42 protein-coding genes are annotated in these 45,261 nt (G+C 69.3%); 18 read left to right on the forward strand and 24 right to left on the reverse strand.

The annotated features are described in order from the left end of the window. From GKO32_RS30190 to GKO32_RS30200, 3 genes are all read right to left on the reverse strand, one after another. The coding region (locus GKO32_RS30190) for a beta-ketoacyl synthase N-terminal-like domain-containing protein (protein ID WP_312868794.1) at positions 1-3,812 on the reverse strand (3,812 nt) is incomplete at its 3' end. A 64-nt stretch (positions 3,813-3,876) separates the two neighbouring features. Continuing rightward, the gene (locus GKO32_RS30195) at positions 3,877-4,479 is read right to left on the reverse strand and encodes a GDSL-type esterase/lipase family protein (protein WP_154760312.1); all 603 of its coding nucleotides are present in this window, start codon (positions 4,477-4,479) and stop codon (positions 3,877-3,879) included. A 5-nt stretch (positions 4,480-4,484) separates the two neighbouring features. Then, positions 4,485-5,699, reverse strand: coding sequence for an NAD(P)/FAD-dependent oxidoreductase (locus GKO32_RS30200; protein WP_312868795.1), 1,215 nt, complete (start codon positions 5,697-5,699; stop codon positions 4,485-4,487). Between the two features lie 161 nt (positions 5,700-5,860). On the opposite strand from GKO32_RS30200, the gene GKO32_RS30205 reads away from it, so the two are divergent. Beyond that, the gene (locus GKO32_RS30205) at positions 5,861-6,391 is read left to right on the forward strand and encodes a PaaI family thioesterase (RefSeq protein ID WP_154760313.1); all 531 of its coding nucleotides are present in this window, start codon (positions 5,861-5,863) and stop codon (positions 6,389-6,391) included. On the opposite strand, the gene GKO32_RS30210 is transcribed toward GKO32_RS30205, so the two are convergent. The 8 genes from GKO32_RS30210 to GKO32_RS30245 are packed head-to-tail and all read right to left on the reverse strand — an operon-like array spanning position 6,364 to position 15,512. After that, positions 6,364-7,962 carry an AMP-dependent synthetase/ligase gene (locus GKO32_RS30210; RefSeq protein WP_312868796.1) on the reverse strand — a complete coding sequence of 533 codons (1,599 nt, stop codon included), beginning with the start codon at positions 7,960-7,962 and terminating at the stop codon, positions 6,364-6,366. The two genes, GKO32_RS30205 and GKO32_RS30210, sit on opposite strands and share 28 nt — an antisense overlap. Then, positions 7,959-9,293 (reverse strand): acetyl-CoA carboxylase biotin carboxylase subunit, encoded by a 1,335-nt coding sequence (locus GKO32_RS30215; RefSeq protein WP_312868797.1) that lies wholly within the window; start codon positions 9,291-9,293, stop codon positions 7,959-7,961. Before GKO32_RS30215 ends, GKO32_RS30210 begins: the two co-directional genes overlap by 4 nt. Further along, positions 9,290-9,793 (reverse strand): acetyl-CoA carboxylase biotin carboxyl carrier protein, encoded by a 504-nt coding sequence (locus tag GKO32_RS40295; protein ID WP_208024589.1) that lies wholly within the window; start codon positions 9,791-9,793, stop codon positions 9,290-9,292. Before GKO32_RS40295 ends, GKO32_RS30215 begins: the two co-directional genes overlap by 4 nt. Further along, positions 9,790-11,511, reverse strand: a complete 1,722-nt coding sequence (gene accD, locus GKO32_RS30225) for an acetyl-CoA carboxylase, carboxyltransferase subunit beta (RefSeq protein WP_312868798.1) — start codon at positions 11,509-11,511, stop codon at positions 9,790-9,792. The genes GKO32_RS40295 and accD overlap by 4 nt, the downstream gene beginning before the upstream one ends. Next, entirely contained in the window at positions 11,508-13,085 is a 1,578-nt protein-coding gene (locus GKO32_RS30230) for a PfaD family polyunsaturated fatty acid/polyketide biosynthesis protein (RefSeq protein ID WP_312868800.1), read from the reverse strand. The genes accD and GKO32_RS30230 overlap by 4 nt, the downstream gene beginning before the upstream one ends. A gap of 54 nt (positions 13,086-13,139) precedes the next feature. Beyond that, a complete protein-coding gene (locus GKO32_RS30235) occupies positions 13,140-14,072 on the reverse strand; it encodes a LysR family transcriptional regulator (RefSeq protein WP_154760314.1) in 933 nt (310 codons plus the stop codon). Positions 14,073-14,124: 52 nt separating this feature from the next. Continuing rightward, positions 14,125-14,991 (reverse strand): alpha/beta hydrolase family protein, encoded by an 867-nt coding sequence (locus GKO32_RS30240; protein ID WP_154760315.1) that lies wholly within the window; start codon positions 14,989-14,991, stop codon positions 14,125-14,127. Next, positions 14,988-15,512 carry a DUF4442 domain-containing protein gene (locus tag GKO32_RS30245; RefSeq protein WP_154760316.1) on the reverse strand — a complete coding sequence of 175 codons (525 nt, stop codon included), beginning with the start codon at positions 15,510-15,512 and terminating at the stop codon, positions 14,988-14,990. The genes GKO32_RS30240 and GKO32_RS30245 overlap by 4 nt, the downstream gene beginning before the upstream one ends. Positions 15,513-15,631: 119 nt before the next feature. On the opposite strand from GKO32_RS30245, the gene GKO32_RS30250 reads away from it, so the two are divergent. Genes GKO32_RS30250 through GKO32_RS30290 form a run of 9 tightly spaced genes read left to right on the forward strand, consistent with a single transcriptional unit; the run spans position 15,632 to position 23,649 of the window. Then, complete coding sequence (locus GKO32_RS30250; RefSeq protein ID WP_312868801.1) at positions 15,632-16,570, forward strand: acyl-CoA desaturase; 939 nt, start codon at positions 15,632-15,634, stop codon at positions 16,568-16,570. A gap of 15 nt (positions 16,571-16,585) precedes the next feature. After that, entirely contained in the window at positions 16,586-16,846 is a 261-nt protein-coding gene (locus GKO32_RS30255; protein WP_154760318.1) for an acyl carrier protein, read from the forward strand. Beyond that, positions 16,843-17,679 carry a class I SAM-dependent methyltransferase gene (locus GKO32_RS30260; RefSeq protein WP_154760319.1) on the forward strand — a complete coding sequence of 279 codons (837 nt, stop codon included), beginning with the start codon at positions 16,843-16,845 and terminating at the stop codon, positions 17,677-17,679. The genes GKO32_RS30255 and GKO32_RS30260 overlap by 4 nt, the downstream gene beginning before the upstream one ends. Next, positions 17,676-18,896 carry a cytochrome P450 gene (locus GKO32_RS40300; protein WP_312868802.1) on the forward strand — a complete coding sequence of 407 codons (1,221 nt, stop codon included), beginning with the start codon at positions 17,676-17,678 and terminating at the stop codon, positions 18,894-18,896. The genes GKO32_RS30260 and GKO32_RS40300 overlap by 4 nt, the downstream gene beginning before the upstream one ends. After that, positions 18,893-19,585: a thioesterase II family protein gene (locus GKO32_RS30270; protein ID WP_208024590.1), complete on the forward strand. Its 693-nt coding sequence runs from the start codon at positions 18,893-18,895 to the stop codon at positions 19,583-19,585. The genes GKO32_RS40300 and GKO32_RS30270 overlap by 4 nt, the downstream gene beginning before the upstream one ends. A gap of 3 nt (positions 19,586-19,588) precedes the next feature. Then, the gene (locus tag GKO32_RS30275; protein WP_154760321.1) at positions 19,589-21,208 is read left to right on the forward strand and encodes a fatty acyl-AMP ligase; all 1,620 of its coding nucleotides are present in this window, start codon (positions 19,589-19,591) and stop codon (positions 21,206-21,208) included. Positions 21,209-21,215: 7 nt separating this feature from the next. Continuing rightward, complete coding sequence (locus GKO32_RS30280; protein ID WP_154760347.1) at positions 21,216-21,644, forward strand: PaaI family thioesterase; 429 nt, start codon at positions 21,216-21,218, stop codon at positions 21,642-21,644. Between the two features lie 2 nt (positions 21,645-21,646). Then, positions 21,647-22,840 (forward strand): cytochrome P450, encoded by a 1,194-nt coding sequence (locus GKO32_RS30285; protein ID WP_312868803.1) that lies wholly within the window; start codon positions 21,647-21,649, stop codon positions 22,838-22,840. A 2-nt stretch (positions 22,841-22,842) separates the two neighbouring features. After that, the gene (locus tag GKO32_RS30290) at positions 22,843-23,649 is read left to right on the forward strand and encodes an alpha/beta fold hydrolase (protein WP_154760322.1); all 807 of its coding nucleotides are present in this window, start codon (positions 22,843-22,845) and stop codon (positions 23,647-23,649) included. Positions 23,650-23,680: 31 nt separating this feature from the next. Here GKO32_RS30290 and GKO32_RS30295 read toward each other — a convergent pair whose 3' ends face one another. From GKO32_RS30295 to GKO32_RS30330, 8 genes are all read right to left on the reverse strand, one after another. Continuing rightward, a complete protein-coding gene (locus GKO32_RS30295; protein WP_154760323.1) occupies positions 23,681-24,634 on the reverse strand; it encodes a LysR family transcriptional regulator in 954 nt (317 codons plus the stop codon). 80 nt (positions 24,635-24,714) lie between these two features. Next, on the reverse strand, positions 24,715-25,545 hold the full coding sequence (locus GKO32_RS30300) for an acyl-ACP desaturase (protein WP_154760324.1): 831 nt from the start codon (positions 25,543-25,545) through the stop codon (positions 24,715-24,717). Between the two features lie 106 nt (positions 25,546-25,651). Beyond that, on the reverse strand, positions 25,652-26,464 hold the full coding sequence (locus GKO32_RS30305) for an SAM-dependent methyltransferase (protein ID WP_154760325.1): 813 nt from the start codon (positions 26,462-26,464) through the stop codon (positions 25,652-25,654). After that, positions 26,461-26,709, reverse strand: a complete 249-nt coding sequence (locus tag GKO32_RS30310) for an acyl carrier protein (protein ID WP_154760326.1) — start codon at positions 26,707-26,709, stop codon at positions 26,461-26,463. The genes GKO32_RS30305 and GKO32_RS30310 overlap by 4 nt, the downstream gene beginning before the upstream one ends. Beyond that, on the reverse strand, positions 26,706-27,125 hold the full coding sequence (locus GKO32_RS30315) for a PaaI family thioesterase (protein WP_154760327.1): 420 nt from the start codon (positions 27,123-27,125) through the stop codon (positions 26,706-26,708). The genes GKO32_RS30310 and GKO32_RS30315 overlap by 4 nt, the downstream gene beginning before the upstream one ends. Continuing rightward, positions 27,122-27,937, reverse strand: coding sequence for a ferritin-like domain-containing protein (locus GKO32_RS30320; protein WP_208024592.1), 816 nt, complete (start codon positions 27,935-27,937; stop codon positions 27,122-27,124). Before GKO32_RS30320 ends, GKO32_RS30315 begins: the two co-directional genes overlap by 4 nt. Then, entirely contained in the window at positions 27,934-29,523 is a 1,590-nt protein-coding gene (locus GKO32_RS30325) for an AMP-binding protein (protein WP_312868804.1), read from the reverse strand. Before GKO32_RS30325 ends, GKO32_RS30320 begins: the two co-directional genes overlap by 4 nt. Positions 29,524-29,600: 77 nt before the next feature. Continuing rightward, complete coding sequence (locus tag GKO32_RS30330; protein ID WP_208024593.1) at positions 29,601-30,383, reverse strand: class I SAM-dependent methyltransferase; 783 nt, start codon at positions 30,381-30,383, stop codon at positions 29,601-29,603. A gap of 169 nt (positions 30,384-30,552) precedes the next feature. Between GKO32_RS30330 and GKO32_RS40305 the strand changes: the two genes are divergently transcribed. The 5 genes from GKO32_RS40305 (at position 30,553) to GKO32_RS30355 (ending at position 36,755) form a co-directional block, all read left to right on the forward strand. After that, positions 30,553-31,752 (forward strand): cytochrome P450, encoded by a 1,200-nt coding sequence (locus tag GKO32_RS40305; protein ID WP_208024594.1) that lies wholly within the window; start codon positions 30,553-30,555, stop codon positions 31,750-31,752. Beyond that, positions 31,749-32,936, forward strand: a complete 1,188-nt coding sequence (locus tag GKO32_RS30340; RefSeq protein WP_154760329.1) for a cytochrome P450 — start codon at positions 31,749-31,751, stop codon at positions 32,934-32,936. Before GKO32_RS40305 ends, GKO32_RS30340 begins: the two co-directional genes overlap by 4 nt. Positions 32,937-32,945: 9 nt before the next feature. Then, the gene (locus tag GKO32_RS30345; RefSeq protein ID WP_154760330.1) at positions 32,946-34,631 is read left to right on the forward strand and encodes a cytochrome P450; all 1,686 of its coding nucleotides are present in this window, start codon (positions 32,946-32,948) and stop codon (positions 34,629-34,631) included. A gap of 217 nt (positions 34,632-34,848) precedes the next feature. Then, positions 34,849-35,724: a Gfo/Idh/MocA family protein gene (locus tag GKO32_RS30350; protein WP_154760331.1), complete on the forward strand. Its 876-nt coding sequence runs from the start codon at positions 34,849-34,851 to the stop codon at positions 35,722-35,724. Beyond that, a complete protein-coding gene (locus GKO32_RS30355) occupies positions 35,724-36,755 on the forward strand; it encodes a nitronate monooxygenase (protein WP_154760332.1) in 1,032 nt (343 codons plus the stop codon). The genes GKO32_RS30350 and GKO32_RS30355 overlap by 1 nt, the downstream gene beginning before the upstream one ends. 116 nt (positions 36,756-36,871) lie before the next feature. On the opposite strand, the gene GKO32_RS39440 is transcribed toward GKO32_RS30355, so the two are convergent. Continuing rightward, a complete protein-coding gene (locus GKO32_RS39440) occupies positions 36,872-37,354 on the reverse strand; it encodes a winged helix-turn-helix transcriptional regulator (RefSeq protein WP_208024595.1) in 483 nt (160 codons plus the stop codon). Positions 37,355-37,402: 48 nt separating this feature from the next. On the opposite strand from GKO32_RS39440, the gene GKO32_RS30365 reads away from it, so the two are divergent. Beyond that, positions 37,403-37,801: a hypothetical protein gene (locus GKO32_RS30365; RefSeq protein ID WP_154760334.1), complete on the forward strand. Its 399-nt coding sequence runs from the start codon at positions 37,403-37,405 to the stop codon at positions 37,799-37,801. Positions 37,802-37,822: 21 nt separating this feature from the next. Here GKO32_RS30365 and GKO32_RS30370 read toward each other — a convergent pair whose 3' ends face one another. From GKO32_RS30370 to GKO32_RS30385, 4 genes are read right to left on the reverse strand one after another with little or no spacing between them, the layout of a single operon-like run. Beyond that, positions 37,823-40,870 carry an ATP-binding protein gene (locus tag GKO32_RS30370; protein WP_154760335.1) on the reverse strand — a complete coding sequence of 1,016 codons (3,048 nt, stop codon included), beginning with the start codon at positions 40,868-40,870 and terminating at the stop codon, positions 37,823-37,825. Continuing rightward, positions 40,870-41,499, reverse strand: a complete 630-nt coding sequence (locus tag GKO32_RS30375; RefSeq protein WP_312868805.1) for a hypothetical protein — start codon at positions 41,497-41,499, stop codon at positions 40,870-40,872. The genes GKO32_RS30370 and GKO32_RS30375 overlap by 1 nt, the downstream gene beginning before the upstream one ends. After that, on the reverse strand, positions 41,496-43,079 hold the full coding sequence (locus GKO32_RS30380; protein ID WP_154760336.1) for a tyrosine-protein kinase family protein: 1,584 nt from the start codon (positions 43,077-43,079) through the stop codon (positions 41,496-41,498). The genes GKO32_RS30375 and GKO32_RS30380 overlap by 4 nt, the downstream gene beginning before the upstream one ends. 3 nt (positions 43,080-43,082) lie before the next feature. Continuing rightward, complete coding sequence (locus GKO32_RS30385) at positions 43,083-43,661, reverse strand: TIR domain-containing protein (protein ID WP_166459783.1); 579 nt, start codon at positions 43,659-43,661, stop codon at positions 43,083-43,085. A 172-nt stretch (positions 43,662-43,833) separates the two neighbouring features. On the opposite strand from GKO32_RS30385, the gene GKO32_RS30390 reads away from it, so the two are divergent. Further along, positions 43,834-44,772 carry an SEFIR domain-containing protein gene (locus GKO32_RS30390; RefSeq protein WP_166459784.1) on the forward strand — a complete coding sequence of 313 codons (939 nt, stop codon included), beginning with the start codon at positions 43,834-43,836 and terminating at the stop codon, positions 44,770-44,772. Between the two features lie 198 nt (positions 44,773-44,970). Then, positions 44,971-45,261 (forward strand): hypothetical protein (locus GKO32_RS30395; protein WP_208024596.1); only part of this gene is annotated, 291 nt, incomplete at its 3' end.

A 45,261-nucleotide genomic window follows, 5' to 3' on the forward strand; every position in this document is an offset into this window, starting at 1 on the left:
CGCACATCCGAGCCCACCGGCTCGCCACCTTTGATGAAACCCACAATGTCATTCAAAGTGCGCAACTCCGCCACCTGCTCCGGACCCACCGCCGGAACACCCTCCACACGATCCCTCAACGCACCCAGAATCTGCACCCGCTTGATCGAATCCACCCCAAGGTCAGCCTCAAGATCCATCGACAAATCCAACATCTCCGGCGGATAACCCGTCTTCTCCGCCACAACCTCCACCAACACCGACCGCACATCCGAGCCCACCGGGGCGGCATTATTCGTCGAGGGCGGCTCTGTGGGAATCTCGGGCAGCGCCGGGCCCGGATCGAACTGCTGCGGGACAACCGGATCGGGAAGCGCGGGCGGCCCGGCGACCGGATCGGGCAGGGCAGGAAGTTCCCCTGAGCTCACGGGCGAGGCAGGAAGCTCCCCCAAGCCCACGGGCGGGGTGGGAAGCTCCGCGAAGCTCGCCGCGCGGGGGTCCTGCCCGGCGACCGGCGCGGCGCCGAATTCCAGGGCCGTCAGTGACGCCAGGATTTCGTTGACCCGCGTGTGTGTCTGCCCCAGCGCGAGACTGTGCTCCTTGACGGCATCCACCGTCGCGTACAGCCGGTCATCGACACCGCCCGAACGCTGCGCCTCCCGCAGCACCGACACCAGGTCTTCGGCCACCCGCAGCTGCCCCTCGGCGTACTGGTTGTGCAGGTCAAGATGCTGCTGCGCCACCGCTTCCACGCCCGGTCGATTGTGGACAGCTGATGCAGCGCCAGCAGAAACCGGAGCCTCACGCGCCACCACGGGTTCTCGTAGCGCCACCGCGGCCGCAGCTTCCGCCGGATCCGCAGTCCTGGCCGCCGCGGCCTCCGCCGGAGCCGGACCTGCAACCGCAGCCCCCGCAGCGCCTGCAACAACCTCCGCACGCGCCGCCTCCGCAGCCTCCGCACGCGCCGCCTCCGCAGCCTCCGCCCGCGCCGCGGCCACGGCTTCCAGCTCACCGGCCTCACCGAGCGCGCGCTCGTAAGCCTCCCGCCGGGCGCCGGGCACGTAGTCCCGCCCCGTCAGGCGCACCACCATGCCCTCGGGCTCCGGTTGGACGACAGGCGGGGCATCCTGCCGGTGCACATCGCGAAGCGGCACCCCGAGCACCGCCAACCGCAGCGCGGCCTTCTTCAGCGCGACATCACCATCACCCGTCGGCCCGGCATCGGTGGGGATCGCGACCACATCATCGCCCAGCGTGCGCTGCACCAGCTGCGTCAGCACACCCTTCGGCCCGAACTCGACGAACACCCGGCACCCATCGGCATGCATCGCGCGCAACCCGGCCACGAACTCGACCGGCTTCAACAGCTGCTCCGCCAGCACCCGCCGGTTCGTGGCAACCCGCGAACCGTACTCCGCGCCCTCGGAGTTCGCGTAGACCCGGACCCGCGGCGCGCGGATCTCGACGCCCTTGAGCGCCGCCCGGAACGGTTCCGCCGCGTGGGCCACATACCGCGTGTGGAACGCTGCGGCGACCGGCAGTTCCCGCACGGTCATCCCACGCTCACGGCACGCCGCCACCAGCCCCGCCACCGCGTCGGAACCACCGCCGACCACGATCTGGTCCGGGGCGTTGTGGTTGCAGACACTCACCTCGGGATGCTCGCGCAGGATTTCCGTGACCTCCTCACGGCTCGCCTGCACCGCCGCCATCGTGCCGGGGTCCCCGTCACCGGGCGCCGCCATCGCCTCGCCGCGGGCACGCGCCAGCGCGAAGAACTCCGCGTCACCGAGCGAGCCAGCCGCCCACAACGCGGTCAGCTCACCGAAACTGTGCCCGAGGAACCCGGCGCACTCCAGCCCGCGCTCGGCGAGGAACCGGTACTGCCCCGCGGACAGCGCACCGATCGCCGGCTGGGCGTATTCGGTGCGCCGCAACACGTTTTCCTGCTCGTTGCGCTCCTGCGGGTCGAACACCGGCGGCGGGAACACGACCGGCGCGAGCTGACGCGGCGAATCGGCGAAGGCGGCATTCGCCTCGTCGAAGGCAGCGGCGACGGCCGGGTTGTTCAGCGCCGTCGTGATCCCCATGTCGACGTACTGGCTGCCCTGACCGGCGAACAGCGCACCGACCTTCAAATCAGCCAAAGCGTTGCGGCGGAAGAAGATCCCTTTGGGATGTGTCCACTCGGGAGAGTCCACATGGGATTCGATCTCGCCGGCGGTCAGCTCACGCAGCGCCGCGGCTTCCTGCTCGTCCCGCGCGACGAACCCGGCGCGGGCGTGGCCGGCGGGAATCTCACCACCGTCGGCCGGCGCGCTCGACCGCACCAGCCCGGCCAGCTCACGCACATCCGTGGCATGCCACAGATGAACCCGCGCGGTCCGGTGCACCGTCAGCAATTCCGTGCGGTCAGCGGTGGTTTCCTCCAGTACCGCGTGGAAGTTGGTGCCCCCGAAACCCATCGCGGACGCCGCGGCCCGGCGCCGCGGCCATCGCGGGTCGAGGATCCACGGGCGGGTCTTCGTGTTGACATAAAAAGGAGATTCCCCGTCGAGGGCCCGGTTCGGCTTGGTGACGTTGATCGTGGGCGGCAGTACCTTGTGGTGAAGGGACAGCGCAAGCTTGATAAGGCTCGCCGCGCCCGCGGCGCCCTTCGTGTGCCCGATCTGCGACTTCACGCTGCCGATGGCCGCGTACCGCGTCTCATCGGTTTCCTTGCGCAGCACCGAAGTAAGCGCTTCCAGCTCCGTCGCGTCGCCGACCCGCGTCCCGGTCGCATGGGCCTCGAACAGCCCGATCGACGCAGGCGAGCAGTCGGCGTCCTCGTACGCACGCCGCAGCGCGGCCTGCTGCCCCTCCGCGCGCGGGGCGTAAATGCTCTTGAACCGGCCGTCGCTCGACGAGCCCATTCCCCGGATCACCGCGTAGACCCGGTCACCGTCGCGCCGCGCGTCCGCGAGCCGCTTGAGCGCGAGCATGCCGATGCCCTCGCCGACCAGCGTTCCGTCGGCACCGTCGTCGAGCGGCTTGATGGTGCCGGATTTCGACAGCGCTCCCACCTTGCTGAAACACATGTACCCGAAGATCGAGTTTTCGGTGTCGCAGCCGCCGGTGATCATCAGGTCGGCCCGCCCGGACACCAGCTCGTTGATCGCCACGTGCACCGCGGACAGCGAGCTCGCGCACGCCGCGTCGATCGTGCAGTTCATCCCGCCGAGATCGAGCCGGTTCGCAACCCGGCCTGCGATCACGTTGCCCAGCAGGCCGGGGAACGAGTTTTCCTCCCAGGGCGCGAACGCGGCCGCGTACTTCTCCGCGATCTTCTCGGCGTCGTCCTGGGTGAGCCCGCAGCTGCGGACGACTTCCTTGAGTACCGGGGTGGACAGCCGCGCGGCCAGGGGGTGCGACAATGTCGTCGGGCCGGCGACGCCGAGCACCACGCCGGTGCGGTCCGGCCGGTACCAGGCGGCGCCGGTCGCGCCCGCGTCGGCGAGCACGTCACGCGCGACGAGCAGGCTCAGCAGCTGGACGACGGTGGTGACCTCGAGCTGGTTCGGCGGCAGGCCGAACTCGGTGACGCTGAACGGGACCTCGGGCACGAAACCACCGCGACGGCAGTAGGTCTTGTCCGGTGTGGACGGATCCGCGTCGTAGTAATCGTCGACGTTCCAGTGCGTCGTCGGCACGTCGGACGTGCAGTCCGCCGCGCCGACGATGTTCTGCCAGAACTCGCCGAGGTTCCGGGCCATCGGGAACAGGCTCGCCAGCCCGACTATCGCGATAGGACTGTCGGCGAGCCGCCGGGCGGAACTGTCGTTGTGGTCGTTCACGTGCCAACCCCTGTCTCAGGCCAAGGTTCGCTGATCGCCGTTGATCAGGATGATTTTCGTGGTGTCACAAGCGGACGGTGCGGGCTTCGTCGATCAGGTCGGCCATCGCGATGCCGATGGCCTGGTGCCCGGCCGGGCTCGGGTGCATCCCGTCGGCGCACCACATCACCGGGTCCGTGGCCAGTGGCGCGTTCGCGAGGTCGAGGCAGACCAGGTCGAGCTCGTAGACGAGCTTCTCGAGGAACTCGTTCGCCTCGGCGAACCGTTCCCGGAGCGCCGAGCGGGTGTGTTCGTCCAAGCCCGGCAGGCGATCCGGGATTCCGGGCCAGTTGGTGGTGAACACCAGCCGTCCCGGCGCGACGAGACCCGTGTAGAGGTGCCGCAGGTTGCGCTGGAACCGTGCGCGGTCGTAGTCGGTGACGAGATCGTTCCCGCCGACGATCACGCCCATCAGTGGCGCCGGGTTGGCCAGCGCGACGGGCAGCTGGCGATCGACCGCATCCTGTGTGGTGGCGCCGAAAGAGCCGAGGTTCAGCACCCCGTCGGCGATCCCGAGCGAGTCCGCCAGCCGCACGACGAACCCGAGGAAGGTGCCGTCGGGACGGGTCAGGCCGCCGCGCCCCTCCGCGCAGCTGTCGCCGAGCACGGTCAGTTTCCGGTCCGGCATCGGTGTCACACCTGTGCCCCGAGCAGTTTCGCCATCCGCTCCGGCGCGAAGAACTCCTCGCCGGTCATTCCGCCGCCGATCATCGCGTAGAAGTCCTTCGCGTATTCGGCGTTGCTGCCCAGTGCCCGGAAAACGGCGAGCAGCTGCGGCGTCAGCTCAAGCGTCGAGATGGCGCAGGTGAATTCGAAACCGGAATGCGACTTCTCGTCGCGCACCCGCTGGTATTCCGCGAGTGCCTCGCTCATCGGGCGCTGCCCGCTCAGTCCTTCGTGCACGCGGCCGGCGAGCAGCTCGGCGTATTCGAATGCGTCCGAGATACCCAGACCGGTCAACGGGTCTTTGTGGTAGCCGGCGTCACCGACGAGTGCCCAGCCGTCGCCATGAGACTGACGGTAGTAGTTGTCCGGGTAGCGCATCGGGTAGAACCGGTCCTCCCGCTTTCCCTTCGTGGCGAGCTCTTCGCCGAACTCGGGGACGATGGTGCGGGCGATCTGGTGGAAATTGCCTTCGACATCCGTGCGGAAATCTTCGAACGCGTCGATCTTGCGCATGACCGCGACCAGCGTCCGGTCATCGTGAGTCGGCCAGATGCCGATTTGCTCGCGAGCGCCGATCCGGCTGTGGAAATCGGTTCGCAACCCACTGAAATAGCTGTAGTAGATGAAGCATTCGGCCGGCACCCGCTGGTAGATTTCGGCGTCGACGGCTTGCGCGACGAACGAGTTGCGACCGTCGGCGCCGATCACGATCCGCGCCCGCTCTTCGGTGACCTCACCGCCGGCGAAGCCGCCGCGGATACCGACCACGGCACCGTCGGAGATGATCAGCTCACGCACCGTGTACCCCTCGCGCACTTCGGCTCCCGCGGCGCGCGCGCCGTCGACGAGAATGGTGTCCAGCACGGTGCGGCGCGGGGCACAGGTGAAGTCGATGCCCTGGATGGGATCCGCGAAACCGTTGATGACGATGTCCAAATAGGACACTGTCATCTGCTTGATCCGGGGGACATCCGTGGCGAGGAGCTTGTCCAGCAAACCCCACGAGGCAAGCCGCGCCAGGCCGCGCTGCTGGATGTAGTGCGTCGAGATCGTGTCACTCGGGAACGTCGACCGGTCGACCACGAGCACCCGGTACCCCTGTTTGGCCAGCAGCATGCCGACCGGCGAACCCGCGCAGCGCGCGCCCACCACGATCGCGTCGTACATTACGGCGCCTCCCACCGAATCACTCGCTTCTTCCGACCGCCTCAGTCAACCGCAGCCGGCGCGCGACCGGAGAGCACCATGCGCAGCACCGATCGGATCATTTACAAAGCCGATGAAGAGCGATTATTCAATTCTCGTTCACCGCGGATTATCGCGACCGTGCCGTAATTGAACGCATGCCGACAGCAAATGGACCCGCGCCGGGAATCGCCGCGGCACAGGCGGAACTGCTCAAACTGGCCGGAGCCGGAACTCCCGATTTCGAGCAGATCCGGCGGACCGTGGACACTCTCGTGCCGTTCGTGAACAAGGTGGGCGTGCGCATCACGGAACTGGGTGCCGGTTCGGCGGTGGCGGAGGTGCCGCGGCAGCCGGACCTGACGAACCATCTCGGTACCGTGCACGCGGGCGCGCTGTTCCTCGCGGCCGAGGTCGCCTGCGCCGGGGCGTTCTCGGGCGCAGTCGCGCCACGCATCCTGCACGTGCGCACGTTCGTGCTACGGGACTGCCGGTCGACGTTTCTCAAGCCCGCGCGTGGCCGGATCCGCGCGCACGGCACGGTGACCTCACCGGCGCTGGCCACCGCCGTGCGAAGCCGGACCGAGGAGCAGTTCGACCTGACCGGGAAGGCACTCCTGTACGACGACAGTGCTGCCCTTGTGGCCAAAGTGGACCTGGACTACCTCTGCTGGCTCGGCGCCGCGTAGAGCTCGGCGATGGTGCCGGCGTAGTCGCGCTCGATCTGGGCGCGGCGCAACCGCAGTGACGCGGTGACATGTCCTTTTTCGACCGTGAAATCTTCCGGCAGGATGGCGAAACGGCGGATCGACTCGGCGCGCGACACCAGCTCGTTCGCCGCCGTGACGGCCGAGTCGATCTCCGCGCGCAGCCTGTCTCCCTCGATCCCCGACGCGCGCACCGCGGCCGCGTCCAGGGTGATGAGCGCCGCGACGTAGGAGCGGCCCTCCCCCACCAGCATGCAGTTGGCGACGAGCGGGTGCAGGCGGACCCGGTCCTCCAAGGGCGCCGGTGCCACGTTCTTGCCGCCGCTGGTGACGAGGATTTCCTTGCGTCGCCCGGTGATGAAGAGGAAACCGTCTTCATCGAGGCGGCCGAGGTCACCGGTCGCGAGCCAGCCGTCGTGCCCGGCGTCCGGCCAGTACCCGGGATAGACCTGCGCGCCGCGGACGAGGATCTCCCCGTCGTCCGCGATGGCGACGGTGGTCCCGGGCACCGGCCTGCCGACCGCGCCCCGGAGTCCGGTGCCCGGTGCGCTCATGCTCACCGTCGACGCCGCCTCCGTGAGGCCATATGCGCCAAGGATCTCCACCCCGAGCTCGGTGAAATAATCCGTTGTGGACGGTTCGAGCGAGGCACCACCCGCGATGACGTGAGCCAGCCGCCCGCCCAGCATTTCCCGTACCTGCCCGGCGGACAGGTGCCGGGCCGCCTTCCTGATCTTCTCCAGCACGTACGGCACGCCGACGAGGAACGTCGGCCGGAACGCGGGCAGCTCGCCCACCAGGTCCGCCGCACTCGTCACCAGACCCGTGCGCACACCCGCCCAGACACAGCCGAACTGCACCACGCGGCCGTATACATGCGCCAGCGGCAGGAAGAGCAGCGTGCACGCGCCCGGGGCGCGGAACACCTTGTCGAGCAACTCCACCACGTTCGCGGCTGCCGCGAAAACGTTGCGATGGGTCAGCATGCAGCCCTTCGGCAGGCCGGTGGTGCCGCTGGTGTACACGATCGTCGCGAGGTCGCCGGCCCGCACCGCATGCCGGCGCGCCCGCGCGGAGGCGTCCGGCACTTCGCGCCCGAGCGAGATCAGCTCGGCGAAGGAACCCAGCAGCCACGAGCGCACCCCGGCCAGGTCGCACTGCTCAATGGTCTCGGCGAAACACGCGACCGGGCGCGCATCCGCGACGATATGCCGAACCTGCTCGGCGGACGCGGTGGGATAGACCGGCACGACCACCGCGCCTACGCTCAGCAGCGCGAAGTCCGCTGCCGACCACTCGACGCTCGTGCGACCGAAGATCAGTACCCGGTCTCCGGCGGAGATTCCCGCGGCCAGCAAGCCTTTCGCAATGCCGTGCACGAGTTCACCGAACTCGCCGTAGCTCACGTCCTGCCAGCCGTCGCCGGTCTTACGGCTGAGCACGGCGTCGCCGGTACGAGAAAGCGCTTTCTCGTACACGACGTTCGCGAGGTTGTCGTCGTCCGCCAGTTCCACCAACGCCGGCACGCTGTAGTCCCGCACGCCCTGCCTCACAAGGATTCGATGAATGTGGTGTCGTGCTCGGCCGCGCGGAAACGCGGATGGTCCAGGACGTCGCTCAGGAATTCCGCGGTGGTGGCGACGCCCGGCCCGCGCACCTCGACTTCGCCGAGCGCGCGGCGCATCCGGGCGATCGCCGCGTCACGGTCGGGCGCCCACACAATCAGTTTCGCCAGCAACGAGTCGTACCACGGCGGCACCCGGTAACCGGGGTACACATGCGTGTCGACGCGGGTGAACGGCCCGGCGGGCAGGTGGCACACCTCCAGCACGCCCGGCGCCGGAGCGAACTCGCGCGCCGGGTCCTCGGCGTTGATCCGGCACTCGATCGCCACGCCGCGCGGGAGCACCTCGGTGTAGCCGAGCGGCTCCCCGGCCGCGATCCGGATTTGCTCGCGCACAAGGTCCAGACCAGCGACGGCCTCGGTCACCGGGTGCTCGACCTGCAGGCGGCAGTTGACCTCCATGAAGTAGAACCGCGCCGCCCGCGGGTCCACGAGGAACTCGAACGTGCCCGCGCCCACATATCCCGCGGCCCGGGCACCGCGCACCGCGGCCTCACCCATCTCGCGGATCAGGTCCTCGGGCAGCATCGGCGCGGGCGACTCCTCCACCAGCTTCTGATGCCGGCGCTGCAACGAGCAGTCCCTCGCCCCGAGCTGCGCCACGTCTCCGTGCTGGTCGGCGAAAACCTGGATCTCCACGTGCCGCGCGGATTCCAGGTACCGCTCGACGTAGAGCCGCCCGTCGCCGAACACCGCCTGCGCCGCCGCACGGGTCCGCGCCCAGGCGCGCGGGAATTCCGCCGCGGACCGCACGACACTCATGCCGCGCCCGCCGCCACCGGCGACCGCTTTCACGATCACCGGGAAACCGATTTCGGCGGCCAGTGCCTCGGCCGCGTCCGCCTCCAGCGGGTCACGGCTACCGGGCAGCAGCGGCAGTCCGGCACCGGACATGATCGCCCTGGCGCTCGACTTGTCACCGAGCTGCGTCATCACCTTCGCGGGCGGGCCGATGAACGTCAGGCCCTCGGCCTCGCACACTTCGGCGAAGTCCGGGTTCTCGGACAGGAAGCCATATCCGGGGTGGATCGCGTCCGCGCCCTTGGCCCGCGCGGCTTCGATCACGGCGGGAATGCTGAGGTAGCTGTCCTTCGCCGGACCAGGTCCTATTTGGACACTGTCGTCCGCGAGCCGCACCGCCGCCGAATCACGGTCCGCGCTCGAATGCGCGACGACCGTCCGGATGCCCAGCTCGGCGCAGGTGCGCACGACGCGCACCGCGATCTCCCCGCGGTTGGCGACCAGCACGCAGCCGATCACGGCGCGGGTTCCAGCAACAGGAGCGCCTGGCCGTGCTCGACGGATGTGCCGTCGGCGACGCAGATCTCCACCACCCGGCCGGCCCGGTCCGCCTCGACCGGGATCATCAGCTTCATCGCCTCGATGATCGCGATCTGCTGGCCCGGCCGCACGAGGTCGCCCTCGGTCACGAACGGTTTCCCGCCGGGCTCCGGCGCCCGGTAGAACGTGCCCACGGTGGCCGCGTTCACCGGCACCGTCCCCGCCGGGGACGCCGATCCGGCGGGTTCGGGGCGTGGCATCGGAAGCGCCTCCACCGGCGTCTCCACGGGCGGCGCGGCGACCGGCACGGTGGCGGGGGCCAGCGGCCATTCCACCTCGATCGTGACCTCACCGGCGCGCACCCGCACCGCGCTCGGCAGCCGGGGGGCGTCGGCGCACAGCGCGATCACCTGTTCCCGCAGCACGTTCACCACTTCGTCCACTTCCCGCGGTGCGACGGTGTTTCCGTTGACGCTCACCGAGTTCTCTCCGTTTCGTCCACAGTGGAGTCCAGCAGCACAGCACCGTTCGCACCGAAGCTGCGAAAACGCTTTCTGCGCGCCGTGACCAGGCTCATCTGGTCCAATGGCACCAGCTTCGCCAGGCTCGCGGCGAGTGCGGCGCGCAGGTTGTCGGCGGCGCGCAGGTGGTCGGTGCCCGCGCCGCCATCGGGTTCGGGGACCACGCCGTCCACCACGCCCTGTGTCAGCAACGAACGGGCATCCACCCGCAACGCTTCGGCGGCCTGGGGTGCCGCGGCAGGGTCCTTCCACAGGATCGCCGCGCACCCCTCCGCGCTGATCACCGAGTAGACGGCGTTGGCGCACATCAGAACCCGGTCGGCGAACGCCAGCGCGAGCGCACCGCCGCTGCCGCCCTCCCCGGTCACGACCGCGACGACCGGCACCGGCAACCCGGCCATCAGCTTGAGGTTCTCCGCGATCGCGACGGCCTGCCCGCGTTCCTCGGCCTCGATGCCGGGATAGGCACCGGCCGTGTCGATCAGGGTGATCACCGGCAGCCCGAGCTTGCCGGCGAGCCGCATGACCCGCGCCGCCTTGCGGTACCCGGCGGGGGTGGGCATGCCGTAGTTGCGTTCCGCGAGTTCGCCGGCGGTGTGGCCCTTCTGCGTGCCGATCAGCACGACCGGCTGCCCCTCGAACCGGCCGATCCCGGCCACCAGCGCCGGGCAGTCCTGTGACATCCGGTCGCCGTGCAGCTCGTGGAAATCCTCCAGCAGCATCGCCGCATAGTCCAGTGTGGACGGACGAGTCAGCTCGCGCGCGGCCCGCACGCAGTCCCACGGTGAGCGTTCCGGCAGCCGCGCCGGATCGGTGATGAGCGCACCGGCCGGGTCCCGCTGCACCGGGGGCACGCTCGCCGGGCGGCGGGTGGCCATCGACAGCAGCCGGCCGAGTGCCGGGCGCAGCGTGGCGCGCGGTGAGATCATGTCGATGATCCCGTGTGTCAGCAGGAATTCGGCGGTCTGGAAGCCTTCGGGCAGCGTCTGCTTGATCGTCTGCGCGATCACCCGTGGCCCGGCGAAACCGAGGCGCGCGCCCGGCTCGGCGATGATGATGTCGGTGGAGGTCGCATAGGAAGCCGCCACCCCGCCGAACGTCGGGTCGGTGATGAGCGAGACCGTCAGGATGCCGGCTTCGTCGAGCTGGCCCAGCGCCTGGCTGGTCTTCGCCATCTGCATCAGCGAAAGCACGCCCTCTTGCATGCGCGCCCCGCCGGAAGCGGTGACCAGCAGCAGCGGCGTGCGTTCGGCGAGCGCCACCTCGCACGCGCCGGTGATCGCTTCACCGACCGCGGTGCCGAGACTGCCGCCGAGGAACCGGAAATCCATCACGGCCACCACGACCGGGTTGCCCTCGATACGGCCACGCGCGCACAGCACGCCTTCCACCAGTCCGGTGCGTTCGCGCGCGTCGGCGAGCCGGCCGGCGTACGGCCGGGTGTCGGTGAACTCCAGTGGGTCGCTGTCGGACACCGCGAGTTCCAGCAGCCGCAACGATCCTTCGTCGAGCAGGCTGTCCAGTTGTTGCGCCGCGGTCAGCGGCGCGTGGTGGCCGCATTCCGGGCAGACCCGGCCGGCCTGGGCGAACCGCTTGCCGTACAACATTTTCCGGCAGCCGCCGCACAGCAGCCACGACGATGCTTCCTTCGGTTCGACCGTCTGCAGGGCGGTCACCGGGTCACCTCCGTAAGGGGAGCGGGTACGTAGGTCGAGCACGCAGCGGGCAGCCGGACGCCGGCGGCGCGCAGCTGGTTGACGCGGGTGGTGAACGCGGCGCCGCGCATGATCTGGGTGGCCAGCTCCGCGACGTGCCGGTGGCCCCGCGCGGCGAGATAGGTGCCGGCGACCCATTCGTTGAACGCGCCCATCGCCGGGCCGCACCAGATCTGGTAGTCCGCGGTGCGTGCCGGGTCTTCGGCCATGCTCCAGCCCGACGACCGGCCGAGGTACCAGCGGAAGATCAACGCCATGCGCCGCTTCGGGTTGCCCTCGGCACGGTCGATCTGCTCCGGGTCACGTTCGCGGAAGTAGCGCACGCAGTCGGTCCACACCTCGTCGAAGGACCGCTGGAAGATCCGCTGTTCCAGGTCCGCGCGGTCGGCGGCGGGAATGTCGCCGATCCCGTCGAACGCGCGGTAGGCGTCGTACAACCGCCGGGCGCGGCTCGCGAACATGGTGCCACGCTTGAGGACCTGCACGTCGACACCGAGCTCGAACATGTCCGAGGACGGCGCCATCTCGGTGTCGGCACTGCCGGCCTGTGCCAGCAATCGTTTCGCCGCGCCGGACTGGTCCGCCTCCAGCGAAGCCTGATTGATGGATCCGGTGACGACGTAGGAAGCGCCGAGCGCGAAGGCCGCGGCTGCCGCGGCCGGGGTACCGATGCCGCCCGCGGCGCCGATCCGGACCGGCCGCGGGTAAGCGCTTTCCCGCCACACCCGGTCCCGCAACGCGATCAGCGAGGGCACCAGCACCGGCAGCGGACGGCGGTCGGTGTGCCCGCCCGAGTCGGCTTCGGCGGTGATGTCGTCGGCCATCGGCACCGCCGCGGCGAGTTCCGCCTGCTCCGCGGTGATCTCACCGGCGGCGAGCAGCTCACGCACCGCACCCGCCGGCGCGGGACGGAGGAACCGCTCGGCGACCTCGGCGCGGGAGACCTTGGCGATCACCTTGTTCCGGGTCACGATCCGCCCGTCGCGGTCGCGGCCGAGCCCGGCGAGCCGGTACTTGACCACCTGCGGGGTGAGGTCGATGAACGCGGACGCTTCGACGCAGCGGACCTCGTTGCGCAGGCAGGCGTCCACAATGGCCCGTTCGAGGGCGGGTTCGCTGGGACTGTGGATCAGGTTGCAGGAAAACGGTTTTCCGCCCACGGCGTGGCGGATCGCGGCGAGGGCGTCGTCGATCTTCGCCGGCACCACCCCGGCGGCACCGAACGACGCGAGGAAGCCCGCCCCCGCGAGCGCGGTGACCAGCCGGACCGACGCGATCCCGTTCGCCATCGCGCCTGCCTGGTAGGCGTGGCGCACCTCGTGGTGGGCACGGAAGTCCGGGTCCCCGAGTGATTCCGGCGGCAGCGCGGGAACCGCGGCGAGCACCTGCGCACGCCGTGCCGTGCCGGCATCCGTGGTGACGGCGATCCCGCCACCGTCGCGGACGACGAACACCGGACTATCTAAAGTGGACAGCTGCTGGTAGATCGACGCCTCGTCCCTGGCCAGTGCCGGTGACGTGATTGCAATGCTCACGGCGTCGATTCTTCGGTCAAGTGGGAACCGCGGTCAACGGATGCGGGCGGGAAGTCATGAGCCGATTGAGTTGCGTAATGGCGGGCCGGGAAACGGCCCCACGGCGTCGAGACAGGACAGAAAGGAGTTCCGCAGCTGGTTGTTCTGCCCCTCCCGCCAGGCCGCGTACAGGTCGACCACCGGCACAGGGTCGTAGAGCTGGACCGGGACCACCTGCGCGCCGCCCACGACGGCACCCGCCAGCATGGCCCGGGAAACCGAGGCGAAACCGACGACTGGCCGTGCTGTGACAAGGATTTCGATCGCGCTGGGGTCCTCCAGCTCATAGGCGACCTTGAGCCGGATCCCGGCCTGGTCGGCGCCGCGCACGATGGCGTCGTACATCGCCGGGGACAGCTGCCGTTGGAACAGCACACAAGTCTGCCCGGCCAGCTCGGCGAACGGAACCCCGGGTCGGCCCGCCCATTTGTGCGTGCGCCCCACCACCGCGACCATCGACAGCCGTAACAGCAAGCGGTGCTGGAACTTCGAGGTAACCGGGCGCCCGTAGACCAATGCCACGTCGAGTGCGCCATCACCGAGCGCTCGCAGCTGCCCCCCGGTGCTTTTCTCCTCCAGCACCACCGTGACGTCCGGGAAGTCGGTCTGCATCTTCTCCAGCGCGGCGGGCAGAACATGTTGCCCTGCCGGGAAGTTGTAGCCGACGCGGATCGTGCCGGACCGCCCTGCCGCCGCCTCACGCGCCGACCGGCCCGCCTTCTCCACCTGGCGTATGAGGATGCGCGCCTCGACCTCGAACGCCTTTCCGGCACGGGTGAGCCGCACCTCGTGCGTCGTCCGGGACACCAGCTCGACGCCCAGCGTGCGTTCCAGGCGCTGCAGCTGCTGGCTGAGCGACGGCTGGGTCAGGTGCAGTTTCGCCGCCGCACGGCCGAAATGCAGTTCGTCGGCGATCGCGAGGAAGGCGAGCACGTGCCGGAATTCCATCACCACCTCCGCGTGTGGTGGCGTTACCGATCCGGCCGGAAGCGGGCCGGGCTCACCGCGGTGGGGTGCCGTCGGTGATCCAGGCGGCCACCACCGGGGCGAGGATGTCGCTGTCCTTGATCCACGCGGCATGCCCGATGTGGCGCAGGCCGGAAGACTCGTCGACATGCCAGCGGGTGATGTTCGCCGAAGGTAGCCGACCGCACAGGAACCGGACCGTGGATTCGGGCCCCAGCCGGTCCGCCTCGAGCGAAATAGCCAGGTATGGCAAGGAAAGTGCGCGCAGCAGACCGTCGTAGTCACGGGTGCTGCGGCGAGGGCGGAACCGTCCGGTCCGCGCGTAACGTGCCCAGTCGAGCATCACCCCGGCGGTCATCGGCCCGATTCCGCCACCGCCGGGCCAGCGCCCGCGCAACCGGGTCACCAGGTCGACATAGCGTGCCGTGGCCAGCATTTCCGCCCACCGTCCGGCGGGGAACGAGCGCCAGTAGACCGAGCCGGTGCCGATCGTGGTGACGCTGGTGACGCGCTCCGGTTCCGCCGCCGAGAACAGCAGTGCGAGCTGTCCGCCGAGGCTGTGCCCGAACAAATGCAGCGGCACACCCGGGAATCGCTTGGTCACCGCGTCCGTCACGGCGGGCAGATCGGTCTCGATCAGTTCGCGGTAGCCGAAGTCCGGGCCCTGTCCCAGCGCGGGTGTGCTGTCGCCCTGTGCCCGCAGATCCACGGTGGCGGCCGAAAGTCCCGCCTCCTGCAACGCTTTCATCAGCGGTAGGTAGAACTTCGCCTTGATCGCCATGGCCGGCAGGATGAGTACGACCGGCGCAGTCGCGCCGGCCGGCAGCACCCGCAGCGCGAGGCTGGCGCCGTCCGGCATTTCGACGGTGCTGTATTCCAGCCCGGGAACGTCGATCTTCATGCCCCCTCCGAAGCCATCGTGCACACGTAGTCCAAAGTGACCTTGCCGACCAGCACGTCGTTCGCGTCGTACATCAGCGCCCGGCCATCCACCTCGACGCGCTGGTCTCCGGCGGCGGCCAGTACGGTCCGGATGTCGCGCGGGTCCAGCATGCCGATCGCGCGGATCCGGCCCAGCGCGGGCTTACGGAAGGAGATCCGCGCGTCGCGCAGCACGAATGAGCCGATCGAACCCAGCGCCGGGACGGCCGCGCCGACGAACGCGCACGCCCCTGCGATGTCGGCGGCCAGGAACAGGGCACCCGCGTGCACGGTCCGCATGTGGTTACCCAGCTGAGGTTCGTCGGGAATCTCGGCGATCGCCCGGTCCGGGCCCAGTTCGGTGACCTCCACCCCCGCATGCGAGCCGAACGGGATGAGCCGGCCGACAATGCGCCGCAGGAGCTCGTAGTCCGGGTTGCCGGGATCCACGGCCGCGAACACCGCGCCGAATCCCCCCGGTGCCTTCGCCTCAGTTGTCATGGCCCTCATTGCGCCAGAGACGGGTGCCGTATCCCAGGGGCGATTATCAGAACCAATCGGTCGAGTGCGGTCGACTCGCGGCCGGGGTTGACCGTCGTTTCCCTGCTTACGCTCAGCCCGTGTCCGAAGACATCGCCCGTGAACCCCGCCGGAAAGTCATCAGCAGCCCGTACCTGCACAAGCTGCAGCGCCGGCATTTCCTGCTGTTCGACATCCTGCCCATCGTCGGCACCGCGGCCGCTTTCGCCTTCCTCGCCGTGCATCCCTTCGGCAGCACCGAAATCGTCCTGCTGGTTTCGCTGTGGTTACTGACCGGGCTCGGCGTGACGGCCGGATATCACCGGCTGTTCACCCATCGTACGTTCAAGGCCGCGCCTGCCGTGGTGGCCGCGCTCGGCGTGCTGGGCTCCATGGCGGGCCAGGGCGGGGTGATCTCCTGGGTGGCGCTGCACCGCCGCCATCACGAGTGCAGCGACCGGGAAGGCGACCCGCACTCGCCGAACCTGTCCGGGCACGGCCTCAAAGGACGGGTGAAAGGCCTTGCGCACTCGCACTTTCTGTGGATGCGCCGGCACGAGTACCCGAACATCGTGCACTACGCCCCGGACCTGCTGAAAGACCGGCTGATCGTCAAGATCGCCCGCTACTACTATCACTGGGTCGTACTGGGCCTGCTGATTCCCGCGCTCATCGGCGGACTGGTCGCGATGAGCTGGACCGGCGCGGTGAGCGGCTTGCTGTGGGGCGGGCTCGCCCGGATCTTCATCCTGGAGCACATCGTGTGGGCGATCAACTCGTTCCTGCACATGTTCGGCACCAAACCGTACGAGTCGCGCGAGAACAGCCGCAACGGCGCGATCTTCGCGCTGGTGACGCTCGGCGAGGCGTGGCACAACAACCATCATGCGTTCCCGGAGTCCCCGTCGTTCGGGTTGGACTGGTACCGCCTGGACCCGGGCTTCTGGCTCATCAAGCTGCTCGCGGTCTGCGGTCTCGCCTGGGATCTCAAGCTCCCCACGGACGAGCGGCGGGCCGCGAAGCGGATCGTCCCGGCGTAGAAGGAAATGACCACAATGGACACCAGTCAGGAAGCCATCGCCCGGTGGTGCCAGGAGTACGTGGCCGAGCTGCTCGAGGTGCCGGCGTCCTCCCTCGGGCTGGACACGGATTTCGACAAGCTGGGCATCGACTCCGCGCTCGCGGTCTCGCTGTTGATGGAGGTCGAAGAGCGCTATGACGTCGACCTTTCCCCCGAGACGCTGTTCGAGAACCCGAACCTGAACGCGGTCGCGGCCTACCTGCACGAGCAGCTGCGGCAGCGCGTGGCACCATGACCGGCGCCGCCGCGATCCGGCATCACTACGATGTCGGCAACGACTTCTTCCGGCTGTGGCTGGACGATTCGCTGACCTACTCGTGCGCGATGCCACGAGGGGACGACACCTTGCACGAGGCGCAGGAACGCAAGCTGCGCCACCACCTCGACGCCGTCCATGCGTCCGAAGTGGACAGTGTGCTCGACATCGGTTGCGGCTGGGGCGCGATTCTCGCCCGGCTGCCCGGAACGTGCCGGGGCGTGGGCCTCACGCTCAGCGTGGAGCAGGCGGCCCACGTCTCGCGCACCTACCCCGATGCGGAGGTTCGCGTCGAGAGCTGGACGGAGTACGAACCGGACGCGCGGTTCGGCGGGATCATCTCCATCGGCGCCTTCGAGCATTTCGCCCGGCCGGGGCAGTCGCCGGCGGAGAAGATCGGCGTGTACCGCGATTTCTTCACCCGCTGCCGGGACTGGCTGAGTGCCGACGGCGCCTTGTCACTACAGACGATCGCCTACGCGAACATGGCACGCGAGGACGCGAGCCGGTTCATGCAGGAGGAGATCTTTCCCGACGCCGACCTGCCGACACTGGCCGAGATCACCGCGGCCGCCCAGGGAGTGCTCGAGGTCCACTCCGGACACAACGGCAGGCTGGAGTACGCGTGGACCTGTGAGCAGTGGGCGCGGCGGTTGCGGGCCCGCCGCGCCGAAGCCGTCGCGCTGGTCGGCCCCGAGGTCGTCGAGCGGTACGAGCGGTACCTCAAGCTGTCCGCGGTCGGCTTCCGGATGGGCAAGATCTGCCTGTACCGCCTGGTGTTCCGGCCGTATCCGACGCGGTGGTCGCGGTGAGGGTCAGGTTCAACCCGTTCAGTGCCGAGTTCCGCCGCGATCCGTATCCGCAGTACCGGCGGTTGCGGGAAACCCAGCCGGTGCACCGGACCTTGGGCATGTGGGTGCTCACCCGGCACGCCGACGTGCGGGCCGTGCTGCGGGACCGCACGTTCAGCGCGGACCTCATCCCGCGGCAGGTCAGCAAGCAGGCCGGCCGGGTGTCGGGTGAGAACGTGGCCCGCATCGAACGCCTCGGCCGCAAGTCACTGGTGTTCACCGACAATCCCGATCACGCGCGACTGCGCGGCCTGGTGAACCGGGTGTTCACCGGCCCGGCCGTGGCCGCGCTCCGGCCGCTGGTGCACGAGATCGCCGGCCGGCTGGTCGAAAAGGCTTGCGCCGGCACGGAAATCGACGTCATCTCCGACCTCGCCGCGCCCCTTCCGGTCACGGTGCTGTGCGAGTGGATGGCGTTGCCGGCCGGCTTGCGGGACAACGTCGCCGGCTGGACGCATGACATCCGGTTCCTGCTCGAACCCGGCCTGATGCGCGGTGACGACTTCACCCACGTGTGCGAGGTCGTCGAGAACTTCGTGCAGGCACTGGAAGAAGTCGTCGACGAGCGGCGGTCACGGCCGGGCGGTGATCTGATCAGCAGGCTGCTCACCGCGCGCACCGCCGGTGGTGACCGGCTCAGCGACGAGGAACTGGTGTTCGTGTGCATCATGTGCTTCGTCGCGGGGAACGAAACCACCAAGTCACTCATCGGCAACGCCCTGCTGGCCCTGCTGCGGAATCCGGACCAGCTCGCGCTGTTGCGGACGAACCCGGAACTGGTGGGGTCCACAGTGGACGAGGCGTTGCGGTACGACAGCCCACTGCAGCTGACCAAGCGCCTCACCACGCGGGAAGTCGAAATCGGCGGCACCCGGATTCCCGAGGGTGAGCAGGTGTTGCTGTGTCTCGGCGGGGCGAACCGCGATTTCGACGTGTTCGACCGGCCGGACGAGTTCGACATCACGCGTACCGCGCACGGGCATCTCGCGTTCGGCTACGGCATGCACGGCTGCCTCGGCGGGATGCTCGCCGAACTACAGGCCCGCACCGTGCTTGCCTGCCTGCTGCGGCGCACCGAGACCATCGAGTCCCGCACGGACGAGTTCGAATGGCAGGACCACAGCTTCATCGTGCGGGGACTGCGCAGCCTCCCCGTCACGGTGCGGAGTGCCGGATGACCTGGTTACGGCAGGAACCGTCGACGGCCGCGGTGCGGTTGGTCTGTTTGCCACATGCCGGCGCCGGAGCGACTTCGTTCACCCGCTGGCTGCCCCTGTTCCCACCCGGAATCGCGCCCGTGCGGGTGCAGCTGCCGGGCCGCGAGGACGCCGCCGGGCTTCCTCCGCAGCGGAGCCTGGCCGGGCTTCTCGACGAACTGGTGCCGCAGGTGGCGAAACTGGACGCACCGATCGCCCTTTATGGACACAGCATGGGCGCGCTGATCGCGTTCGAACTCGCGCGAGCGCTCGACTCGGTGCAGCTGTTCGTCTCGGGCCGCCGAGCCCCGCGGCTGCCGGCCCGCGGCACGCCGATTCACCGGCTGCCGGACGACGAATTCGCCGCCGCACTGGAAACCCGTGGGCTCGGCGGGATCGGGCACACCGCGTTCCAGCGGTACGCCCTCCCGCTCATCAAAGCGGACCTGACCGTGTCCGAAGAGTACGACTACCGCGTCGCACCACCGCTGGACTGCCCGATCACGGTGTTCCACGGCACGGAGGATCCGATCGTGGCGCGTGCGGATGCCGAGGCGTGGTCGGCGGAGACGGCCGGTGAGTTCACGTCGCATTCCTTTTCCGGCGGGCACTTCTTCCACCAGGACCATCGCGCGGCCATCGTGACGATCATCCGTGAAGCGCTGGAGTGAGCCATGTTGCTGCCCGACATGCTGCGCGGCCGCGCCGACGCCGATCCGGACCGGTGCGCGTACGTCTTCGTCAACGAAAACGGTGACGAGACCGCGCGGCTGACCTACGGCGAGCTGCACACGCGCGCACTCGCGGTGGCGGCGCGGCTCGCGCGGGACTGCGCACCGGGTGACCGGGCGCTGCTGGTTTTCCCGCAATGCCTGGACTTCATCGTGGCCTACTTCGGCTGCCTGTACGCCCAGGTGACCGCCGTGCCGGTGAACCCGCCGCGCCGCAACCGGGTCCAGCACGCCACCCGGCACATCATCGCCGACTGCGAGCCTTCCGCAGTGCTCACTATTTCGGCAATGAGGTCCACAATAGACGGTCTGGTTCGGATCGACGTGGATCTGCTCCCGGGCACGCAGTTCGAGCCGCGCCCGCTCACCCCGGATTCCCTGGCGTTCCTGCAGTACACGTCGGGTTCCACGGCCGCCCCGAAGGGGGTCATGGTCTCGCACGGGAACCTCGCCGCGAACCAGGAAATGATCTCCCGCGGGTTCGGCCACGACGAGCACTCGACCGTGGTCGGCTGGGCGCCGTTCTTCCACGACCAGGGCCTGATCGGCAACGTGCTGCAACCGTTGTACGCCGGCGCAAGCGCGATCCTGATGTCCCCGGCCACCTTCATCCGCCGCCCCCTGCGGTGGCTCGATCTGATCTCGCGGTACCGGGCCCACACGAGCGGTGGCCCCAATTTCGCGTTCGACGCCTGTGTCGCGCACGCCGCCCGCGGGAAACGGCTCGACCTGGACCTGTCCTGCTGGCGGGTCGCGTTCAACGGCGCCGAACCGATCCGGCCGGACACCCTGCGACGCTTCACCGAAACCTTCGCCCCCTTCGGGTTTCGCGAGGAAGCGTTCTATCCCTGCTACGGGCTCGCGGAGGCGACGCTCATCGTCACCGGCAGCCGGAAGGGCCGCGGCCCGCGGACGTCCACTGTGGACCCCGAAGCCCTTGGCCACGGGAGGCTGGTACCCGGTGGAAAGGAGCTCGCCGGCTCGGGCACCGTCCTGCCCGGCGAGGACGTCCGGATCGTGGATCCGGAAACGCGGCGGCCGTGCGGGCCGCGCGAGGTCGGCGAAATCTGGGTCGCCGGGGCGAACATCGCGCAGGGCTACTGGAAACGTCCCGATGACGAGACCTTCGTCGCGGACGCAACCGGGCGGACGTTCCTGCGCACCGGCGACCTCGGCGTGTTCGACGGCGATGAGCTGTACGTGGTGGGGCGGCTCAAGGACCTGGTGATCATCCGGGGCCGCAACCACTACCCGCAGGACATCGAGCAGACGACGGAGGCGGCACATCCCGCGCTGCGACCGGGGGCCTGCGCCGCGTTCACCGTGCCGGACAAGGAGAACGTCGTGGTGATCGCCGAAATCCACCGGGAACGGCGGCACGAACTCGAATACGCGGAGGTGACCGGCGCGATCCGGGCCGCCGTGCTGGCCGAGCACGAACTCTCGCTCGGCGACGTCGTGCTGGCGCGGCACGGCGAACTGCCGAAGACCAGTAGCGGCAAGATCATGCGAGCCGCGGCCAGAAACCGTTATCTGGCCGGGGAACTGCGAAGGAGCGTGTAACCTCGTGATGGAAGCCCCCAACCCGGACTTCGCGCAGGTGGTCACCGGTGTCGTGCTGAGCATGCCCGCCGCGAAACACCTCGGTTTCTCGTTCGGCCGGATCGTTCCGGGCGAAGCGGAGATCATCCAGCCCTACCGCGAAGAACTGACCCAGCACGACGGCTATTTCCAGGCCGGGGTGCTCGGCTCGCTCGCCGACTTCGCCGCCGGTTCGGCCGCCGGCACCGTGCTCCCGCCGGGCTGGGTGAACATGACCGTCGACTACACGGTGAAACTTCTCGCCCCTGCCAAGGGAGAACGGATCATCGCGCGCGGACGCATCATCCGGGCGGGCCGGACCACCACCGTCGCCGCGGCGGATGTCCATGACGCCGAAGAGAACCTGTGCGCCACGGCATTGGTGACCATGCGCAATCTCAAGGTTCCGGGGAGCTGACCGTGTTCGACCCATTCGCCGAGGATTTCGCGGAGGACCCGTATCCGGGGTACGCGAAGCTGCGTGAAACGGAGCCCGCCTGCGAGCATCCGCTGGGCTTCTGGCTCCTGTCCCGTTACGACGATGTGTCGAAGCTGCAGCGTTCCGCACACTCGGTGGACGAGCGGAACCTGACCACCCTGCCCAGCTGGAAGAGCGACTCCGCCGAGCTGGGCAAGGAGAACCGGATGCTGCGCGGACTGTCCCTTGTGGACCAGGACCCGCCGGACCACACGCGCCTGCGCCGGCTCGTCGGCAAGGCTTTCACCCGGCGCGCCGTCGCGGAGCTCGAACCGCGGGTGACCGGCCTTGTCGACGCGGCGCTCGACCGGATCGCCGAGGCCGGGCGCGCGGATCTGGTCACCGAACTGGCTTTTCCCTTGCCATTCTCGGTGATTTCGCAACTGCTCGGCCTGCCGGAGGTGGAACACCGGCGGCTGCGGGAGCTGACCGGCACCCTGGCCCGCGGCCTCGAACCGCTGGCGGCGCCGGGAGTCCAGGCCGAGATCCGGGCCGCGAGCGCCGAGCTGACGGCCATGATCGGGGACCTGGTCGCCTGGAAACGCGGACATCCGGGCAACGACGTGTTCACCGCCCTCATCGCCGCCGAGGACGACGGTGACGTGCTCAGCGAAGCGGAACTGGTGGCGCAGATCGGCTTTCTCTACGTCGCGGGCCATGAGACCACGGCGAACCTGATCGCGGGCGGAATCCTTGCCCTGCTGCGGAATCCGGACCAGCTGCAGGCGCTGCGCACCCGGCCCGAACTCAGCACCAACGCGGTCGAGGAGCTGGTCCGTTACGACACCCCGGTGCACCTGATGCGCCGGATCACCACCGAACCCCTTGCCGCGCAGGGAAAAGTGATCCCACCCGGTACCTGGGTGGTGGCCTGCCTCGGCGCGGCCAACCGGGATCCGCGGTACTGGGGCGAGGACGCCGATCAGCTACGCCTCGACCGGCCGGACGCGCACCGGAACGTGTCGTTCGGCGCCGGGGCACATCACTGTGTCGGCGCGCCACTCGCCCGGCTCGAAGCGCGGATCGCCTTCGGGCGCTTCGCCCAGCGCTTCCGTGCACCCGTCCTCGACGACGTCCGCTGGAACGGCCGCATCAACGTACGCGGCGTCGAGACCCTTTCCGTGACAGTGAGGTGAGCATGCCGACCATCGACGTGAACGGCGCGAGAATCGCCTACACCGACACCGGCCCCCACGACGCGCCGACCGTCCTTTTCGGACATGGCCTGCTGTTCAGCGGCTGGATGTTCCACCCGCAGATCGCCGCGCTGCGCGAGCGCTACCGGTGCGTGACGATCGACTGGCGCGGGCAGGGCGCGAGCCCGCCCGCCCCAGCCGGGTACGACATGGACACCCTGACCGCCGACGCGGTGGCGCTCATCGAAAAACTGGACCTCGCGCCGGTGCACTGGGTGGGACTGTCGATGGGCGGGTTCGTCGGGCAGCGGCTCGCCGCCCGCCACGGTGAGCTGCTGCGCTCGCTCACGCTCCTCGACACCAGCGCCACGGCCGAGGGCCCGCGGAAGGCCCGGCGGCAGAAGCTGCTCGCGCGCATCCAGCAGCTTGCCGGTATCAAAACCGTGCTGCCCCAGGTGAAACCGCTGCTGTTCGGACCGGTGTTCCTCGCCGACCCCGCCGGACAGGCCATTGTGGACGAATGGGTACGCCGGATCTGCCGCGTCGACCGTGGCGCCGTGCGCCGGGCCGTCCTCGGCGTCGCCTGCCGGCAACCGATCACCGGCGAGCTGGCCGCGATCAGGGTGCCGACGCTCGTCGTGGTCGGCGCCGACGACAAGGCCACGCCGCCACCCGAGTCGGAGCGGATCGCCGCCGCGGTCAGCGGGGCACAGTTGCGGATCGTGCCCGACTGCGGCCACACCAGCACCCTCGAACAACCCGAGGCCATCACTGCGCTGCTCGAAAAGTTCCTCGCGGGCGCCTGCTGAGGTGTTCGTGACCAAGCCGGCTACACAGTGATTACGCCGTCTTGGCCTGCGTTCCGGCCCGCTCGAACCGCGTCAGCGCCGGCACATCGAACGGCCCCACCGCTTCGAGGCAGTCGAGGAACGAGGTCTGCAGCCGGGTCGGCTCGCCCTCGCGCCACACGACGTAGAGGTCCACCATCGGCACCGGTTGATACAGCGGCACCGGCACCGGCCGCACTCCCCCGGCCGCCGCGCCCGCGAACATGCCGCGGGAGGCGGAGGCGAACCCGACCAGTGGCTTGACCGACACGAGGATGCCGGTGGCGCCCGGATCGTCCACCACATTCGCGACGTTGAGCCGGATCCCGGTGCGCTCGGCTGCCGACAGGATCGCGTCGTACATCGCCGGGGACTGCTCACGGGCGAACAGGATGCACGGCTGGTGCGCCAGCTCGGCGAACGGAACGCCCGGTCGCCCCGCCCATTTGTGGCCCTGCCCGACGACCGCGACCATCGGCAGCCGCAGCAGCCGCCGGTACTGGAAGTCGCTGGTGACGGGGCGGCCGTAGACGAGCGCGATGTCCAGCTCGCCGTCGGCGAGCGCCTGCAGCTGCGGACCGGTGCGCTTCTCCTCCAGCCGCACCATCACGTCGGGGAACTCGGCGTGCATCTTCGCCAGCGTCATGGGCAGGATGTGCTGCCCCGCGGGGAAGTTGTAGCCGACGCGCACGGTGCCGGTGCGCCCGGCCGCCGCCTCCCGCGCGCATTGTGCCGCTTTGTCCACTTGCGACACGATCGCACGCGCCTCGACCTCGAACGCGCGGCCCGCCGACGTCAGCCGCACCTCGTGTGACGTGCGCGCGACGAGCTCCACCCCGAGCGTGCGTTCCAGCCGCTGCAACTGCTGACTCAGCGACGGCTGCGTCAGGTGCAGCCGCGCCGCCGCCCTGCCGAAGTGCAGTTCCTCGGCAATGGCGAGGAATGAGACCAGATGTCTGAACTCCATGCCCGACCTCCCGGATCACCTCCAGCCTGGTGCACGCCGGAGAACACCCGGTGAATCATCGGGCAGCGGGAGGGGGAAATTTAGGCAATGGTGCGGCAAGCGCCGACGAACCTGACCAGTTCACCGAGGCGTTCACTGGGCGTGTCCACCGCCCGGTTCATCACGTTGATCAGATGCTCGTAGGCGTCGGTGTGGTCATAACGCGCGGTGTCGGCGATCTTGAGCGCCCACCGCCAGTAGCCACGGATCGCGCCGGCCAGCGGCATCCGGAACTCCGCGATGACCGCGCGGATCGGGTCCAGCACCGCGTCGCCGTGCACCCGCAGGTACGCCGAGACCACGTCCGCCATGAACGTGAAATGACGGGCCTCGTCGCGGGAGAGCCTGGTCAGCACTTCGGCCAGCACCGGATCCCCGGCGACGGCCCGCAGCTGCTGGTAGTAGATCTGGGTGGCCTTCTCCTGGACGAGCGCGTAGGCGAAGAACTGGACGGGGTGGTCGAAGGGCAACTCGAATTGCGCCTGCCCCGGTTCGATCAGCCGCTCACGGACCCCCGCCTCGTCCCGCATCCCGGACGCGACCTGGTACCTCGCCAGTGCGCGGGCGTGCGTGTCCTCTTCGGCCGCCCAGCGGACGGTGAAGTGGTACAGCTCACGGTTGTGCTCGTACAGCCACGGCTCGACCGAGGCGTCCACCGGGAAGTTCTCGGTGTAGAGCGAGAAGTACCCGGGCAGATGGTCCTCGATGACGGTGATGAACTCGACCGCGGAAAGCTGCCCCTCGGTCAACCGCCCGGCGTCGGCGCGCGTCCAGTCCAATGTGGTCTCGACGGTCCAGGCCCTGGCTTGTGCCGCGGTGGCGAAGTACTTTCCGACCGCGTCCGCCATGTCCTGCGCGGGAAGGACGTTCATGGCCACTCCACTGTGTCGTTCGTTACCGATCCGACGGCAGCCACGGCGGAAACGGGTGGCTACAGCCAGATCGGCTGCGGACCGTATCCGCCTGCTTTCGGTCGGATCAGTAACGGGTCTTTGCGCAGACCAGGGCGTAGTGCTTGGTGGTGTAACCCCAGCCGGCGTTGGCGATTTCCAGGTAGTGCAGCAGATCGGCCCGCTGGGGCGAGTCCGGCAGGGCGTGCAGGTTCTCGATCCACCGGTCGATCGTGCGGCGGTAGTCATTGGTGAGGTCATGCACCGCGCGGATGGAGAAACCCGCCGATTCCGCGCCCGCCACCAGTTCCGACAGCGGCCGCAGCTCGCCGTTGCCGAAGATGCCGTTGCGCACGAACTCGGTGCCCGGCCGGGTGTCGAATCCCTCCCGGATCGCCGCGTTACGGAAACAGCTCTCCGACAGATACAGCCGCCCACCGTGACGCAGCGCGCGGCGGATCTTCGCGAACACCGCGGGCAGATCCGGCATATGCACGACCGACCCGAGCATCGTCACCGCGTCGAAGGCCCGCGGCTGCGGCTCATATGCCTCGAACGACGTGACCTCGGTCCGCACCAGTTTGCGCAGGCCCAGCTCGCCGACGCGCGACGCGATGTACTCGTGCTGCCGCGCCGCCGGGCTGATCCCCACCGTGCGGCAGCCGTATTCGGCCGCCATGAACAGCAGCAACGATCCCCAGCCGCAGCCGACGTCGAGCAGCCGCTCACCACCCAGCAGCTGCAACTGCCCCGCCACGAACGAAAGTTTGCGCCGCTGCGCCTGTTCCAGCGTCGTGACGTCGGCCTCGAACAGGCCCGCCGAATACTTGCGCAGCGGGTCGAGGAACCCGGCGAACAGCTCCGGGTCGAGGTCGTAGTGCTGGTTGGTGGCGGCGGTCATCCCATCGCCTTGCTGACGACCGCGACGACTTCGTCGATCGTGGTGAGCCCGAAGATGTCGTCGTCCTCCAATTCGACGCCGTAGGTCTGCTCGATCTTCGCGATCATCCGCAGCACCTTGATCGAGTCGGCGCCCTCGACGGCGCGCAGATCGGTGTCACCGCGAAGGGTCTCGGGCGGGCGGCCCAGCTCGGCGGCGACGATCTCGGTGACGGTGGTGGCCAACGGCTTGCTCAACCGGGTCATCCCAGGCTCCTTGTTACGTGGTAGTTGGCAGTCGCGGCGCCGACGAGGGCGCCGTCCGGGTCGAGGACTTCGGCGCTCGCCCGCACCAGTCCCTCGGTGAACTGGGCGTGCGCGACGCAGCGGTACCGGGTACCGATCCGCACCACGCCCACATAGCGGGTGCGCATCGACGTGGTCAGTGCGGCCACGCCGAGCCGCAGCACGACCAGGTTGCCCATCGTCTCGTCGCAGATGAGCGCGAGGATCCCGCCGTGCACCACACCCGGATAGGACTCGTAGTGTCTGTCCACAGTGAACTCGGTGCGCAGGCGGTCGCCGTCCTCTTCGAACTCGAGCGCGAGCCCGCGCGGGTTGCCGGGTGCGCAGCCGAAGCAGTGGTGGTCCGCCCGCCGGGCCCAGGGCAGCGTGACCGTCATGTCAGCGCCGTCGCCAGCGCGCGGCGTACCGCCCGGTTGGTGGACAGGTCGAACCCGGTCAGCGAGCCGAACGTGCGGCGGATCTTGCCCTGCAGCGCGTCGAGTTCTCCCCCGTCCGCGACCGTGTCGAGGAACAGCTCGAACCCGGTGTCGATGGTTTCGCTTTCGGCGAGCTCGTCGAGCCCCGCCTTGAACACCCCGACCGGATGCTTGATCTTGTCGTCCGCGGTGTAGAAGTACAGCGTTTCCAGCACGGACGGCACTTCGTCCGGGTGCTCCTGGAGCCGTTTCGCCGCGAAGTGCCGGAATTCCCGCGCGTGCCCGGCCTCGTCCCGGCTGGCCCGCAGCAGCAGGTCCTTGAGCACCGGCTCGTCCACCCACGCCGACACCGCGCGGTACACGTGGTTGACGGTCAGCTCGGAGATGATGTTGGTGGCGAGCGTCGCCGACGGGGTGGTGCCCGGGTCGTACGGCGCGCGCATCGCGGCGACCGCACGGTTGTCCACCTTCTCCCCCACGGCCTGCAGCCACGAGGTGAACGCGTAGTGGTGCTGCACCTCCTGGTAGCCCCAGATCACCGCGAACGCGGAAAAGTCGTAGTCGTCGGCGAACTCGTTGAGGAACCCGTGCACCGCGGCGATCACGTTGGACTCGCCCATCACCGCGCTCTTCACGAGCGTGACGTACTCGGGTTTCACCAGAGTCGCGTCGACTTCCTCAAGCGGTACCGTGGCCAGCCGCCAGTGATTGCGGTCGTAGTGCCGGAACACACCGAGGCTGTGCATCTGGTCCATGTCCGGTGCGGTGGTCATGTGCTCTCCCTTTTGTACCGCTCCCGCATGCCGAGCCGCTGGAGCTTGCCGCTGGTGGTCCGGGGAATGGTGCGCGCCGGGACAAGCTTGACGTCCAAACCGGACAGTCCGAGCTCGACCGAGCAGCGGCCGGCGATGTCGTCGGTCAGCCGCTGACGTTCGCCGGCGTCGCGCAACGCGGTCTCGGCGCACACGATGATCCGCTCGTCGTCGACGAACGCGACACACCGTCCTTTGTAGACCCCCGGCACGAGCTGCGCGATCGCCTCGACGTCGAGCGGGTACACGTTCTCGCCCCGCACGGTGATCATTTCCTTGCTACGGCCGGTGAAGAACAGCTGCCCGTCCCGCAGGTAGCCGAGGTCGCCGGTGCGCAGCCAGCCATCCTGGGTGAAGGGTCCGTCGGGCCGGCCGAGATAGCCGCTGGTGACCGCGGGGCCGGTCACTTCGATCTCCCCGACTTCGCCGTCCGGCCGCCCGCCGCCGATCCGCACGCACATCCCCGGCACCGCGTGACCCAGCCCGACGATTCCGCGGGCACCAGGGCCTTCCGCGCGGGGAAGCGCTTTCCCGGTGGCGGCGAGCACGGCGCGGTCCACCCATTCGCACACCGGCTCGCGGTCCAGCGGCGGCAAGGTCGCGACCAGTGTCGCCTCGGCGAGGCCGTAGGCCGGGGTCATCGCCTCCGGACGGAAACCGGCGCCCGCGAAGCGATCGATGAACGCGCGCAGCGAGCGGACCGAAATGGACTCGGCGCCGTTGAACGCGACCCGCCAGTGCGCCATGTCCAGTTCGCGGTCTTCCGGCACGGTGGCCAGCAGGTAGTCGTAACCGAAGTTCGGCATCGCGCAGATCGTCGCACCCGTGGCCAGGAACTGGCCCAGCCATCCGGCGGGGCTCTTCACGAAGGTGACCGGCGACCACACGGTGACCGGAATCCCGTTGAACAGCCCGGTGAGCGTGCCGAACAACCCCATGTCGTGGAACAACGGCAGCCAGCTGCCCCACGCGTCGGCATCGGTGATCTTGATCGCCGCGGTGATGGAATCCGCGCAGGACAACACGTTCGCGTGGGTCAGCACCACACCCTTCGGTGCCGCTGTGCTGCCCGACGTGAACTGGAGGATGGCGGTGTGGTTCTCCGTCGCACCCGGCAACGGCGCGAGTTCGTGCCGGGCGAGGTCGGCGGCATCGAAGGCCCGCACGCCGGTGAGCCGGTCGGTCACCGCGTGCAGCTTCGGCACGGTGACGAGGTGTGTCATCCTCGCTCTGTCCACAATGGCCTGAGTACGGCGCAGGTAGCCGTCGAGATCACGCATGCCCATCGGCAACGGCAGCGGGCAGGCGGCGGCGCCGAGCCGCCCCGCGGCCAGCACACCCTGCAGGAAGGCGGCGGAATTCGGGGCGAGCACACCGATCGCGTCGCCCATCACGGCACCGGCAGCGGCCAGCCCCGCCGCCATCCGCCGCGACGAGTCCCGTAGTTGCGCGTACGTCAGGGTTTCCTGCTCGCCCGGCAACGAAATGACCTGATCCGGGTGGCGATCGGCGGCCTCGTCGAACCGGCCCGGCACCGTCTGCTTCACGACCTCACCCCCATCGAGTTCCGGCACTGCCAATCTGGCGCACGTGCGGGGCCGAAGGCAACGAAAAACGGCAGCGCCTATCGGTCCATCGGGATCGGCGGACGGCGGGCCCGGACGGCGAACAACGCCGGGCCGGTGACCAGATGCGCCCGCGCGCGGCTGAGGGACCACCAGTGCTCCACCTGCGCGGCCGACATCAGTCCGTTGTGGACGATCCGGTCCTGGAACTGCTCGACCAGCAGCTGCCACGGCAGCCAGGCCTTCTCGTGCCCGGACTGCGCACCCCGATAATGCGCGGACACGTCGGTGAAGCCGAGGTCCAGGACATCACCGAGGAGGCGGCGGCCATAGGTGGCGTCGAAACCCGTCATGACCTCGGTCAAGGACGCGATCATCGCGGCGTGCCCGGGTTCCGGCGGTTCGACCTGGCCGGCGTGGGTCCAGTCGACCTCCTCCACCAGCAGCCGGCCACCGGGCGCGACCGCGGCGGCAAGCCGTTGCAGCGCAAGGGAATGCGGGTGCAGGTGGGCCACGAGCAGCCGCGCGTGCACGAGATCGAACCTGGCGGCCGGGAGGTCGCCGGTCATCAGGTCGGCGCGCAGCACCTCGGCGGGCGCGGGCAGATCGTCGAGGAACCGCGTGTCCCGGTCGACGGCGAGCACCTCCCCGCCCGTCCCGACGATCCCGGCGAGCGCCCGCGCGATGGAACCGGTGCCCGCGCCCGCTTCCAGACAGCGGCTTCCCTTGCCGATGCCCAGTTCCCCGATGATCCGCAGCGTCCCGGGATCCCAGGTGCGGGCCATCGCCTCCAGCCGGTCCCGTTCGCTGGGAAAGCTCTGGTCCAGAATGTAGTTCGGCACCTGTCCTCGGTATCCCGCCCGCGCCGGGCGGGCAACGACGCCCCGGCCGTTCCTATGGCGGGATTCGACGCTCCGATGAACCCCGCGGCATCGTGATCCGGTCACTACAAAGGACACGCCGGCTGCTTTCGGCCGGATTGGTCACCGGGCCGAGGAGAGGATCTTCGCCGTGTCGGTCGTGTTCGACGCCTTCCATCCCGCTCACCGGTCCAACCCCTACCCGCGGTTCGCCGCCCTGCGCGAGCACACCGCGCTGTTCCGGCTCAAACCCCGCGTGCACATCGCGACGCGGTACGCCGAGGTTGCCGCCGTGCTGGCCGATCCGGAGTGGGGGCACGGCTACGACGACGGCATCAACCCGCTGCGGCCCGGGGTCGCACCCGACGACGTGCCCGGCGGGATCGTGCGGATGGACCCGCCGCAGCACACCCGGGTGCGGGGCCTGGTCAACCGGCCCTTCACCCCGCGCCACACCACGGGATTGCGGCCGCGCGTCGAGCGCCTGGTGACCCGGCTGCTGGACAAGGCGATCGCGGCCGGTGAAGTGGATCTGATCGAAACCTTCGCCAGGCCGCTGCCGTTCACCATCATCGCCGAACTGCTCGGCATCCCGCGTGCGGACTACCGGGCCGTGATGGACTGGTCGATGGCGCTCGTGCACGGCACCGACCCGGACATCCTGCAGACCCCCGAACAGCTCGCGCGCCGCGATATCGCGAAGGCCGAGTTCGAAGCGTACTTCGGCGAACAGATCGACCGGCGCCGCAAGTACCCCCGGCAGGACATGTTCAGTGACATGGCCGCGGCGCTCGAGGACGGCCGGGCGAGCGACCTCGAACTGCGGGGCCTGTCGGCAGGCCTGCTGATCGGCGGGTACGAGACCGCGACCGACGTGATCGGCAAGGGAATCGTGGCGCTGCTGCGCAATCCGGACCAGCTCGAGCTGTGGCGGTCACGGCCGGAACTCGCCTCCTCGGGTACCGACGAGCTGCTCCGCTACGAGCCGCCGGTCCAGTTCACCCACCGCGTTGCCTTGGCGGACAAGGAACTCGCGGGCCGGACGTTGCCGCGCGGCGAAGGCGTCATGGTCGTGATGGCCGCCGCGAACCGCGATCCGCAGGTCTACGAGGACCCGGACCGGCTCGACATCACCCGGTTCGCCGGGCAGGCACCGCCGCCGCGGCCGCTGTCGTTCGGCGGTGGCGTCCACTATTGCCTCGGCTCACATCTCGGGAAGCTGGAAGTGCGGCTCGCGATCGACGCACTGCTGCGCCGCGCACCGGACCTCGCGCCGGCAGGTGAACCCGTGTGGCGGGACACGGTCGCCATCCACGGTCTCGACAGCCTGCCGGTGCGGCTGCGCCGATGACCACGTTCACCGGCTTCGACTACGAGCACCGCGCGGATCCGTACCCGCGGTACCGGGCGCTCCGCGAAGCCACGCCGCTGTACCGGCTGCCGGGCGGGATGGCGCTGGTCACCCGCTACCACGACTGTTCGACCGCGCTCAGCGAAACGAAATGGGGCCGCGCCGACGCGAACGGGTTCAACCCGTTCGCCCCCGAGGTGCCGCCCGAGCAGCTGCCGTTCCTGTTCCTCGACCCTCCGGACCACACCCGGCTGCGCGGTCTGGTCGCCAAGGCTTTCACCCCAAGGGTGATCGCCGGGCTGCGCCCGCTCATCGAGTCCACTGTGGCCGAACTGCTCGACGAGGCGCGGGCCGCCGGCGAGCTGGACCTGGTCGAGTCGTTCGCCTACCCGCTGCCGCTGCGCGTCATCTGCGGTCTGCTCGGCGTGCCCGCACGAGACCGGCCGCTGTTCGGCGGCTGGTCGAGCGCGCTCGCCCGCGGGCTCGACCCGGGTCCGCTGCTGTCTCCGTCCGAACGCGACACTCGTGCCCGCGCGATGCGGGACGGGCAGGCGTATTTCCGTGACCTGCTGGCGAAACGACGTGCCGAGCCCGCCGACGATCTGGTGAGCGCACTCGCCGCCGTCGAGGAGCAGGGCGACGTCCTCACCGAGCCGGAACTGCTCAACACGTTCGCCTTGCTGCTGTCCGGCGGGTTCGAGACCACCGTGAGCCTGATAGCCAACGGAACCCTTGCGCTGCTGCGGAATCCCGGACAGCTCGCGTTGTGGCGGGACACCCCGGGCCTCGCACCACACGCGATCGAGGAACTGGCGCGCTTCGAACCCTCGGTGCAGATCGCGGCACGCGTCGCACGGGGTCCGCTGAACCTCGCCGGGCACGCGTTCGACAACGGCGACGGAATCGTGCTGCTGCTGGCCTCGGCCAACCGCGACCCGGAGGTGTTCGAGGATCCCGAACGCCTCGACCTCACCCGTTACACCCGGCCGGCACCCGCACATCTGAGTTTTGCCAAGGGAATCCACTTCTGTCTCGGTGCCGCGCTGGCACGGCTGGAGGTGGAGATCGCGCTGGACGCACTCGTGCGGCGCGCACCCCGGCTCGCGCTCGCCGCCGGGGACCTGACCTATCTGCCGAACATCTCCATCCGCCGGATGCGGGCGCTACCCGTCCGCCTGCGCTGAAAGGCCACCATGAGCGAGACCCCACTGACCCCACGGCAGCGCCGGCTGCACGAGCTGAAATCCTTGGTGGACTACGGAGTCGAGTCCGGGATCGGCGTCGGCCACTCGCTGGGGGTGCTGCTGGAAACCCTCGAAGAGGGCCGGACCGTCTGGACGCTCAAGCCATCGCCCGCGACGGCGAACGCACTGTACACAGTGCACGGTGGGGTGATCGCCACGCTGCTGGACACGGCGATGGGCAGCGCCGTCTACACCGCGATCGCCGACGGGGCGCTGTACACGACGCTGGAGCTGAAGGTCAACTTCATCCGGGCGGTCGCACTCGACGGCGCACAGCTCACCTGCGAGGCGAAGGTGGTACACGTCGGCAAGCGGACAGCGACGGCCGAGGGCCGGGTCACCGACCCGGACGGGAAGCTCATCGCGCACGGAACCACCACCTGCATGGTGTTCCCACCGGATGGACCGTCCACTGCGGACAGTCCGCCGCCACCGAATCCCGGTGCGGCACTGGATGCGCTCGACCCGAAGCACTGGCCGGACCCGTACCCGCGCTACGCCGTGGCGCGCGAGGCACAGCCGATCATCTCCACCCCGCTGGGCGTGCATCTGGTGACCCGCTACGGCGACTGCGCCGCGGTGCTGCAGGACAACAACTGGAGTCACGCGCACGAGGCCGAACTGTTCCATCCCGGCGTCGAGCACGTCGACCTGCCCACGTCGTTCCTGTGGATGGACCCTCCGGACCACACGCGACTGCGCGGCCTGGTCAGCAAGGCGTTCACGGCCAAGACGATCTCGGCGCTGCGGCCACGGATCGAAGCGCTCGTCAAGGAACTGTTCGACGCGATGGTCACCAAGGGCGAAGCCGACGTGATCACCTCGCTCGCCTACCCGTTGCCGTTGACGATCATCGCGGAACTGCTCGGCGCACCCGCGCGAGATCATCCGGACCTGCAACGCTGGTCGCGCGCGCTGGCCCGCGGATTCGACCCGGATCCGTTGCTGCTGCCCGAAGAACGTGACGCGCGCACGCAGGCCGCGCGGGAGTTCGTCGGCTACTTCCGTGATCTGATCCGGCAACGGCGCGCGGACCCGAAGGACGATTTGATCAGCGCGCTCGCCGCGGTCGAGGAAAAGGGCGACGTGCTCACCGAGGACGAGATGCTCGCCACGTGTGTCACGCTGCTGGTCGCCGGGCACGAAACGAGCGTGAACCTCGTCGCGAACGGGCTCCTCGCGTTGATCCGCAACCCCGGCCAGTACGAGCTGCTGCGGGCGCAGCCGGATCTCGCGGCGCCCGCCGTCGAGGAGATGCTGCGTTACGACTCACCGGTACACATGACCACGCGGCTGGCGCACGAGCCGACGACGCTGGCGGGCCACGAATTCGCCGCGGGCGACGGGGTCGTGCTCCTGTTCGGCTCGGCCAACCGTGACCCGGGCGCCTTCGCCGAACCCGACCGGTTCGACATCACCCGCTACGCCGGGTCCGCCCCGGTGAACCGGCACCTCACCTTCAGCCTCGGCATCCACTACTGCCTCGGCGCCCCACTGGCGCGGCTGGAAATGGAGGTCGTGCTGCGCGAACTGGTCAGCCGCGGGCTCACCATGACCATGACGACGGACGAGCCGCCGTACCGCCGCAATCTCGTCCTGCGTGGTATGGAGCATTTCCCGGTGCGGTTTTCCTAGAGACCGTTTCGAATGTGGTTTGCGTGGCGGTGTGGGTGGCGGAACCTCAGGCGGCCCCTCGCTCCGGGATCGCCTCCTCATGTATGCCAATACACCACGTCGGCGCTGTCCTCCCGAGGAACCACCTGAGAACCCGCGGCGGTGCGGGTTGACAGCCCACAGCAAGCGGCTCCGCCGCTTATGGAACTCAAGCTAGCACGGGGGTTACCGTGCCGTCATGAGCGATCCTCTGACGGTCGGCCTCGTCGGCGCCGGGCCCTGGGCCGGGGCGTTTCACGCGCCGATGATCCAGCACGGGCCCGGCACCCGCCTGGCCGCGGTGTGGGCCCGGCGGCCGGACGCCGCTGCGGCGCTCGCCGCGAAGTACCAGGCGAAAGCGGCGTCGAGTTTCGACGAGTTACTGGACGGCTGCGAAGCCGTCGCGTTCGCCGTGCCGCCGGACATCCAGGCCCGGTACGCCCCGCGCGCCGCCGCGGCCGGGCGGCATCTGCTGCTGGAGAAGCCGCTCGGGTTCACCCTCGCCGAGGCCCGCGCGGTCGCGGACGCCGTCGCCGAGGCCGGGGTGATCAGCCAGATCGTGCTCACGAATCGCTACCGCGAACCGGTGCGCACGTTCATCCACGCCGCTCGCGCCGCCGAGCCGATCGGCGCGACCGCGGAGTACCTCGGCGGCGGTGCCCGCCCCGGTGGCGTGTTCGCCACGCCGTGGCGGGTCCGGCGCGGCGCACTGCTCGACCTCGGCCCGCACATGCTCGACCTGCTGGACGCGGCGGTCGGGCCCATCGCGGAGGTCCACGCCGCCGGGGACCCGGCCCGCTGGGTCGCGCTGACCGTGCGGCACGAGAACGACGCCCTCAGCCAGGCCGCGTTGTCGATCACCGCACCGATGCCCGTGCAGATCCTCAACTGCCTCGTGGTCACCGAAGCGGGGCCGGTGCAGCTGCAGGACTCCCCCGGCTACGCGCTCGACGACCGCGCCGAGGTCCAGAAGACGATCATGCACGAGTTCACCGAGGCCGTCCGTTCCGGCAGTCCTCATCCGCTCGACGCGGCCCGCGGTCTCTATCTGCAGGAGCTGTTGGAGGGAATCTGATGCACCGCATGTTCACCGGGCTCGGGTTCTCGGTGCCGGTGCTGGCGGCGCCGATGGCCGGTGGCCCGACCACGCCACGGCTCGTCGCAGCGGCCGCGGAGGCGGGAAGCGCGGGCCTGCTCGCCGGGGGCTACAAGCCCACTGAAACCCTCGCGCGCGAGATCACCGAGGTGCGCGGCGCGTCGATTCCCTTCGGAGTCAACCTGTTCGCGCCCAACCCGGTCCCGATCGACGAGGTCACCTACCAACGGTATGCGCGGAAACTGCAGCCGGAGGCCGACCCGTACGGCATCGACCTCGCGAGTATCCCCCGCACCGAGGACGACGATCGCTGGCGCGACAAGATCGACCTGCTGCTCGCCGATCCGGTCCCACTGGTCACCTTCACGTTCGGGCTGCCGGACCGGGCGGTCATCACGGCGTTGCGCGGCGCGGGCACGCTCACCGGACAGACGGTGACCGCACCGGGTGAAGCGCGCCAGGCCGCCGAGGCCGGGGTGGATTTCCTTGCCGTCCAAGGCATCGCGGCCGGCGGGCACTCCGGCACGTTCACGCCGGACCGCCTTCCCGCGGACATCCCGCTGACCGAACTGGTCCGCGAGGTGCGGGCGGTGACCGAGCTGCCGGTCATCGCCGCGGGCGGGATCGCCACCGCCGGCGTGGTCACGGAAGTGCTCGAAGCCGGGGCTTCGGCGGTGGCGGTCGGCACGGTGCTGCTGCGGTCCGAGGAGAGCGCCGCTTCGCAGACACATCGCGCCGCGCTCGCCGATCCCGCGCGGGACCGGACGGTGCTCACGCGCGCGTTCACCGGCCGGCCCGCACGCGGCCTCGACAACACGTTCATCGAACGCTACGAAGACGTCGCGCCGCTCGGCTATCCCGCGGTGCATTACTTGACGAGCCCGATGCGCAAGGCGGCCGCCGCGGCGGGCGACGCCGACCGGGTGCACCTGTGGGCCGGGACCGGATACCGGCACGCCACCGCCGAACCCGCGGCGAAAATCCTCGGCCGGCTCGCCTCGAAGCTGTGAACCATCCACTGTGGACATAACGGTTGTCACACGCTGTCGCGACCAGCCGCGCCGCGCCCACGATCGAGTGGTTGACCTGCGATTATGTAACGTGAGGACCCTTGTTTGCGGACATCTCAGTGTGACGGGCTGGTGTGGGCTGCCGTGACGGGGGCGGCAGCACCACCAGCCGCCACGCCGGCCGCACCCGTCACCGGTGCGTCCCAAGAGGACGAAGCCGACCGCGAGTTCGTTACCGGTTCCCGGACCTGGTCCGCATAGCGCGAGCGGGCCGCCGCCACGTCCGCCGCATGCGTGAGCGACCACTCACGCAGCGAAGCCAGCGGCCGGCGCAGCGTCCGGCCGAGCTCGGTCAGCGCGTACTCGACCCGCGGCGGCACTTCCGGATAGACCGTGCGTTCGACCAGCCCGTCCTGCTCCAGGTAACGCAGGGTCTGGGCCAGCATCTTCTCGCTGATGCCCTCGACTTGCCTGCCCAGCCCGGAAAACCGGTGCGGCTGCCCGTCCGCCAGCTCCCCCAGGATCAGCACGCTCCACTTGTCCCCGATGCGATCGAGAATGTCCCGGGAAGGGCAGCCGTGCGCGTCCGGGTTCGTCATGTCTCCCATGGTATCGGTGGCGACGCTGCGCCCGGTTAAGCTTGCGCCATGAGTGACGGGCCCTGGACCGATGTGACCAACTACGTGCGCCTGCGGTACGAGGTGCTCGAGGACCGGGACGGCTGGCTGCGCTTCCGGCTCGAGACCGAAGGCGGGCGCACGCAGCAGGCCACGGTGCACGTGCTGCCCGATGCGGACGGCACGTCATGGGCGGAGATCTCCTCGGCGGTCGGCTGGGCCGACAAGATCGACCTGCGCCGCCTGCTGGAGCTGGCCGGCTCGTCGGACGTCGGCGGCGCGGCCGTGGTGGACGGCGTCGCCCTGATCAAACGCACCGTCCCGCTGGGCAAACTGGACGTCCGGCACGACTTCGCGCGGCCCCTCGAATCACTCGTCGCCCAAGCGGACGCGCTCGAACGGCAACTCGCCGGCTCCGACGAGTTCTGACAAGTTCTGACCACGCCGGGGTCATTCCTCGCCGCGGCGGGCCCGCTTGAGCACCTCCTCCGGGGTGAGCGGGCTGCTGGGGTGATGCGTCAGGCACAGCGGCGTGGTGATCTGCCGGAACCCGAACGACTCGCCCGCGACGTAGAACTGGGCGCGCTCCAGCCGGGAGATGTCCGCGACCTGGCTGCCCTTGGCGCGGGCCAGCTCGTTCGCGGCGGCGATCTGCGCCGGACTGTTGAGCCGCCCGAAGAACTGGGTCATCGCGTTGCCGGTCACCTGGTTGTGCAGTCCCTTCGGGGCCTGCGTCGCGAACAGCAGGCCCAGCCCGTATTTGCGGGCCTGCGACGCGAGCACGATGGTGCTGCGGGTACTCGCGGTCAGCGTGCCGGACGAGGCCAGTGTCTGCGCCTCGTCCATCACGAACAGCCCGCCGAGCGGAAGCTCACCCGCGGGATTCCTTTTGATCCAGGCGAAAAGCTCCATCTGCAGCTGGTTGACGAAGTTCTGCCGCTGTTCGTCGGCGGGCAACCCGAGGAAACTGATCACCGACACCCGCGCGCGTTTGCCCGCACCCGGCTTCAGCAGCATGCCCGGATCGACCGGTGCGCCATGGCCGGCGAACAGCGGGTCGTTGATCGTCGCCGCTTTGAGCGCCTCGGCCAGCTCGGCGGCGATGCGCTTGCTGTCGTTGAGCGTGCTCACGCCGTCGGGCAGGTCGGCCAGCACCTCGATCAGACCGGGCAGGCTACGGGAACCGGTCCGCGCGTGATGCTCGACGGCCTGCCGCAGCACCGCGAGGCCGATGCTCGTCCGGCGCGTGGTGCCGGTGAGCCCGGCCTGCGGGGCCACCGTCGCAACGGCCACCTCGACGGCGAGCGTGAACTCGTCTTCGTCGTCGAGAACACCGGCGAAATCCGGGAGCGGGGCGAACGCGAGCGGACGCCCGGTCGCACGGCCAGGGGTCCAGACCACTACGTCGGTCTCGGCGAGGTAGCGCCCGGCCAGCGCCGCGTCCTGCGCGCCCCACGCCTGCGGCGGCTCCGGCCACGCGTCGCCGAGCCGGGCGAGGTCGTTGTTCGGGTCCAGCACGATCGACGAAACCCCGCCCAGGGCGCACTCTTCGATGATCCGTCGCAAAAGGACAGTCTTGCCGGACCCGGAACCGGCGAACACGGCGGCATGCTTGCGCAGCGCGGACAGCTCGATGCGCAGCGGCTCGTCGCCCGACCTGCCGAGGGTCACGCTCCCCTCCGCCGGCGCGGTGTCCTCAGTGGATTTTTTTGGCATCACCGCCGAAAGCGGAGCCGACTGCCCGGCGGGGCGCCGGTCGACGAGCCACTCATGCAGCTCGGTGCCCCCGCCGGCGAGCAGCTGCCCGAGCGCCCAGAACGTCCGTACGTCCAATTCGGACAGTTCGAGCTGGTAGCCACCGGTGTCGCGGAAATCCTTGAGTTCCAGGCGGGTCTTCTCCCCTTTGGACCACGCCAGAGGACGCAGCACGACGAGATGCTGGTTGCCCGCACGCTGCCCGGTCGCCGCCCGCGCCTTGCGCAACCGGGACAGCGCCGCACGCGGGTGGCGTGCGATGATGACCCGGAAAGCCCAGTATTCCTCCAGATCGGCGGCCTCCAGCACGGTGCGCGTCAGCAGGGCGTGCACCTGGCTGCTGCCGTTCGCCGGTTCGGAGTTCCATTCCATGTTGTCGTTGCCGACCTCGAAGATCCACGCCCGCAACGCGGCGTCGATGAGCACCGGCATCTGTTCGCTTTCGCTCGCCTCGTCAAGCAGCTTCGAGACGTCGGCCTCCGCTTTCAGTTCCGCGAAACGCCGGTCCAGTTCGGCGAACCGGCCCGCCCCAGTGGGGTGCACCGGCGTCACCGGGCGGGCACCGACGTCGCCGAATGATGTCAGCTCCCAGGTCTGCCCGGCACGCAAGCAGGCGTCGATATGGGCGCCGATCCGTTTGAGCAATTCCCGTGGCGCGTACGGCTCCCACGCCTCACCGAACGCAGCGGACGCCACCGGCCACGCCGGGTGCGGCGGCACGAATCCCATTGCCTCGTAGGCCACACCGAGCCGCCGCTCGACGATCGCCCGCCCGAGCGCGGCGTCCATCACCCGTCCGACGGTCAACGTCTCGCGGAACCGATCGGGCACGGTGTCCGCGGCTTTCGCCTTCAGCTGCGCCCAGGTCGGGGGCAGGCAGGTGAGCACCGTGATCGTCCGGCGGGTCACCTCGCGCAACCCCATCAGCCCGTCGGCGATCTGCGCGACAAGCAGGTCGTCATCGGAGCGACGGCCGGCTTCCTTGGCCAGCAAGGATGATCGCGCGATCAGCGTGTCCAGCTGGTCGACCCCGATCGCGATCGGCCCGCTCAGCGCGAGCAACCGGGTGATGTCACGGACCTGCGCGAGCGCGGTCTTGAGCCGGGGCCGGATGCCCCACTTTCCCCACTCGCCCTTCTTCGTTTCCCCATATCCACCAAGGTAATCCTCACCGATCTGGCTGACGGTCGTGTCCTCGCTGCCATAGACCACCAGTGCCCGCGCGATATCGGCGCACTCGACCGCGACCTGCTCGTCGATGCGCCGCAGCCCGGTGACGAACGCGTCCACATCACCGCGCGACAGCTTCCGTCCATTGAGGACTGTCCTGGCCACGCGCTGGTCGACCCCGCCCCGATGACACACCCGCAGCAGGAAACTCGTCAGCTGCGACCCACCGGAGTCGTCGCGCCGCAGCAGTCCGGCCCGCAGCGCCTCCGCGGTGTTGTCCCAGAACGCCTCACCACCGCTGAGATTGGCGAGGAAGAAATAGCCGCCCGCCTGGTGCACCCGCTTGCGGACAAGGGAAAGCAGGTGTGTCTTGCCCGCCCCCTTCGGTCCCTGCAGCACCAGGCCGATCGGACTGGGACCGTCGCTGGCCGCCGCATCGCGGATGCCCACGTCGATCGCCGCGGTCGCTTCCTCGTGCAGGCCGTCCACGTGATACGGCGAGTCCCGCCAGACGTGATCGGGGGTGTCGGCCCAGTCCAGGCGCAGTGTCCGCAGCGCCGCCAACGGTTCCATCAGGACACCTCGATCGACAGGAGATGGTTGTCCTCACCACCGACCCGGATGGCGGCGTCGTGGTCGGCTTCGGTCAGCGCTTTCCGGTTGGACTCCGGCACCAGCTGCGCCTGCCCGGTCCGGTAGAGCTCCTTGAGCACGGCGTCGACCTCCCCGGCCGGCGCGCCGCCGAGCTTCGGCCGCAGATCGGCGAGGCCGACCCAGTCCCGTGGCGAGCGGGCCAGTTCCCGGTACGCGATGCGGATCCGGCTTTCGATATCCGTTGCCCCCAGGTCCACAGTGGACCCGAAGAGATCGGCGAGCCGCAGGTTTTCCCGGCGCAGATACTCACCGAAGCCGTCCAGAAGCAGATATGCCCCCACGGCGACCAGGTTCCGGGGCCGGGTCGCCGGTGGCGTTTTCGCGCTCAGCTCCTGTTCACACCACGACCAGCCGCGCTCGGTCAGCACATGCACGTAGGGACGCCCCACCTTGCGGCTGTCCACCAGCTCGAGTTCGTTGAGCCGCTTGCGGTCCGGGCCGTCGAGCGTGAAACCCACGAGCTCGTCGAGTTCCGGGTTCGCGACTTCGCGATTGAGCCTCATCAACGTGAACATCGCCGCGGTCTGCTTGCTGCTCAGTCGTTTCACGGTCGTCCGGATTCCTTTCGCAGAGTGGCTTCCTCGTGCGCCTTGACAGCGCTTTCCAGCGCGCGCCTGACCCCCGGGGGTGCGGGCACGCGGTCGTCGTCGTGGCCCCGGGGCCGGATCGCGAGCGCGAGATCAGCCGCCAGTTCGTCGGCGGTCGCATCGTCGGCCGTGAACAGGTCACGCAGGATTTCGTCGACCAGAAACCACCTCGCCGGCCGCAGTCGCGCGCGCGTGGTCTGCCGCAGCAGATCGAGCAGGCTGGAACCAGACCCGCCGGCCAGCTGCCCGGCGATTTCGCGCGCGACCTCCGCCGGCCCCAGCGACGGTCCCAGGCGCAGGTACTGGAGATTTCTGACATAGCCGGGCAGCACGCGGGCGTCCGTGCGCTCGGTGAGCACGGGCATGACCCGGCGATCCTGCCCGACCGTGCGGTGCAGGAAAAGTTCGAGCTCCGCCGACTGCCAGCGGCTCATCTCCCGGTCCACCACCAGGCACAGGTGCCGCGCGTCGTCCTCGGCGCGGGTCAGCAGGGTGCGATCCCCCGACAGCGAGAGGTTCGCCCGCACGTCCAGCTCGCCCAACGCCTTCACCAGCTCGGCCGCGATGTCCAAAGTGGAGCGTGGACAGCTGACCCGTACGCCGTGCCGGAACTGGTGTTTCTTCGACCGGACGGCGCCGACATAGGCGTCCCGGTTCTCGGCCAGCAGGTCGGTGCGATCGAAATCGTGCGCCACCACGGCCGCCACGGTCTCCAGCGCGTAGCTGATCTGATCCGGGCCGGGTCGGGGCTCGTCACGAACCGGCAGTTGCTCGCCGAAACTCCAGTAGGAGACGTAAGGCAACGTCAGCTGCCGCGCCATCGCGTCCGGCGACACCGCCTGATGGAGCCAGTCATGGTACAGACCTTTCGTCTCGTCGAGACAGATCCGCCGCCATTCCTCCGCCCGGTTGTACTCTTCGCGCGAATCGAAGCGCGACAGGATCGGCAAGACCGTGAGCCGTGGCCGGTCATAAGGCAGGCGGTCGCGCGCTTCGTTGGCCCGCTGGGCGATGTCGACCGCGCCCTGCACGCTCTGCAGGTTCGCCGTGTACAACACGACGAGCCGGTCCGGCAGATGCGCCGTGCAGATCCCGCCGATATCGGAGACACCGGTGCGGCTGTCGAGCAGGACGAAATCGTAGTCGGTGATCCACTGCTGCCGGCATTCCTCGAGGTACTCGCCGAATCCCCGCTCGTACAGCCCTTCCCAGTCGATCCCCTGCACGCGGCCGACGTAGCGGGCGTCGGCCCGGCCCGCCGCGAGGAGATCGAGCCCGCCCTCCCCGATGAGCCGCGTGATGTGCGCGCCGGGCTGGGACGCACCGGCCAGGAAATCGTCGACGAGATCGACGACGCCGGCCGCGGGTTCCGCGCCCAGCAACGGCCGGAAGTAGTCGGGCAGTCCCGGCGCCTCCAGGTCCCAGTCCACGCACAGCACCCGGTATCCCCAGCGGGCCAGCAGCACGGCGATGTTGGCCGTGGTGAAACTCCGCCCGACGCCGCCCTTGTAGGAATAGAACGTGACCACGGTGCCCGGCATCGGTCAGAACCTCGGCAGCCGCGACGTTCCGGGCGCGGGCGGCTCCGGGGTCTCCACCGGCCAGTCCGGCTGCCATGGTGGCACCTCGTCGAGAAGTCCGGTCAGCTCGATCGCGATCCGCTCCATCTCCCGGTGAAAGTCCAGGTAGGCCGGGGCGTCCTGGAAATGCGCATAGGGCTGATTCCAGTTCTTGAGATCCCGCATGCGCCGCTCGTGCGCATAACCGGGAAAATTCGCGGAATCGCAGAAGATCACCGGATAGATCAGCCCTTGCCCCGGTACCACCAGCTGTTCACGTTTGGCCATGGAATACCACTCGGCGAGACACCATTCGTCGTAAAAGTACTTCGGTGAGCACACCGCGACCACAATGCGGGCGCGCTGCAGGGCGGACCGGACCTCGTACGGCCATTTTCCACCGCTGGTGATCTCCTCGTCGAAAAAGATCTTCGCCTCCCGGGGGAGGTTCTCGTCCAGCAACTCGGCGAGGCGCGGATGGAAATGGTTGCGAACCCAGGCCGGAACGAGCGCTCCCGTGCGGTGGTAGCTGATGAACACGTCGTACTCGTACACGCGTGTCATCGCCCCCTCGGCCGATTGTCCGGACCGGTCCGATAGTAGATGTGTGCGGCGATACGAAAAAGGCATCTCAGTTGACAAAAACTGGACAGAATCAGGGCATTCGCGGCGCAGAAAGGAGACAAAAACTGGACATTCCCGTGCTGAGCGACCCGGGTCGGCGACACTGGATTTCATGGCCGAACCGAAACCGCCGCTGGTGTTCGTCACCTATTCGCAGGATTCACCCGAGCACATGGCACAGGTGGCGCGGCTGGCGACCCATCTGCGCGCGCGAATCGGTCTCGATGTGCGCCTGGATCAATGGGACGACCACGTCAGAATGGACTGGTCATTGTGGGCGACGGAACATCTGGACCGCGCGGATTTCATTCTGGCCGTCGCCTCGCCGGCCTACAAACAGCGCGCCGAGGGCGGCGGGCCCGCGGACGAAGGCCGCGGCGCCCGGTTCGAGGCGGCGCGCCTGCGGGACATGCTGACGAAGAACCTGCGCGAGGCGACGGAACGGATCCTGCCGGTCGTGCTGCCGGGCCGGTCGGTCGAGGAGATCCCGTCGTTTCTGAACGCCTACTCCACCACGCATTACCGGATTCACCGCATCGACGACGACGGGGTGGCGGGGCTGCTCGCGGCGATGACGGGGAAGGGCGCGCACCCGATGCCCGAGCGCGGGCGGTGGCTCGGTACGGGCGAACGCACCCGGCTGCGGCTGGCGGACGAGGTTCCGTGGCAGGCGCACGACCCGCAGGTGCGCTCCGCCGCTGCCGACCTCGGGCGGGTGCGCTACGAACACAGCATCGTGCTGCGCGGCCAGGCGCGGGGTGTGGTGGACGTGGACCTTGGTGGCAAGTACGCACGCCTCACCTCGGCGGCCGGCGTGCTCGACGATGCCCGGGAACCGTTCCAGGTGGGCACGTTCCGGGTGTCGGTCGACGGCCGGCCGGCCGCGGAGGTGACCGTGACGTGGGGCGTCCCGGCGACGATCGACGTGAACGTGACCGGCGCCCGGCGGCTACGCCTGGAGATGTCCCGCCGCGGCGCCGGACCGTCGCCGCTGCACCCCGGCGCAGGCAGCCCGGCAGCCCTGGCCTGGGGCGACCCGGCACTGTTCTGAGGCCGGACGCGCCTCGGCAGCGCCGGTGCCCGCCGCCTTGCGGCCGGGAAGGATCTCGGCGGGGCCGGCGGTATGACCCGATTGTGTCGTGTTGCGGCCTTCGGCAAGTGATCAGGGAATGATCCGGGAGCCTCGATCCGCCACCCCGGTACACTTTCGACGGTTGGACGTTCGGTAGCCGATACAGGAGGTAGCGCGATGGCGAGGCCGGGTGCGCGCTACTCCTTGTCGCGGATCGACCCGTTCAGCTTGTGTGCGATCATCCCGGCCCTGGCACTGGCGGCCCTGTGCGGCGCGAGCGGCTTCCTCCCCGGCGCGGTCGCGATGGGTGTGCTGGCACTGGCGATCGTGGTGCTGGAGGTGTGGGTGCACCGCCGCGACCCGGCCGCGGCGCGGCGCGCTCCGGCCAACCGGCAGCCGCAGCGCCCCCAGCAGGCCCGGCCACCGGCCGCGCGTCAGCAACCCCCCGCGCGTCAGCAACCCCCCATG

This window comes from Amycolatopsis pithecellobii (assembly GCF_009707865.1).
In the GTDB taxonomy this organism is placed as follows: domain Bacteria; phylum Actinomycetota; class Actinomycetes; order Mycobacteriales; family Pseudonocardiaceae; genus Amycolatopsis_E; species Amycolatopsis_E pithecellobii.

Bases quoted from the DNA above. Each gene is read 5' to 3' on its own strand.
- GKO32_RS30365 (WP_154760334.1), top strand. From the start codon at position 37,403: ATGAGTGACGGGCCCTGGACCGATGTGACCAACTACGTGCGCCTGCGG.
- GKO32_RS30390 (WP_166459784.1), top strand. From the start codon at position 43,834: ATGGCCGAACCGAAACCGCCGCTGGTGTTCGTCACCTATTCGCAGGAT.
- GKO32_RS30310 (WP_154760326.1), bottom strand. From the start codon at position 26,709: ATGACCCGGTTGAGCAAGCCGTTGGCCACCACCGTCACCGAGATCGTC.
- GKO32_RS30385 (WP_166459783.1), bottom strand. From the start codon at position 43,661: ATGACACGCGTGTACGAGTACGACGTGTTCATCAGCTACCACCGCACG.
- GKO32_RS30260 (WP_154760319.1), top strand. From the start codon at position 16,843: ATGACCGGCGCCGCCGCGATCCGGCATCACTACGATGTCGGCAACGAC.
- GKO32_RS30290 (WP_154760322.1), top strand. From the start codon at position 22,843: ATGCCGACCATCGACGTGAACGGCGCGAGAATCGCCTACACCGACACC.
- GKO32_RS30340 (WP_154760329.1), top strand. From the start codon at position 31,749: ATGACCACGTTCACCGGCTTCGACTACGAGCACCGCGCGGATCCGTAC.
- GKO32_RS30235 (WP_154760314.1), bottom strand. From the start codon at position 14,072: ATGGAATTCCGGCACGTGCTCGCCTTCCTCGCGATCGCCGACGAACTG.
- GKO32_RS30345 (WP_154760330.1), top strand. From the start codon at position 32,946: ATGAGCGAGACCCCACTGACCCCACGGCAGCGCCGGCTGCACGAGCTG.
- GKO32_RS30300 (WP_154760324.1), bottom strand. From the start codon at position 25,545: ATGAACGTCCTTCCCGCGCAGGACATGGCGGACGCGGTCGGAAAGTAC.
- GKO32_RS30275 (WP_154760321.1), top strand. From the start codon at position 19,589: ATGTTGCTGCCCGACATGCTGCGCGGCCGCGCCGACGCCGATCCGGAC.
- GKO32_RS30355 (WP_154760332.1), top strand. From the start codon at position 35,724: ATGCACCGCATGTTCACCGGGCTCGGGTTCTCGGTGCCGGTGCTGGCG.
- GKO32_RS39440 (WP_208024595.1), bottom strand. From the start codon at position 37,354: ATGACGAACCCGGACGCGCACGGCTGCCCTTCCCGGGACATTCTCGAT.
- GKO32_RS30255 (WP_154760318.1), top strand. From the start codon at position 16,586: ATGGACACCAGTCAGGAAGCCATCGCCCGGTGGTGCCAGGAGTACGTG.
- GKO32_RS30270 (WP_208024590.1), top strand. From the start codon at position 18,893: ATGACCTGGTTACGGCAGGAACCGTCGACGGCCGCGGTGCGGTTGGTC.
- GKO32_RS30380 (WP_154760336.1), bottom strand. From the start codon at position 43,079: ATGCCGGGCACCGTGGTCACGTTCTATTCCTACAAGGGCGGCGTCGGG.
- GKO32_RS30370 (WP_154760335.1), bottom strand. From the start codon at position 40,870: ATGGAACCGTTGGCGGCGCTGCGGACACTGCGCCTGGACTGGGCCGAC.
- GKO32_RS30205 (WP_154760313.1), top strand. From the start codon at position 5,861: ATGCCGACAGCAAATGGACCCGCGCCGGGAATCGCCGCGGCACAGGCG.
- GKO32_RS30245 (WP_154760316.1), bottom strand. From the start codon at position 15,512: ATGACAACTGAGGCGAAGGCACCGGGGGGATTCGGCGCGGTGTTCGCG.
- GKO32_RS30240 (WP_154760315.1), bottom strand. From the start codon at position 14,991: ATGAAGATCGACGTTCCCGGGCTGGAATACAGCACCGTCGAAATGCCG.
- GKO32_RS30350 (WP_154760331.1), top strand. From the start codon at position 34,849: ATGAGCGATCCTCTGACGGTCGGCCTCGTCGGCGCCGGGCCCTGGGCC.
- GKO32_RS30315 (WP_154760327.1), bottom strand. From the start codon at position 27,125: ATGACGGTCACGCTGCCCTGGGCCCGGCGGGCGGACCACCACTGCTTC.
- GKO32_RS30320 (WP_208024592.1), bottom strand. From the start codon at position 27,937: ATGACCACCGCACCGGACATGGACCAGATGCACAGCCTCGGTGTGTTC.
- GKO32_RS30295 (WP_154760323.1), bottom strand. From the start codon at position 24,634: ATGGAGTTCAGACATCTGGTCTCATTCCTCGCCATTGCCGAGGAACTG.
- GKO32_RS30305 (WP_154760325.1), bottom strand. From the start codon at position 26,464: ATGACCGCCGCCACCAACCAGCACTACGACCTCGACCCGGAGCTGTTC.
- GKO32_RS30195 (WP_154760312.1), bottom strand. From the start codon at position 4,479: ATGCCGGACCGGAAACTGACCGTGCTCGGCGACAGCTGCGCGGAGGGG.
- GKO32_RS30280 (WP_154760347.1), top strand. From the start codon at position 21,216: ATGGAAGCCCCCAACCCGGACTTCGCGCAGGTGGTCACCGGTGTCGTG.